This is a genomic window from Streptomyces sp. NPDC088252 (assembly GCF_044740965.1).
Taxonomy (GTDB): Bacteria; Actinomycetota; Actinomycetes; order Streptomycetales; family Streptomycetaceae; genus Streptomyces.
Genome location: NZ_JBIURS010000014.1, coordinates 112917 through 169758, shown reverse-complemented (window position 1 = coordinate 169758; position 56842 = coordinate 112917). Strand labels below are relative to the sequence as shown.

Genomic DNA, 56842 nt, shown 5'->3' with positions numbered 1-56842 from the left:
GGGAACCGCTGCGCTTCACCGCGTCGGAGTGGGCCGCGTTCCGGGCCGGTGTGATAGCGGGCGAGCTGTGAGCTCGTAGAGGAGGGTACGACGGCGGGCCGGTGGTTCTCGGAGAACCACCGGCCCGCCGTTCCTGTCTACTTGTCGTCGGCCGACGGCGCGTCCTTCTTCAGGGCCCGGACCACGGCCGTGAACTCGGCCAGTGCCACCTCGAGTTCGTCGACGATCTCCTGCGCGATCACGTCCGGTGACGCGTACTTCGTGCTCGCGGCGGTGTCGGACCTGAGGACCGCAAGGTCGAGGTTGACCTTGTCCCGGGCGATCAGCTCGTCGTAGTCGTACGGGCGGAACCGGTCGCTCGGGGTGCGCTGGGTGAAGTCCCTGCCGCCGGAGTGGTAGGCGGCGACGAAGTCGTCGAGGTGCCGTCGGCCCAGCTGGCGCTGCTTGAGCGTGAAGCGCTGGTCCGTACGGAAGTCGTAGACCCAGAGCTTGCGGGTGCCGGGGCGGCCTCCGGAGCGCTGGCCCGTCTTATCGAAGAACAGGACGTTGGCCTTGACGCCGTTGGCGTAGAAGATGCCAGTGGGCAGGCGCAGGAGGGTGTGGACGTCGCAGAGGTTGAGCAGGTTCCTGCGGATGCTCTCACCAGCACCACCCTCAAAGAGGACGTTGTCGGGGAGGACGAGGGCGGCTCGGCCGTTGGTCTTCAGCAGGTTGTAGATGTGCTGGACAAAGTTGAGCTGCTTGTTGGTCGTCTGCGCCCAGAAGTCGGTACGGGCGGTGTACGACTCACCGGTCACCGAGCCGACGCCGAAAGGGGGGTTGGCGAGCACGATGTCGTAGTGCCGCTTCGGGGGGCGGGCCAGGGAGTCCTGGATGGTGATGAGTGGCTTGGCCTCGGAGTTTCCGATGCCGTGCAGCAGCATGTTCATCAGGGCGAGCCGGCCGGTCTCGCGGACGAGTTCGTAACCGGTGATCGCGCCGGTCTGGAGGGCCCGGCCCTGGTCTCCGTAGAGCTCGTTCTCGTAGTTCTGGACGAGGTGGGCGTGCGCCGCGATGAGGAAGCCGCCGGTGCCGCAGGCCGGGTCGGTGATGGTCTCGCCGGGCTTCAGCTGCACGCAGTCGACCATGGCGTCGATAAGTGGGCGGGGTGTGAAGTACTGGCCCGCGCCGGTCTTGCGGTCCTCGGCACCGCGCTGGAGGAGACCTTCGTAGGCGTCGCCCTTGAGGTCCTGGTTTTCGGTGGTCCAGGTGTAGGGATTGATCAGATCCTTGATCAGACGTTCGAGGACCGCCGGTTCCTGGATCTTGTTCTGCGCCTTGGTGAAGACCTCCCCGAGCATGGTGCCGCCGCGCTGGCCGAGGTCCTTGAGGATGAACTCGTAGTGGTCGAGCAGCGCTTCGGCTGACCGGGTCATCAGGCTCTTCCAGTCCCGGCCCTCGGGTACGAGAGGCTTTTCGGGGGCGTTGCGCCGGAAAATGGCCGGGCGGTTGGCGCGCTCGTCGGCCATCTTCAGGAAGAGGAGGTAGGTGAGCTGCTCGACGTAGTCGAGCGTGGAGACGCCGGAGTGGCGGAGCAGTTCGCAGTACGACCAGAGACGGTTGACGAGCGTCGAGGTCGAGGTCGAGGCCGGGGCGGCGGGAGTGGCCTTGGTCTTGGACTGGGCCCCTGCTGTGTGGGGGGTGGTGGCCACGCCGGATGCCGACGAGGTCACCACGCCGGCGGGGCTCGCGGGGGTCGGCTTCTCGGTACTGCTGCTCATGATCGTGCTCACAGGGGAAGTGCTTCCTGGGTGCCGGAGGGAACCGGTCGGCCGGAGGTCTGGGGAGCGGCCGGGGGTGTCGTACGGGGGGCGCGCTTACGCTTGGCCGGCTTGGCGCCGCAGGCCCGCTGGGCGCGGATCCGGTCGAGGAGGACAGAGGCGGGCTCGTCGTCGGGGTTCTGGGGGACCAGGGTGCCGGTGAAGGCGGCGTGGAGGAGGGCGTTGCGAAGCCGTGCAGCTTCGCGAGTCTGTTCGTCCAGCTGCCCTTTCAGCGGGCTCACCAGACTCACCGTATCCGCAATGGCCGCCGCCACACCTTTCTGCTCCGCACCTTTAAGAGGAATAGGAATTCGAGCAGAGCGAACGGTTGCCTGCGAGATGTTCCGCATCGAGTCGCTGGTTCCTGTCGCTGCCGCAGAATACTGGGATCGCACTGGTCGTGACGAGAGGACTTCGATGAGCCAATTCCTGTCAGTCCCGTCTTTTGGCACCAATCGCAGGCTCTTGTCACTGAGCATCAGCTTGACACGAGTAGCACCGACCAAGACTGGAGCACCAACGTAGTCAACGGTGTTTGCGCGACTCACGAGAATATCGCCGCTATGGATCTCGTAGTCAGGATTTGGTTCACGTTCGAGCGGCAATGCCTTATTTTCGTCCGCCCTGAACTCACCCCAAGTCATAGCGCTGACCTTGATGACACCCCACTCATCATCACAAGCTGGCCTCGGAAGACAGGTGAAAGATTTCCCAGCTTCAATTCTTTCGAGAACATCCCCTACAACACCCCATGCCCACCCTTCCGGGAGCAAATCCCCATCTGCTTGCCAGACACCTCGCGAACGCACAGCCTGGATAAGATCTTCAAACTTCTTGGCAGCCAGGCCCAAAGCTGCCTCCCCCACCTCAAGATGCGCCAGCTGATCTTCCAACTTGGCAACGATGCGGTGCTGTTCGACGAGGGGTGGGACGACGATCACGGTATCCAAGAGGGCCTTACGGGATACGCTCGCCTGGTTCACATGGTTGTTCAGGATCGACTTGAAATACCCAGTGGCCCACATATGGTGCAACTGCGTGGCCAGGAACTTCCCATCCATTCCTTCCGGACCACGCAGCCGCGTCATGTGGTTCGAGAAGGCGAGCGGCTCGATTGAATCCACCCACGCCGTCTTTCCGACCAGCGCTGGACTGTTCGTGTTATTGAAAAGAACATCGCCCCGTTCAACGCGCCTGTCAGATTCATCAACGACGTAACGCGCATCCCGGGTGTCCAGCATCCCATTACGAGTAATGTTCATTGGACGAAGATGAAGGATTCCAACACCATCGCGGTTGTGCTTACCGCTGGCAAACCCTGGTTGGACCTCGACGCCCAATTCCCCGAGCGTCGCCCGGACCCACCCCACAGGAAGCCCCTCCGTGACATCCCTCTCAGAACCCGAGCCCCCCGGCTCCGGCCCCGTACCCGAGTCGGTTGTCACGCGCTCAGCTCCCTGTCCAGTTCAGTGATGATGTGTTCCGCCCGCGTCCCCCCGAATTCGGCGATGAAGCCGTCCGTGCCGTTGTGCGAGGTGAAAGGGGCATAATCGAGGTCAGCGGTGTCGAAGCGTACACGTCTGGCAGTCGCCTCGGCGATGTGGTCGAGCCACCAGCATTGTCGTTCCGTGAACCGGGTGCCCGTCTGCTCCTGGCGGGTGATCCAGGCCTGATAGCGCTCACGCACAACCTCCTCGTGCGGGCGGGGGGCCGGTGCGCCCCGCTCGGCGCCGCCCGCGAGTTCGTAGCGGAGCAGGGCCAGCAGGTCAGGGGCCGTATGTGTGCGGCGGGTCCCGTCGGTCGCTGCCTCGCCGAGCTTCTCGTACGCCTGCCAGAGCTTGTCCGGGGTCCAGGCGCGCGGTGGGCGGGCGATGCTGCGGGCCACGTCGTTGAGCGTGTTCATGGCGACGCTCGGCGGCACGTCGGAGCCGGCGCTGAACGCGATGGACATGGCCGCGATCTCGTCGCGGTTGTCGGCGATGTACTGGCGCCAGTCACGGACCGTCCTCGCCGCCGTGTCCTCGTCATCGGCGACCGCGCCCGCACGGAGCAGTTCGTCCACGCCGTTCTCGTCGTAGAGGATGTCCTTCGCGCGCCGCATCTCCAGCAGTCGGGCACGCAGCGGTGGCTGGGCGGCGAGCGGCTGCACGGCACGCTCGATGAGGTCGCGTACCGCGCGCTCGGGATCGCGGCCCGCGCGCTCGGCGGCCTCCCGGGCTTCGAGCTGCCGGTCGGCCGAAACAGCGTCGACCATCTTGTGAACGATCTTCGTCAGTTCCAGTCCGCCGCTCAGGCGCTGGATCTCGGCCCGCTCCTCGTCCGTCATCTGAATATCGAGTTTGGCGAGGCGGGCCGCGAGGGTGGAGACCTCCTCCTCCTCGATGGTGTTCGCGGCGGTCTTACGAAGCAGCTTTTCCAGGCTGATTTGTTTGTCGGTGTGGCGTTCCAGCGGCGCCGCGTCGACCTTCGGTTTCTTTGTCACGCCGACCGCGTCGACGATCACGAAGCGGGTTTTCGGCCCGACACCGGGGGTGACCTTCTCGAAATCCGTGAGGGAGAGCGTGCGGGCGCCGCGGCCCTTCATCTGCTCGAAATATGCCCAGCTCTTGACGTCCCTGAAGAACAGCAGACATTCGAGCGGCTTGACGTCCGTCCCGGTGGCGATCATGTCGACCGTGACCGCGATGCGCAGGTCGGGAAGGTTGCGGAAGGCCGCGAGGCGCTCGGCGGCGTTGTGGGCCGCACTGGTGATCTTCGCGCAGAAGTCGTTGCCCTTGCCGAAGACGTCCCGGATGACTTCGACGATCTCCTCGGCGTGGTTGTCGTTCTTGGCGAAGACCAGTGTCTTGGGCACGTACATCTCGTCCCACAGCAGAGCGCCCGTGTCCGGATGGTGTCTGGCCCGCTCGGGGAAGATCTCCGTGAACAGCCGGTCGCGGAAGGTCTGGACGACCGTGCGCAGCTGGTCCTTGCTGATGACTCCGACACCGACCTGACGGGCGCCGTACTCGATGTCCTCGTCGATGTCCTCGTAGCGCTGGCGGCGCGTGCGGCGGTCGCGGACCGGGATGGTGCCCTGCGCGATGACTCCGCCCTCGGCGGTTATCCGTGTCTCGATCTCGTAGACGGAGAAGTCGACGTTGACGCGGTCGGCCACGGCCTCCTGGTACGAGTACTCGCTGACCAGGTTGGCGTTGAAGTAGCCGAAGGTCTGGGCGACGGGGGTGGCGGTGAGGCCGACGATGGGGGCGTCGAAGTATTCGAGGACGGAGCGCCACTTGCCGTAGATGGAGCGGTGGCACTCGTCGACGACGATCAGGTCGAAGGCCTCCGGGGGGATGTTCGCGTTGTAGCCGACCTCGATGCCGCCCGGCACCTCGATGTCGTAGCCGGTCTCCCCCTCCCCCCGTTCGGTTCCCGGCAAGATCGCGCCGGTGAGTTCCATGTAGAGGCGCTGGACGGTGGAGATGACGACCTTGGAGGAGGCGAACATGCCCTCCGCGCCGAGGCGCTGGACGTTGTAGAGGTCGGCGAACTTGCGGTCGGTGTCCGGGGTCCTGAAGTTCTCGAACTCCGCGAAGGCCTGTGCACCGAGGTTGTTGCGGTCGACGAGGAAGAGAACGCGCTCGGCGCGTGCGTGCTTGAGGATCCGGTACGAGAACGTGACGGCCGTGAACGTCTTGCCGGCGCCGGTGGCCATCTGGACGAGGGCGCGGGACTGCCCCATCCCCTGCTGGCCCTTGCCCAGGGCTAGCGAGTTCTCGACACCCCGTACGGCTTCGATCTGTGCTGGCCTCAGGGGGCGTATGTCGAGTTCGGGCATGCGCCGTCGCAGTCTGGCCCGGTAGCTGGGGGCCTGCTCGTCCTCCTCGGCCTGGCGGACCCAGCGGACCAGTGTGCGCGGCTGGTGGAAGGAGAAGATGCGGCGAGTACGGGAGTCCGGGTCGAGGACGGACCGGAAGCGGGTCTCGCCGCCGTCGCTGACGTAGCGGAACGGGAGCGGGGTACGCCAGGCGGTAAAGCGCTGCTGGGCATCGGTGGGATGGTCGGCGTAGCGGTCGGCCTGGGCCTCCGCGGCGGACAGGTCGGCGCCCTCGCGCTTGGCCTCGATGACGCCGACGAGCTTGCGGTCGACGTAGAGTGCGTAGTCGGCGCGGCCCCGGGCGGTTTTGACCTCGCGGACAGCCACACCGTTGCCCCGCCAGTCGCCCTGGACGTGGAGGTTGAGGTCGGCGCCACCGTCCTGGACGTCCCAGCCCGCCGCCGTGAGCATGGCGTCGAGCCGCTTGCGGACCTGCACTTCGGTGAGGGGTTCGCGGGATGCCTGCTCGGCGTTGTCGAGGAGGCGCGCGCGCTCGGCGACGGCGGCCGATGCGGCGGCAGTATCGGTGGCGCCTACGTGTCGGCGGCCGAGCTGTGCGGCCTCGGCGGCGGCCTGGAACTCCTTGACCTGGTGCTGCATGGCCGCGACCGCGCGGGCCAGTTCCTCGCGCTCGGCCTGGGCCTGGGCCAGCTCGCGCTCGACGGCACTGCGGGCGGCCTGCTCTGCCTGGGCCTGGGATGCCTGGTCGTGGTAGCTGAGGCGGGCCTCCTCCAGCTCCTTGCGGGCCCGGGCGACGTCCTGGAGCAGGCGCTCGTTCTCGGTGGCCGGGGTGCGGTCGGGGCTGGGCGGCACGAACGGCAGCTGCTCGCGCGAGCCGGTGAGCAGCCGGTGGTACCACGCTCCGAGGCGGAAGCAGGTACGCAGGGCGCGGAAGGCGTCGTCGGCGCTGTCGAGCCCCGAGTGATTCGCCTCGTTGCCGAGGGTACGGACCTCGTGGAAGGCGGAGCCCACGTCGCCGTGGAGGTAGCCCTCCCGGTCCAGGGCCCGCAGCCGGTCGAACTGGGTGGTTCCCTCCACGCGGACCCGGGCCCGGCTGATCAGGTCGGCCGCCATGGCCTCCGCGAACTGGCGGCACTTGACCAGGGAGGTGTTCGGGTCGGTGAAGACATGGCTCTCGGCGGCGGTTCCGTACGCGACGAGCAGCGGAAGGTGCGGCAGCAGGAACCCGAAGTTGCGAGACTTCCCGGCCAGGCGTACGAGTTGGGGGTCTGGCGCCTGAGACACCCCGTCAGCGCTGCTCATGGGTTGGTACCGCCTTTCCAGGAGTACGAAGGTCACCGCTGCTCATACGGTGTGATCACCCATCGAGCCTAACCGGCGACCGGTCCTTGCCGCTGGTTCTTCTGCCGCACGATTCCGACCGCCGTGATCTGGTTCCCGCCACCGTCGAAAAGCCACGCCAGCACGTTGGCAACATGGTTCACTCACCCGGACCGCGCCATGACTACAAGGGGAGGCCACACATGGCCAATGAGATCGATCCATCGTTCACGGCCCTGCCCCTGCGGGCCCTCGCCGACGCGGCGCTCGCCCGCGCGCGTGCGCTGGGGGCCGTACATGCCGACTTCCGTTTCGAACGGGTGCGCAGCGCGTCCTGGCGGTTGCGGGACGCCCGGCCCGCCGGGACGTCGGACACCACCGATCTCGGCTACGCGGTGCGCGTGGTGCACGGCGGGGCGTGGGGGTTCGCGTCCGGCGTGGATCTGACGATGGACGCCGCGGCGAAGGTGGCCTCGCAGGCCGTCGCCATGGCGAAGCTGTCGGCGAAGGTGATCGCGGCGGCCGGGTCCGACGAGCGGGTGGAACTGGCGGACGAGCCGGTGCACGGTGAGCGGACCTGGGTCTCTGCCTACGACGTGGATCCCTTCGACGTACCGGACGAGGAGAAGGCGGGGCTGCTCGCCGAGTGGAGCAGCCGGCTCCTGGGCGCCGAGGGTGTCGCGCATGTGGACGCCTCCCTGATGACCGTCCACGAGAACAAGTTCTACGCGGACACGGCGGGCACCGTCACCACTCAGCAGCGGGTGCGGCTGCATCCGCAGCTCACCGCGATCGCCGTGGACGGGACCACCGGCGAGTTCGACTCGATGCGGACGATCGCCCCGCCGGTGGGCCGCGGCTGGGAGTACCTCACCGGGACCGGCTGGGACTGGGACGACGAGCTGGAGCGGATTCCCGGACTGCTGGCCGAGAAGATGCGGGCGCCGAGCGTCGAGGCGGGGACGTACGACCTGGTCGTCGACCCGTCCAACCTCTGGCTGACCATCCACGAGTCGATCGGCCACGCCACCGAGCTGGACCGGGCGCTGGGGTACGAGGCGGCGTACGCCGGGACCTCGTTCGCCACCTTCGACCAGCTGGGGAAGCTGGCGTACGGCTCCCCCGTGATGAATGTGACGGGCGACCGCACCGCCGAGCACGGGCTCGCGACCATCGGGTACGACGACGAGGGCGTCGAGGCGCAGTCCTGGGACCTGATCAAGGACGGGACACTGGTCGGGTACCAGCTGGACCGGCGGATCGCGAAGCTGACGGGTCTGGGCCGTTCCAACGGCTGCGCGTACGCGGACTCGCCCGGCCATGTCCCCGTGCAGCGGATGGCCAACGTGTCGCTGCGGCCGGATCCGGGCGGGCTGTCCACGGAGGATCTGATCGGCGGGGTGGAGCGCGGGATCTACGTGGTCGGCGACCGGTCGTGGTCGATCGACATGCAGCGCTACAACTTCCAGTTCACCGGGCAGCGGTTCTTCCGCATCGAGAACGGCAGGCTGGCCGGTCAGCTGCGCGATGTCGCGTACCAGGCGACGACGACGGATTTCTGGGGCTCGATGGAGAAGGTCGGCGGCCCGCAGACCTATGTCCTGGGCGGCGCCTTCAACTGCGGCAAGGCCCAGCCGGGCCAGGTCGCGGCCGTCTCGCACGGCTGCCCCTCCGCCCTCTTCCGGGGCGTGAACATCCTCAACACGACGCAGGAGGCCGGACGATGAGCCGCGTCAGCAAGCCGCACGAGATCGTCGAGCGGGCGCTCGAACTGTCCACCGCAGACGGCTGCGTGGTCATCGCCGACGAGGAGTCGTCCGCGAATCTGCGCTGGGCCGGCAACGCGCTCACGACGAACGGGGTGACGCGTGGGCGGACGCTGACCGTCATCGCGACCGTCGACGGTGCGCAGGGCACCGCGTCCGGTGTGGTGTCCCGGTCCGCGGTCACCGCCGACGATCTGGAACCGCTGGTGCGGGCGGCCGAGGCCGCCGCACGCGGGGCCGGTCCGGCGGAGGACGCGCAGCCGCTGGTCGCCGGGGTGCCCGCGTCGCCCGATTTCACGGACGGGCCGGCCGGGACGGGCTCGGACGTCTTCGCGGAGTTCGCCCCGGCGCTGGGCGACGCCTTCGCCCGTGCCCGGTCCGGCGGCCGGGAGCTGTACGGCTTCGCCCACCACCGGATGACCTCGACGTACCTCGGTACCTCGACGGGGCTGCGGCTGCGGCACGATCAGCCGAACGGAACGCTGGAACTCAACGCCAAGTCCCCCGACCGGACCCGTTCGACCTGGGCCGGCCGCTCCACGCGCGATTTCAAGGACGTCGACCCCGCCGAGCTCGACGCCGAGCTGGCGCGGCGGCTGCGCTGGGCCGAGCGCCGTATCGAACTGCCCGCCGGGCGGTACGAGACGCTGCTGCCGCCGACCGCCGTGGCCGATCTGCTGGTCTACCAGCTGTGGTCGTCGACGGCACGGGACGCCGCGGAGGGCCGGACGGTGTTCTCCAGGCCGGGCGGCGGGACCAGGATCGGCGAGACGCTGTCCGAGCTGCCGCTGTCGCTGCGCAGCGACCCGCACGCACCGGGCCTGGAGTCGGCACCGTTCGTGATCGCCCATGCCTCCGGGGACGGTGCCTCCGTCTTCGACAACGGTCTGCCACTGGCGTCGACCGACTGGATCCGGGACGGCCGGCTGGAACATCTGACGACCACCCGCCACACGGCGGGGCTGACCGGGCTGCCGGTCGCGCCGGCGATCGACAACCTGGTGCTCGAAGGCGGGGGCGAGCGGTCCCTGGAGGAGATGGTGGCCGCGACGACCGGCCGCGGGCTGCTGCTGACCTGCATGTGGTACATCCGGGAGGTCGATCCGGCGACGCTGCTGCTGACCGGGCTGACCCGCGACGGGGTGTACCTCGTCGAGGACGGCGAGGTCGTCGGGGAAGTGAACAACTTCCGGTTCAACGAGTCGCCGGTGGACCTGCTGTCGCGGGCCACGGAGGCGGGCCGTACGGAGAAGACGCTGCCGCGCGAGTGGGGCGACTGGTTCACCCGGGCCGCCATGCCCGCGCTGCGGATCCCGGACTTCAACATGAGCTCGGTGAGCCTCGGCGTGTGACCCGCCTAGACTGACTGTTGCCTTTCGACACACGTAGCTGAGGAGACACGGAACCGTGACGGACATCGTCGACGAGCTGAAGTGGCGTGGGCTGTTCGCCCAGTCCACTGACGAGGACGCACTGCGCAAGGCTCTCGCGGACGGTCCGGTCACGTTCTATTGCGGCTACGACCCCACCGCGGCGAGCCTGCACGTCGGTCATCTGGTGCAGGTGCTCACCATGCGCCGGCTCCAGCGGGCCGGTCTGCGGCCGCTCGCCCTGGTGGGTGGCGCCACCGGCCAGATCGGTGACCCGAGGCCGACCGCCGAGCGCACGCTGAACGACCCGGAGACGGTCGCCAACTGGGTGTCGCGGCTGCGGTCCCAGATCGAGCCGTTCCTGTCCTTCGAGGGCGAGAACGCGGCGGTCATGGTGAACAACCTGGACTGGACCGCGGGCATGTCCGCGATCGAGTTCCTCCGGGACATCGGCAAGCACTTCCGCGTCAACAAGATGCTGACCAAGGACTCCATCGCCCGGCGGCTGGAGTCCGACGAGGGCATCAGCTACACCGAGTTCAGCTACCAGTTGCTCCAGAGCATGGACTACCTGGAGCTGTACCGGCGCTACGGCTGCACCCTCCAGCAGGGCGGCAGCGACCAGTGGGGCAACCTCACCGCGGGCCTCGACCTGATCCACCGCCTGGAGCCGGGCGCCGAGGTGCACGCGCTGGCGACGCCGCTGATGACGAAGGCGGACGGGACCAAGTTCGGCAAGTCCGAGAGCGGTGCCGTCTGGCTCGACCCGTCGATGACGACGCCGTACGCGTTCTACCAGTTCTGGCTGAACGTGGACGACCGGGACATCTCCCGGTACATGCGCATCCTCAGTTTCCTCAGCCCCGCGGAGCTGGAGGAGCTGGAGAAGGTCACCGAGGAGCGTCCGCAGGCCCGGACGGCGCAGCGCGCGCTGGCCGAGGAGCTGACGACGCTGGTGCACGGCGCCGATCAGTGCGCCGCGGTCGTCGCGGCGTCGAAGGCGCTCTTCGGTCAGGGTGAGCTGGGCGAGCTGGACGAGGCCACGCTGAGCGCCGCGCTGTCCGAGGTGCCGCACGCGCAGGTCACCGAACTCGGCCCGCTGGTGGACCTCCTCGTGGAGGTCGGCCTGGCGCCGAGCAGGTCGGGTGCCCGCCGCACGGTGAAGGAGGGCGGCGCCTACGTGAACAACGTCAAGGTCACGGACGGCGAGAGCGCGCCGGCCCGCGAGGAGCTGCTGCACGGGCGCTGGCTGGTGCTGCGCCGGGGCAAGAAGAACCTCGCCGCCGTCGAGGTCACCGGCTGATCGCGTTGCGTCGGCACTGCGGCCGGGCACGCGTGACGCGTGTCCGGCCGCAGTACGTTCAGCGGTGCGTCGTGGCCCGGTGCCCCGGAGGCTCCGCTCGGCTCAGGCTCCCTGCTTCTGTTTGGTGCCGCGGAACGACGTCCACAGCATGTCGCCGACACCGACGACGACCACCGCGCCGATCAGCTGGAGCAGATGGCGTGTCCAGTCGATGCCCTTGGTGTCGTTGACGCCGATCCAGGTGGCGACGGCATTGCCGAGGACACTGCCCAGGATGCCGAAGACTGTCGTCAGCCAGAGTGGGATGTTCTGTTTGCCGGGCAGGATCGCCCTCGCGATCACACCGAGCACGAGGCCCACGATGATTGCCCACAACCAGCCCATGTCGCCTCCTCGTGCGACGCGATGTCGCGCATGTGGGCCCAGTCTCCGCCGGTGGGCCGTGTGCCGCATGCCGGGCACGTCCGTATGTGCGGCACGGCCGCCGATTCGCGCGAATGCGGCGCGCCCCGGTCTCGAAGCCGTCGGACGCCGGGCGTACCGTGGATGCGGTCCGGTCCGGGGAGTGTCCGGCGCGGGAACGAGGTCCCTCCGGTCCACCGGGTGCCGGGGGAAGGGTGGTGGAGACGTGATGCGGAAGCAGGGCGGTACCGAGGTCTTCCGGATCACGGGGGCCCGGCAGGGGCTCGCGGACGATGTGCGCGGCAGGCAGCGGCGCTATGTGATCTCGATGTCGGTGCGCACGGTTTCGGTGATCCTGGCCGCCGTGCTCTGGAACGTGGAGCGGTACGTCGCGATCGTGGCACTGGTGCTCGGGGTTCTGCTCCCGTACGTGGCGGTGGTCATCGCCAACGCGGGCCGGGAGAACACCCCTTCGCTTCCGTCGACCTTCGTCCCGGCGCCGATGCGGCCGATGCTCGATGCCGCGCCCGTGTCCGGTGCCGCCGAATCCGGTCCGGAGGCCGACGGGGCCCGTCACGGCGGGGAGACGTCGTGAGCCACGGGCCCTCGATGTGAGCCGAAGGCGATCGTCGTGAGTCACGGGCGCTCGGCAAGAGCCATGAGAAGTCGGTTCGGGGCGTGCGGATCCGGCAGGAGCACAGGTGAGGCAGCAGCGCACCCGAGGCTCGCGAAAACCTCAGATCAATCGTGAAGTTACGGTGCACCGCACCCCCGTCTGCGTGACATACTTCGTAGGCGCTCCGCATCCCCCGTCGGAGCGACGGACCGACGCCGGGCAGCTCCCCCCGTGGCTGCTCGGCGTCGCTTTTTCTCCGGCCGGGGATGCGTTCGGGCCATCCGCCGCGCGGCCGGCCGGGAGACCGGAACCGGTGCCGGCCCAGGTCCTCGCGTTTGGATCACGCCGGGCCGACCCGAACGAAAGATCCAATGAAAGACCCTACGATTGAGCCGTGAACTCCCCTGAATCCGCGGCCGAGAGCGCTGCCGCCGCCCCCGTCTGTTCCGCCAAGGGCTGCCGGACCGACGCCGTGTGGGTGCTGGCCTGGAACAATCCGAAGCTGCACACCCCTGAGCGTCGGAAGACCTGGCTGGCGTGCGAGGAGCACCGGGAGCATCTGTCCTCGTTCCTGGATGTCCGGGGCTTCCTCAAGGATGTCGTGAAGCTGACGGAGTGGGAGTCCGACGGTCCGGGATCGGGCGGGCCGTAGGAGGGAAGGTCCGGCCGGGTCCGGCGTCCCGGCCTCGCGGGATCCGTCCGTCCCCTCTCGGCCCCGACAGGCTCTCAGCCTCCGATCGCCGACATCGGCCGGTCCGGCTGCAGGAAGGACGGGTCGTCCAGACCGGATCCGGCCTTCTTCCCCCACATCGCCAGCGTCCAGATCCGGGCGATCTCCTCATCCGGCGCGTCGGAGCGCAGGGCGCCGCGCAGATCGGTCTCCTCGCGGGCGAACAGACAGGTGCGCACCTGCCCGTCGGCGGTGAGCCTGGTGCGGTCGCAGGCCCGGCAGAAGGGACGGGTGACGGAGGCGATGACACCGACGCGATGGGGTCCGCCGTCGACGAGCCAGCGCTCGGCGGGGGCGGAACCGCGTCGGTCCTCGCCCTCCTCAGTGAGGGTGAAGCGGGTGCGCAGCGACTGGAGTATGTCGCCTGCCGTGATCATGCCGTCACGCTTCCAGCCGTGCTGTGCGTCCAGCGGCATCTGCTCGATGAAGCGGAGCTCGTAACCGTGCTCGACGGCCCAGGCCAGCAGGTCGGGGGCCTCGTCGTCGTTGAGTCCCGGCATCAGGACGGTGTTGACCTTGACCGGGGTGAGTCCGGCCTCGCGGGCGGCTTCGAGGCCGGCCAGCACGTCGTGGTGGCGGTCGCGGCGGGTGAGTGCCTTGAAGACCTCGGGGCGCAGCGTGTCCAGCGAGACGTTGACCCGGTCCAGGCCGACGGCCCGGAGCGCGGCCGCCGTGCGCTTCAGTCCGATGCCGTTGGTGGTGAGCGACATCCTGGGGCGTGGGCTCAGGGCCGCGCACCGCTCGACGATGGAGACCAGGCCCGGGCGCAGCAGCGGCTCACCGCCGGTGAAGCGGACGTCGGTGATGCCGAGCCGGGTGACGGCGATGCCGACCAGCCGGACGATCTCGTCGTCGCTCAGCAGGTCGGGCTTGGCCAGCCATTGCAGGCCTTCTTCCGGCATGCAGTACGTGCATCGCAGATTGCACCGGTCGGTCAGCGACACGCGCAGGTCGGTGGCGACCCGATCGTAGGTGTCGATGAGCATGTGAGCCCCCTCCCCCAGTTGCTGTCCGGCCGCCGTGTCCGGCACGTCCGGCTTTCCCGCTCGCCCGTCCGGTCGGATGTCCCGGTCGGCGCTTCCGGCTGACCTCTTCGAGACTACGCGAGACCTGTGACATCGGATGGGGCTCGTATGACACGAGGAGCGGCACGGCCGTGTCGTAGGGTCCTACGACACGGCCGTGGAAGAGGATGCGGCCCGGCGCGGGCCTCGCCGGGTTCCTCCCCGGTCAGTGCGCCCCGACTCCGGTGAGGGACTTGACCTCCAGTTCGGCGTACTTGCCCTTGTCCGGTTCCTCCTTCGAGAGGAGGGAGCCGATCCAGCCGAGCAGGAAGCCCAGCGGGATGGAGATCAGCCCCGGGTTCTCCAGCGGGAACCAGGCGAAGTCGACGCCCTTGAACATCGAGGTCTTCGGGTTGCCGGAGACGACCGGGGAGAACAGCACGAGGATCACCGAGCTCGCCAGGCCGCCGTAGATCGACCACAGAGCGCCCTGGGTGGTGAAGCGCTTCCAGAAGAGGCTGTAGAGGATCGTAGGCAGGTTGGCGGAGGCGGCGACGGCGAAGGCGAGTGCCACCAGTCCGGCGACGTTCATGTCGCGCGCGAAGGCGCCGAGGACGATGGCGACCGCACCGATGAGGACGGTGGCCCAGCGGGCGGCGCGCATCTCCTCCTTCTCGGTGGCCTTCCCCTTGCGGATGACGTTGGCGTAGATGTCGTGCGCGAAGGAGGACGAGGAGGCGAGGGTGAGGCCCGCGACGACGGCGAGGATGGTGGCGAAGGCGACGGCCGAGATCACGGCCAGCAGCACGGCGCCGCCCGTGGAACCGACCCCGCCGAGGTACTCGGCGAGCTGCGGGGCGGCCGCGTTTCCGGCCGGGTTCTTCGCCTTGATCTCGTCCGGGCCGATCAGGGCCGCGGCGCCGAAGCCGAGCGCGATCGTCATCAGGTAGAAGGCGCCGATGATGCCGATGGCCCAGTTGACCGACTTACGGGCGGCCTTCGCGGTCGGCACCGTGTAGAAGCGGATCAGGATGTGCGGCAGACCGGCGGTGCCGAGGACCAGCGCGATGCCGAGGGAGAGGAAGTCCAGCTTCGAGGTGCCGGTCGCGCCGTACTTGAGTCCGGGCTCCAGGAACGCCGCTCCGTGACCGCTCTTCGCGGCGGCCGTGCCCAGCAGGTCGGAGATGTTGAAGTCGAACTTCAGCAGCACCAGGAAGGTCATCAGGAGCGCACCCGCGATGAGCAGCACGGCCTTGACCATCTGGACCCAGGTGGTGCCCTTCATGCCGCCGATGGTGACGTACACGATCATCAGCACGCCGACCAGCGCGACGATGAGAATCTTGCCCGCGTCGCTGGTGATGCCGAGGAGCAGGGAGACCAGGACGCCCGCACCCGCCATCTGCGCCAGCAGATAGAAGATCGAGACGACGATGGTGGAGACGCCGGAGGCGGTACGGACCGGGCGCTGCCGCATCCGGTAGGCGAGGACGTCGCCCATCGTGTAGCGGCCCGAGTTGCGCAGCGGCTCGGCGACCAGCAGCAGGGCCACCAGCCAGGCGACGAGGAAGCCGATGGAGTACAGGAAGCCGTCGTAGCCGAAGAGGGCGATGGCTCCTGCGATCCCGAGGAACGAGGCCGCCGACATGTAGTCGCCGGAGACCGCGAGTCCGTTCTGGAAGGCGGTGAACTGACGGCCGCCGGCGTAGAAGTCGGAGGCGCTCTTGGTCTGCCGGCCGGCCCAGACGGTGATGCCCAGCGTCGCGGCGACGAACACGGCGAAGAGCGTGATGATCAGCGGCCGGTGCTCGGTGGTCGAGGAGGCGGCCAGCTGGAGGGCGGGGTGCGAGTGGTACACGGCGCTCATGCGTCGGCCTCCATACGGGACTTGATGGCCTCGGCCCTCGGGTCGAGCTTCGCGGCCGCGTGGCGCGAGTAGAACCAGGCGATGAGGAACGTGGTGACGAACTGGGCGAGGCCGAAGACGAAGGCCACGTTGATGTTGGCGTAGACCTTGGTGCCCATGAAGCCGCCCGCGTAGTTGGACAGCAGCACGTACAGCAGGTACCAGAGGACGAAGGCGATGGTCAGCGGGAAGGCGAACGAGCGGTGCGCGTGTCGGAGTTCGCCGAACTCCGCGCTCTCCTGCGTCGCGATGAACGCCTCGGTCGTGGGCTGGGCAGTGCGGGTGTCCGTACTGACCTCGGGCGGCGGTGCATCGGTAGTCACGGAATCTCCTCGCGACGCGGGTGCGGTGGTGGGGACGGTGGATTTCACTGCGGAACCTCGATGGCCGGGGACGATGGAGCGCTCCCCCTGACAACGGCACGGACGGCGCTGCGAAGCGGTTCACCGCACAACCGCACTTCTCCGACCGGCCTCTGCGCGACCATCCGGCCCGACCCCGCCCCGCACCTCTTCGAACAGATCCTTCGAATTCATTGATGACAACTCATTGATCAGCAAGGATGATCAGCGATAGCTTCACTCGTCATGTACGCGACTGGGCACACGCCGTGTCCGGTCGCCCGGCACGGATGATGTGGAGACCCCATGGCTCATCTGGGATCCAGACGGACGCGCGCACTGACGTTGCCCGTCGGATTGGCACTCACGGCCTCGCTCGGCTTCCTGCCGACGGGGGCCGCCTCTGCCGCACCAGTGGACGCGCAGCCCGCGGCGGCGGTTTCGGCGGACGGCCCGAAGCTCTCGTACGTGGTCAACACGCGGAGCAACCACGGGACCGTGAAGCAGGTGAAGAAGGCGATCGCCGAGGCCGGCGGCACGGTGGTGGTCGCCTACGAACAGATCGGTGTCATCGTCGTCCACTCCCAGAACCCGGACTTCGCGAAGTCGATCCGCCGGGTCAAGGGCGTCGATTCGGCGGGGGCCACCCGCACCAACCCGATCGTCCCGCAGGCCACCACGGACATCGGCGTGGAGCAGCCGCTCACCGCCGAGCAGGCGCAGAGCGCCGCGGCACAGGCGACGGCGGACCAGGATCCGATGGAGCCCCTGCAGTGGGATCTGCCCGCCATCAAGGCGGACCAGGCGCACCAGAAGACCCTCGGCAGCAGCAAGGTCACGGTGGGTGTCATCGACACGGGCGTCGACGACACCCACCCGGACCTCGCGCCGAACTTCTCCCGCGCGGCCTCGGCGAACTGCGTGTCCGGGGCGCCGGACACGACGGACGGTTCCTGGCGTCCGAAGACCGGTGAGAGCGACCACGGCACGCATGTCGCGGGCACCATCGCCGCCGCGAAGAACGGCATCGGGGTCACGGGGGTCGCGCCGGGCGTGAAGGTCGCCGGGATCAAGGTGGCGAACCCGGACGGCTTCTTCTACACCGAGTCGATCGTCTGCGCCTTCGTCTGGGCCGGCGAGCACGGCGTCGACGTCACCAACAACAGCTATTACACCGACCCGTGGATGTTCAACTGCAAGGACGATCTCGACCAGGGCGCCCTGGTCGAGGCCGTCGCCCGCGCCACCCGGTACGCGGAGCACAAGGGCACCGTGAACATCGCCTCGGCCGGCAACAGCAACTTCGACCTGGCCTCCGGCGCGATCGACGACACGACCAGCCCGAACGACACCACGGCCGTGAAGCGGACGATCGACCCGAGCAAGTGCCTCGACATCCCGGCGATGCTGCCGGGCGTCGTGACGGTCTCCGCGACCGGCGCCAAGGGACTGAAGTCCTCGTACTCGAACTACGGGAACGGTGTCATCGACGTGGCCGCCCCGGGCGGCGACTCGACGGTCTACCAGACGCCCGCACCGCCCGCCACGAGCGGTCTGATCCTGTCCACGCTGCCGGGCGGCAAGTACGGCTACAAGGCCGGTACGTCGATGGCCTCCCCGCACGTGGCGGGAGTCGCGGCCCTGATCAAGTCGACGCACCCGCAAGCCTCCGCGGCCGCGGTGAAGGCGCTTCTGACGGCCGAGTCCGACGCCACCGCGTGCGGCGCGCCGTACGACATCAACGGTGACGGCAAGATCGACGCCGTCTGCGAGGGCGACAAGAACCGCAACGGCTTCTACGGAGCCGGTGTGGTGAACGCGCTGAACGCGGTCCGCTGGTAGGAACGCGACGCAGTGGGCGGGGCTGGAGTCACCGGCCCCGCCCGCCGTCCTTTCGCGGTCCCGTCCCGTACCGGGCTCGCCCGGCGCCCCTTCTCCCGCGGTGGCACTCGGTGCCATAGTGCGGGCATGACTCATGCGCACCTGTCCGGCACCGAGCAGGCCTGGGCGGCACTCGGCGGGGATCCCGCGCTTCTCGCGCGCATCGGGACGGATGGCCCCGAGGACCTGCTGCCCTCCCGACTGCCCGTCATGGAGCTGGCCCGTTCCGCGGTCGCGGTCTGCTCCCTGGCCGCCGCCGAACTGGCCGCCCGCCGCACCGGGCGCCCCGTGCCCCGGGTCCGCGTCGACGACGGCGCGGTGGCCACGGCGTTCACCAGCGAGCGCCATCTGCGGATCGACGGGCGCGCTCCGACGACCTTCGCCCCGATGTCGCGGTTCTGGCGCGCGGCGGACGGCTGGGTCCGTACACATGCCAACTACCCACACCATCGGGCCCGGCTGCTCGCCACGCTGGGGCTGCCGGCGGACACCGCGGACGACCTCGCCGTGGCCGCCGTCGCCGCCTCGTTCGCGGGGCGGCGGGGCGACGAGATCGAGCAGACCGTGTACGCCGCGGGCGGCCTGGCCGTCGCGGCCCGTACGCCCGGGGAGTGGTCGGCCGACCCTCGGGGTGCCGCGGTGGCGGGCACCCCGCTGGTGACCGTCGAGCGTATCGGCAGCGCGCCTGTCCGTCGGACGGCGGCGCCGGACGGTGCGTCACTGCTGCCCGCCGCCGGGGTGCGCGTACTGGACCTCACCCGGGTCATCGCGGGCCCCGTCGCCACCCGCACGCTCGCGCTGCTCGGCGCGGACGTCCTGCGGATCGACTCCCCACGGTTCCCGGAGAGCCCGGACGCACACGGCGACACCGGTTTCGGGAAGCGGTCGGTGACCCTGGACCTCGGCAGCAGCTCCGGCAGGGCCGTGTTCGACGAGCTGCTGGCCGAGGCGGACGTGGTCGTCGTGGGCTACCGGCCCGGCGCGGTCGAGCGGTTCGGTCTGACCACTCGGTCCCTGGCCGCGCGCAGACCGGGGCTGGTGATCGGGCGGCTCTCGGCCTGGGGCCACGGTCCGTGGGCCCAGCAGCGCGGCTTCGACAGTCTGGTGCAGGTGGCCACCGGCATCGCCTCGGTCGAGGCCGCCGCGGGAGCGGAGCACCCGCCCGGCGCGCTGCCCGCCCAGGCACTCGACCACGGAACGGGCTATCTGCTGGCCGCCGCCGTGCTGCGCGCGCTGACCGAACAGCACGACGAGGGGGGCTCCCGCCTGATCACGCTCTCGCTCGCCCGTACCGCCGCGTGGCTGCTCGACGAGCTGCCCGCCCGTCGGGAAGCGGGGGCCACGGGTGCGTCGTACGACCCTCGGAAGTGGCTCACGGAGACGGCCGGCCCACTCGGTCGGCTGCGTCACGCCCTGCCGCCCGTCGCCTTCGACGGTTCGCCCACCGACTGGTCGCGCCCGCCCGGCCCGCTGGGGGCGGACGCGGCCGCCTGGCTCACGGCTTGATGAGCACCTTCAGCGCCGTGCGCTCGTCCATCGCCTTGTAACCGGCGGGGACGTCGTCGAGACCGATGGTCAGGTCGAAGACGGGCGACGGATCGATCGTGCCGGACAGCACGTCGGGGAGCAGCTCCGGAATGTACGTGCGCACGGGTGCGACGCCGCCGCGCAGAGCGATGTTCCGGTCGAACATGACGCCGAGGTCCAGGCCGGTGCCGCTGCCGTGCGGTACGCCGACGTAGCCGATGGCGCCGCCGTCGCGGGTGATCCCGACGGCGGTGCGCATCGACTGCTCGGTGCCGACGGCCTCGATCACCGCGTGGGCGCCCTCGCCGCCGAGCAGTTCCCGTACGGCTTCGACGGCGGCCTCGCCACGCTCGGCGACGACGTCCGTGGCGCCGAAGGTGCGGGCGATGTCCGTACGGACCCGGTGGCGGCCGAGCGCGATGATCCGCTCGGCGCCGAGCCGCTTGGCGGCCAGGACGCCGCACAGTCCGACCGCCCCGTCACCGACGACCGCGACCGTGCTGCCGGTCTTCACGCCCGCGCCGACGGCGGCGTGGTGTCCGGTGCCCAGAACGTCGGACAGGGCCAGCAGCGCGGTGAGCAGATGGTCGTCGGAAGCCGCGGCCGCGGGGAGCTTGACCAGCGTGCCGTCGGCGAACGGGACGCGGACGGCCTCGCCCTGCCCGCCGTCGGAGCCGACGGAGCCCCAGAAGCCGCCCTGCGGGCAGGAGGTGGTCAGGCCCTCCGCGCAGTACGCGCAGGTGCCGTCGGACCAGACGAAGGGCGCGACGACGAGGTCACCGACGGCGAAGCCCGCCACCTCGGAGCCCGCCTCCTCGACGATCCCGAGGAACTCGTGCCCGATCCGCTGACCGGGCTCGCGGGCGGCCTCGCCGCGGTAGGCCCACAGGTCGCTGCCGCAGATGCAGGCCCGCAGGACTCGCAGGACCACATCGGTGGGCTGCTGGACCGACGGGTCCGGCACTTCCTGCACACGTATGTCGTGGGGGGCGTGGATGACGGTGGCGCGCATGCGTGGGGGTCCTTGCCGATCTCAGATGCTGGTACTCCGTTCACGGTACGCCCCAGGGGTGACACCGACCCATTTCGCACCGGGTGCCAGCGTTCCGGCGGTCAGCAGGAACTGCGCGGCGATGTAGGTGAGCATGATCCAGAAGTCGGGGGCGGGCGGCTGGGGCCGGTCGGCGACGCCGGTGCCGATGAGCGCGTCGGAGAGCAGGAAGAGCGCCCCGCCGACGGCCGCGTACCGGCCGCGGGTGCCGGCCCGGTAGGCCATGGCCGTGAGCAGCAGGCTGTAGCCGGTCATCGGAATCCGCATGTCCGCCGGCAATCCGCTCCAGAGCAGCGCGACGACGGTGACCAGGACGGCCGCGTACACCGCCCCGACGGCCGGGGAGCTCCGGGCACGTCCGAAGAGCAGCAGGTAGCAGACGTGCCCGGCGGCGAAGGAACCCATCCCGATGAGGAAGGTGGCGTCGGCGTCGGGCAGCAGGAGCGTGTCGCCGCCCCAGCCGAACAGCAGTGCCGCGATGAGCAGCCGGGGGCCGCGCCGGGCGGCGGCGTACCCGGCCAGCAGCGGCATCAGCAGGGGCTTCGCGACGAGGTGGGCGACCGGGACGTCGGCGAGCAGGCCGAACAGGTCGACGACGGCGGCCAGCAGGAAGGCGGCGAGCAGCGGTCGTACGAGACGTTCCCGCCGGTCCGGGACGATGTCGGCGCTCATCCGATGCGCTCCTGGGCGGGGAGGGGCGTGGGTGCGGCCGTTGTGGACGGCTGCCAGCCGGGGCCGCGGAAGATCCGCCCGGTGCGCTCGCTCCAACTGCCCGCCGCGCGCACGTCGCGGGCGATCGCGGCGTACTCGTGGGTGGCGACGCGGAGCGGGTTGAACGTGTCGATGTTCTTGGTGAGTCCGAACACGGGCCGCTCCGTCTCGGCGGTGAAGGATCCGAAGAGCCGGTCCCACACGATCAGGATGCCGCCGAAGTTCCGGTCCAGGTAGCCGCCCTGCGACGCGTGGTGCACCCGGTGGTGGGACGGCGTGTTCAGTACGAACTCGAAGGGCCCAGGGAGCTTGCCGACGCGCTCCGTGTGCACCCAGAACTGGTAGACGAGGTTCGCCGACGAGCAGAACGCCAGCGCGGCAGGGTGGACACCGCAGGCGATGAGCGGCACGTAGAACGGCCAGACGGTCAGCGACGTCCAGGGCTGGCGCAGCGCGGTGGAGAGGTTGAACTTCCGGCTGGAGTGGTGGACCACGTGACAGGCCCAGAGGATCCGGACGACGTGGTGTCCCCGGTGGGACCAGTAGTAGAAGAAGTCCTGCGCGAGCAGCATCAGCAGGACGGTCCACCACAGGACGGGGACGCGGAGCGGGGTCAACTGGTGGACCGCGGTGTAGACGGCGACGATGGGCACTTTCCACAGCAGGTCGAAGACCAGGCTGCCGAGCCCCATCGTGATGCTGGTGGCGGCGTCCTTGGCCTCGTATCCGGCGGCTTCCTCATCGGGATGGAAGTGATGGAGTGCCATTTCGAGGACGGTGAGCAGCACGAAGGCCGGTATGGACCAGAGCACGACATCGGGCAGGTTCGGCGGCATGCGAGCACCGTAGAGCCGCAGGTCGGCTGCGGACTAGAGGTTGTTACCAACAAGTATGCGAGACATGTTGTCAGCAGTCTTTGGTGGCTTCTGCCAATGCGGGTACCGGACGGCCCCTGTACCGGAGCTTGAGCGGAGAAAGAACCGCCGTGCGGGGCCCGGCAGTTGCGAGGGCCCGGCCGGCCACGACGACGAGCGGCACGGTCGCCCGGACGCCGGTGGCGCCGAAGCCCCGTGCGGGCCTCCCGGAGCGCGGGGCGCCCCTCGTACGCGCCCACGGGGACCCGTCGCACGGAACCGCCGAGGCTCCAGGCACACTCTGCGTGTTGTAGTACCCGTGACAGAAGGATGGCCCACGCATGATCACACTCACCAAGGAAGACGGTCCCGCAGACCTGGACGGAGTGACCCATCTGTCCATCGGCGTGTCCTGGGACCCCACGGCCGGCAGCAGCGGCGGTGTCATGGGCCTGCTCCGCCGCAAGGCCGGAACGGACCTCGACCTGATCGCCGTCGCCACGCAGGACGGGGACCCGGTGCGCCTGGCCGGCCTCGACTCGCTGGACCCCATGGGAAACGGCTCCCTGGTGCACAGCGGCGACAACCAGACCGGGCGGGGGGACGGCGACGACGAGACCGTCACGGTCGAGTTCGCGCGCATCCCGCGCAACATCACGTCGATCGTGTTCGTCGCTGCCGCCTTCAAGAAGGGCAGTTCCTTCCAGAAGGCCCGCAACATCAGCTTCAAGGTCTACGACGCCACCGGGGGGAGCTCGCAGCAGGTCGCCGACATATGGCCCAGCCTGCTCACCCAGGACAACGGCTGCGCGGTGGCCAAGGCCGTACGGTTCGGCGACACGTGGAAACTCGAAGTGATCAATGTGACGGGGAAGATCAAGCAGGGCGACGAGCATGCCCTGATGCGTTTCGCCGTCAGCAAGTAGAACGTCCCCGGGGCCCGGCGTCCGTGTGGCGCCCGGGCCCTGGGACACGGCCCCGCCGCGTGAGGGTGGGCGCCGCTGAACCGGACATGTGCGTATGGGGGTTGTTGTGAGCCGGACACTCCATGGCGAGCGGTCGTGGATTCCCTTGGCACGGGCCGTGGAGTTGACCGACGACCGACTGCAAAGGGGCGGCAGGGCAACGCCGTTGAGCGAGCTGAACCTCGGCGCCATGGCCGAGTCGTTTCAGCGTGCGTGCTGGCTCGGGGCGGCGGAGCGGAGCGCCCGCTGGAGCGGCTGGTAAAAGGGGCCGGCGTCGTCCCGGTGACCCGCTCGGCGACCCGGGCGGTGAACGGGGCGCCCAGCAGGTCGTCGCCCCAGGGTCGAATCCTGTTGCCGAGCCTCCCGCCGAAGGCGAGATCCGCGTAACTGTCGCCCTCCCACAGCTCGTGGGCCTTCAGGAGGGCAGGTGGCTGGTCACGCCGCCAGCCTAAGGGTGCACCGTTCCGGCGCCCGGGGCGGCCGGGTCGTGTCCGCGGCACCTGGCCCCGCTCGCCGATCCGGCCCGATCCGAACGAAAGACCTCAGACCCCCACCGCCCCCAGCAACTCCCCCGCCGCGTACGTGACCGCCATCGCCAATGCTCCCCCGCCCATGTTCCGCAGCACCGCCGGTCCCGCCGCGGCCTCGCCCAGGCGGGCGCTCCACCAGCCCGTCAGTGCCAGCGCCGCCAGTACCGACACCACGGTCACGATCAGTCGCAGCGACGCCGGGGGCAGCACGATCGCCAGCAGCGGCAGCAGCGCGCCCACCGTGAAGGCCAGGAAGCTCGCGCCCGCCGCGTGCCACGGGTTCGTCAGCTCGTCCGGGTCGATGCCCAGCTCCACCTCCGCGTGCGCGCGGAGCGCGTCGCGTTCGGTCAGCTGGAGCGCGGCCTCGCGGGCGACCTCCCGGCTCAGCCCCTTGCCCTCCAACAGGCCGGTGAGCTCCACGAGTTCGGCCTCCGGAGCGTCGGCCAGCTCCCGCTTCTCCATGGCCAGCGCGGCCCGTTCCGAGTCGCGCTGGGTGGACACCGAGACGTACTCGCCCGCCGCCATCGACATGGATCCGGCCAGCAGTCCGGCCAGGCCCGCCGTGAGCAGGGTGCCGCGGTCGCCGGTGGCACCGGCCACACCGACGACCAGGCCGGCGGTGGAGACCACACCGTCGTTCGCGCCGAGGACCGCGGCGCGCAGCCAGTTCAGCCGCGCGCCGAGGCCGTTGTCGTGTGCTTCGTCATGCGTCTGGGTACCCGTCACCCGGGGATGGTCTCACCCCGCCCCGTCACCAGACGCGTACCGACCCGCCGGGCGCGAAGGCGGGGCTGGTCGCGTCGGGCGGGGCCTCCTTCAGGGGTTCAGCGATCTCGTCCACCGTCGGGCCGACGGTCGCGGCGATGCGGTCGAGGGCGGCCAGGTCGAAGCCGTAGACACGGGCGGCGTTGCCGCCGGTCATCGCCGCGATCTCGCAGGGCGGCAGGCCCGCGTACGCGATCCGCAGTCCCTCCCGGGAGTACGGATGGGTGCCCTCGTCGTGCGGGTAGTCGCTGCCCCACATGATCTTGTCGAGGCCGATCCGGTCCCGCAGCGGCACCTCGTGCGGTCGCATGAAGCTGGCGCCGACGTAGCAGTTGTCGCGCCACACCTCGCTCGGGCTCGCACCCATGGAAGCGGCAAGGCCCGCACCGAACTTGGACTCGGCGGTGGCGGCCCGTCCGGCCGCCGCCACCAGTCGGCCGTGGTAGTAGTCCAGCATCTCCACGACACCAGGGATCCAGCCGGATCCCTGTTCGGTGAGGACGAGCTTCAGTCCGGGATGGCGGCGGAACGCCCCGCCGAAGACCAGGTGCCACAGCGCCCGGTGCGAGAACCAGGTCGTCTCCACCATGAAGACGGCGCGGGCCGCCGGTTCGTCGCCGAGCGGCGGGGAGGCCGAGCCGCCGTGGTGGTTCACCGGTACGTCCAGTTCCGCGCAGACCGCCCACAGCGGGTCGTACACCTGGGAGTACAGCTCCGGGATGCCGGAGCCGGGCGGGGCGCCGGGCAGCAGGATGCCGCCGGTCAGGCCCGCCTCCTTGGTGCGGCGGACCTCTCGGACGGCCTCCTCGGGATCGTTGAGGAGGATCTGCGCGACACCCGCGCGCCGGCCCGGCGCCTGGGCGCAGAAGTCGGCGAGCCAGCGGTTGTGGGCGCGCAGACCCGCCCAGCGCTGCTCGTACTCGGCCCGGGAGGGCGCGGGCGCCATCAGGGCGGCGGAGGGGAAGAAGGGCGGGATGGTGTTGGGGAAGACGACCTCCGCGACGACGCCGTCCGCCTCCATCTCCGCGACGCGGCGTGCGGAGTTCCAGTTGCGGTCCGCGGTGTCGGCGAGGAGGTCCTCGTACGGGTTGACGTAGGCCGTCGCCCACGCGTCGAAGTCGTCGTGGTGCTTCGTCTCCAGGTACGACCGGTAGTCGAGGAGGTCGGCACCGGCGTGGCAGTCGGCGGAGATGACGGTGTAGCGATCCGTACGACGGTCCATCAGTCGGCCCCCAGGACCGGGAAGTCGCGGCCGGTCAGCCAGTGCCGGCCCACTTCGCGCGACCTCGCCCAGGACGCCTCGACCGTTGTCTGGTCGGGGCTCTGGCCCAGGTCCCCGGGGGTGGGACCGACGCGCTCGGCGATCGGGGCGAGCTTCGCCGTGTCGAAGCCGAAGACGTCCGCGGCGGTGAGGCCCAGCATGCGGCGGGTCTCGGCGACGGGGATGTCGTGGAAGGTGTCGCGCAGCCACTGGGCGGTGTTCGGCCAGGTGCCTTCCGGGTGGGGGAAGTCGCTGCCCCACAGGATGTTGTCGACGCCGATCTCGTACCGCTGGGCGAGTTCGCGACGTTTGGTGTTGGTGGCGCAGACGAAGACCTGGCGGTCGAGGTACTCGTGCGGGGGCCGCTTCAGTTCGGCGAACGGCGAGAGCTTCTTTCCACCGTGGGCACCGAGATAGAGCCGGTCCATGAACCAGAGAAGATTCGGCAGCCACCAGCAGCCGGACTCGGCGACCCCGAACCGCAGCCCGGGGTGGCGTTCGAAGGCCCCCGACCAGAGCAGGAACCAGAGCGGGCGGGACGGCCACCAGGTGACCTCGGAGACATAGATGCCGAGGTGGTCCCCGTACTCGTGGCGCGGGGCCGCTCCGGAGTGCGTGACGACCGGCATGGCCGTCTCGGCGGCGGCTGCCCACACGGGGTCGTAACGGCGGTCGTGGTACGGGGCCTTGTCCACCCACATGGAGGGGATCATGAGCGCGCCGAGCCCGGACTCCTTCGCCCGGTGGATCTCCGCGACGACCCGGTCGACCTCGCCGGTGACGGGCAACAGGGCGACCCCGCAGTGGCGTTCGGGGTTCTGCGAGACGAAGTCGGCGAGCCAGCGGTTGTGGGCCTGCGCGCCCGCCATGCCCAGCTCCGGGTCCTGGTCGCCGGAGAGCCCGAGGCCCACGCCGAACGGGGCGGCGGTCCGGCTGTCGACGGCGTCCGCGTCCGGGAAGACGACCTCGGCCGCCACCCCGTCGCCGTCCAGTTCCTTCAGGCGCCGGGCGGCGTCCCAACCGCCCTTCAGGCCTTCCTCGTTGTCATGGAACCACTTGTCCGCGAAGGCCTCGTTGCGTACGCCGAGGCGGGTCATCTCCTCGCGGCGGCGGTCACGGCCGGCGAGGAAGTCGTCGAAGTCCCGGTGGAAACGGGGGTCGAGATAGGGCCGGTACTCCTCGGTGGGCAGTCCGGCGTGGCAGTCGGAGGAGATGATCAGGTACGGGTCGTCGGTCATCGCTCGCTCCTCAGTCGAGTATGAAACTCTCCAGGTACGACGGTTCGGCCCGGTCGAGCATCGACTGCGACCTGGCGCGGATCTGCCGGTCGCTGTGCTCGCTCTCCGGCAGCATCCAGAAACGGTCGGCGCGTATCCCGTCCACGACGGTCTGCGCGACGTCCTCGACCGGGGTGAACTCCACCTCGTGACCCGCCGCCCGCATGGCGGACTCCCACTGGTCGAGGCTGCGGTACGGGGTCCTGCGCGGGCGCTCCTTGGCGTACCGCTCGGGCCGGTTGCGGTGCGACTCCCACAGCCCGGTGCGGAGCATGTGCGGGCCGGGGAAGAGCACCGAGGCGCCGACCGTCGCCCCCTCCGCCTTCAGATGCGCGTACAGCGACTCGGTCATCGTGACGACGGCGGACTTGGTGACCGCGTACACGGAGGCGGTCGGCAGCGGGGCGATCCCGCCGTCGCCGGACGAGGTGTTGACGACGTGTCCCGGGCCGCCGTCCGCGATCATGCGGGGCACGAACGCCTGGATGCCGTGGAAGACACCCCACACGTTGACGGCGAAGGCCCACTTCCAGTCGTTCGGCTCGTGCTCCCACATCCGGCCCTCGGCCCCGGAGCCGACACCGGCGTTGTTGCACAGCACGTGCACCGCGCCGAAGGTGTCGTACGCGGCTTCGGCCAGGGCCTGTACGGAATCCCGATCGCCGACGTCGACGACCCGGGCCAGCACCCGCGCGCCGTCCCGGCGCAGTTCGTCCGCCGCCCTCTCCAGCGCGCCCTCCTCCACATCGGCGAGGACGACCTTCAGTCCCTCGGCCGCGAACCTGCGCGACAGCGCGAGGCCGATGCCGCTCGCCGCGCCGGTGACGACGGCGACCTGGGCCTCCCCCAGCCTCATCGGGCACTCCCTTCCGGCGGGCCGTCATGGATCTGCTGCGGGTCGTCGTAACGCTGGTGGATGTACGGCAGCAACGCCTCGGCGCTCACCCGCTGCACGGCTCGGCCCCGCTGGTCGCTGGTCTTCTCGCCGATGGTGAGGTCGACCAGCCGGCGTACGGGGAGGTCCGCGACCGGGTCGTACACCGACTCGCGCAGCACCACGTCGCCCGAGATCCTCTCCAGCCTCCGGACCTTCTCGTGGCGGGTGCAGTGGATCAGGACGGGGTCGGAGTCGAAGCCCTCGCCGTCCACGGCAGGCAGGAACTTGAAATAGAAGTCGAGCTTGGCCGTCGGTTCCGGCAGCGGGAGCGGTCCGCCGACCGCGCCGCGCACCTCGACGAACGCGATCCCGTGCCGGGCGAGTGCGGCGCGGACGACGAGGCCGTCGCGTTCGACGGTCACCTCGCCGAGCTTCTTCGGTTCGCCGAACACCTCACGGCCGCCGATCAGCGCCCGTTCATGGGTCATCGGCATGACGAGCGGATACCAGCCCTCGTGCCCGTCATGGACGGCGGCGACGGAGACGGAGCCCGCTCCGAGCGGATAGCCGGGCAGCTCGACCGTGCTGATGTTGGCCCGGACCAGTGGGCGTCCGGCGGGTTCGAGGGGCGGCGGGAGAACGGCCGCCACCGCGTCGGGGTCGCTCTCCCAGAGGGCCACCACACCGGTGGACCAGATGTCGGGGAGTTTGGAGCGGGCCGCGCGGGCCGCCGCGATCTCGGCCGTGGTGCGCGCGCCGTACCGTACACGTGCCATGCCGTACCACCCTTCTCGGCCGTCCGTGGCCCGGTCGGCCGTGAATCGGTTCTCCGTGTCTTCGCGTCTCCGTGTCTTCGCGTCTCCGTGTCTTCGCTCCTTCGCGTCCGGTGTTTTCCGTGCGGTTCTGTAACACAGTTACACCGTCGTCGATGAAGGGTAAATAGACATGCACGTAACGGAGTTCGGGAATCAAGGAGCGCTGTGCCGCGATCGTCACTGACCCGCGAAGAGGTCCTGGAAACGGCCGCCGTCCTGGTGAGGCGGCACGGCTCACAGTCCCTCACCATGCGCGGGCTCGCCGCCGAACTCGGCACGGCGGTCACGTCGATCTACTGGCACGTCGGCAACCGCGAGTCGTTGCTGGACGCCCTCGTCGAGCGCACCGTGCGGGAGATGGGCACCCTCCGCCCCGCCGGCCGGACCCCGGCGTCCCGCATGGTCTCCGTCGCCCGCGGTCTGCGCCGCGAACTGCGGGCCCGTCCGCACCTGATCGCGATGGTCCATGAACGGGGCCTCACCGAACGGATGTTCCTCCCCGCACAGCAGGCCCTCGTCCGCGAGGTGCACGCCGCGGGGCTGCGCGGGGCACGGGCGGCCGCCGCGGTCCGGGCGGTGCAGTTCCACACCGTCGGCTTCCTGCTCGTCGAACGCAACCGCGAGCGTTCCCCCGTGCAGTCCCCCGGCGAGGGCGACCTGTGGACCGCGGCCGCCTCGGAGGACGACCCGGCACTGGCCCGCGCTCTGGCCCGGCCCGCCGATCCGGACCGGCTGTTCGCGGACTCCGTACGGGCCTTGGTGGCGGGGCTGCTGGCCGGCCCCGTACAGCACGCCTCGCGCCCCGGAACCTCCGCGCCGGAGCGGGAGGCGGCCGAATAGGAGACTGTCAGTCGCGGCCCGTATTCTCTGTGACCATGCTCGACGACCGCCAGACCGCAGCAGCGTGGCCGACCGCGTACCCGCAGGGGTACGCGGTCGTCGACGTGGAGACCACCGGACTCGCACGGGACGACCGGATCGTGTCCGCCGCCGTCTACCGCCTGGACGCGCAGGGCGATGTCGAGGACCACTGGTACACCCTCGTCAACCCCCAGCGCGATCCCGGTCCTGTCTGGATCCACGGGCTGACCAGCGACGTCCTCGAAGGCGCTCCGCTCTTCCCGGAGATCGCCGCCGAACTGTCCGAACGGCTCGCGGACCGCGTGCTCGTCGCGCACAACGCGGCCTTCGACTGGTCGATGCTGGCCCGGGAGTACGCACGGGCCTCGGTCACCGCCCCCGTCGAGCACCGGCTGTGCACCATCGCGCTCTCCAAGGAACTGCGGCTGCCGCTGCCCAACCACAAGCTGGAGTCGCTGGCCGCGCACTTCGGGGTCGTGCAGCAGCGCGCCCACCACGCGCTGGACGACGCCAGGGTGCTGGCCGAGGCGTTCCGGCCGAGTCTGCACGCGGCGGCGCGGGGCGGGGTGCGGCTTCCGCTGCTGGAGTGCCGGCCGCTGACCGAGTGGTCGGACTCCCCGGTCACGCCCCGGATCGGGTACCAGCCTTCGTACGGTCACAACAGCTGGCGTCCCTCACGCAAGCGTCCGGCGTGCCCGTATCCGAACCCCGGACGGTACGAGAAGGACAAACCCCTCATGCAGGGCATGCGGGTCGCGTTCTCCGGGGACACCTCCGTCGACCGCGAACTGTTGGAGGACCGGGCCGTGGAGGCCGGGCTGCATGTGGCGACCAGCGTGTCCCGGCTGACCAGTCTGCTCGTCACCAACGACCCGGACTCGGCGACGTCGAAGACGGTGAAGGCGAAGTCGTTCGGCACCCCGGTCCTGGACGAGAGCGCCTTCACGCATCTGCTGCGCGATGTGGCGCCGGCCCGGACACAGCCGACCGCGCCGTCATCGGAGTGAACCGGGGCGACTCGCCCGCCCGCCGCTCGCCCGCCGCAGCTCCCGCGTCCCACCCTGTGGCGCATGGCACGTTGCGAGGTCTGCGGAAACGACTACGGCATGTCCTTCGAGGTGCACGCGCAGGGCGCCGTGCACGTCTTCGACTGCTTCTCCTGCGCCATTCACCGCATGGCGCCCATCTGTGAACACTGCAGGGTCCAGATCATCGGCCAGGGTGTCGAGGTCGACGGGCACTGGTTCTGCGGCGGTCACTGCGCCCGCGCCGAGGGGAAGGTGGGCATCATCGACAAAGTCTGACCACCGGTCGCCGCGCCCCCTTCCCCGACCCCTGAGCGATGCACCCCATGACGCAGTTGTACCGTCATGGGGTGTACCGCTTCCTGTTGACCCGGCAGTGGCTGATCCTCGCCCTCCTCTCCCTCGTGCTGATTCCCACGATGGTCGAGCTGGGCTTCTGGCAGCTGCACCGGCATGAGCACAAGGTCGCGCAGAACGCACTGATCTCCCGCAACCTCAAGGCGAGACCGGTTCCGGTCGCCTCGCTCACCTCTCCGGGCCACACGGTTCCGCGCTCCGACTACTGGCGCACGGTGACCGCCACGGGTACGTACGACACCGCGCACGAAGTGGTCGTACGCCGCAGGACCTCCACCGACGGCCGGATCGGTGTCCACGTCCTGATCCCGCTCGACCTCAAGGGCGGTGGCACGGTCCTGGTCAACCGCGGCTGGGTGCCCTCCGCCGAGAGTCAGCGCGCCTTCCCCGACGTGCCCGCCGCGCCCAGGGGCGAGGTGACCGTCACCGGACGGCTCAAGGCCGACGAGACGACGAGTACCAGCGGCATCAAGGACATCTCGGACCTGCCGGACCGCCAGGTGATGCTGATCAGCAGCTCCCAGGAGGCCAAGCGGCTCTCCCGGCCGGTGCTCGGCGGGTACATCGAGCAGACCGGTCCCGAGCCGGTCGGCGGCTCCCCGGAACTGATCGCCTCCCCCGACGACAGCTCGATCGGCCCGCACATGGCGTACGCCGTGCAGTGGTGGCTGTTCGCCGCCGGTGTTCCGGCCGGCTTCGTGGTCCTCGCCCGCAGGGAGAAGCGCGACCGGACGGAGGCTGCGGCCAAGGCCGCCGCCGGGGAGCGGGAGACGTCCGGCCCGCAGCAGCCTGAGCAGCCGGAACCCGCGAAGGCCTGAGCCCGACCCTGCGGCTGCCGGCCGGGCCGTCCGGGCTCTGCGTCGGCGTGACCCCCTGCTTCTCGTGGGACAGGAACTGCTTAACGGGGCCCAGGTCCGGGAACACGCCAGAACGTGACCCCACGCATCGAGGACTACGCCCTCATCGGCGATCTGCAGACAGCCGCCCTGGTCGGCAGGAACGGCTCCGTGGACTGGCTCTGCCTGCCCCGCTTCGACTCGGGCGCCTGTTTCGCGGCCCTCCTCGGCGACGAGGACAACGGCCACTGGCGGATCGCCCCGAAGGGCGCCGACTCCTGCACCCGGCGCCGCTACGCGGGTGACTCCCTCGTCCTGGAGACGTACTGGGTGACCCGTACCGGCACGGTCAAGGTCATCGACTTCATGCCGCAGCGCGACCAGGAACCCGATGTCATGCGGATCGTCGAGGGCATCAGCGGCACCGTCGACATGACCTCCGTGATCCGGCTGCGCTTCGACTTCGGCACGGTGGTGCCGTGGGTGCGCCGCTCGGAGGGGCACCGGGTGGCGGTCGCGGGACCGGATTCCGCCTGGCTGCGCAGCGAACCACCGGTCAAGACCTGGGGCCAGCAGTTCTCCACCTGCTCGTCGTTCACCGTCTCCACCGGCGAGCGGGTGGCGTTCGTCCTGACCTGGCACCCCTCGCACTCGCCCCGCCCCGATCTCGTCGACCCGTTCGAAGCCCTGGAGAACACCCTGTCCGACTGGGCCGAGTGGTCCGCACAGTGCAAGTACCGGGGCCCGTACCGGGAGGCGGTGGTCCGCTCGCTGATCACGCTGAAGGCGCTCACCTTCGCCCCGACCGGCGGCATCGTGGCGGCTCCCACCACCTCGCTGCCCGAGGAGATCGGCGGCGTACGGAACTGGGACTACCGCTACTGCTGGCTGCGGGACTCCACGCTCACCCTCGGCGCCCTCATCTCGGCCGGCTATCTGGAGGAGGCCGCCGCCTGGCGGGACTGGCTGCTGCGGGCCGTTGCCGGGGACCCGGCCGATCTGCAGATCATGTACGGCCTGGCGGGCGAGCGCCGGCTGCCCGAGTCGGAGCTCCCGTGGCTGAGCGGTTACGAGAACTCCACCCCGGTCCGGATCGGCAACGCCGCGGTCCGCCAGCGCCAGCTCGATGTGTACGGCGAGGTCATCGACTCGTTGCGGCTCGCGCGCGAGGCGGGTCTGGACGAGAGGCCGCACGCCTGGAATCTGCAGCTCAGCCTGCTCGGCTTCCTGGAGTCGACCTGGCGCGAGCCGGACGAGGGCCTGTGGGAGATCCGTGGCCAGCGCCGCCACTTCGTGCACTCCAAGGTGATGGCCTGGGTCGCCGCCGACCGTGCGGTCCGCTCCCTGGAGAAGAACCCCTCGCTGGCCGGCGACGCGGACCGGTGGCGGGTGATGCGGGACGCCGTGCACCGCGAGGTGTGCGAGAAGGGCTTCGACCCGGTGCGGAACACCTTCACCCAGTCCTACGGCTCCCGGAATCTGGACGCCGCCACGCTGCTGATCGCCCGGACCGGTTTCCTGCCGCCGGACGATCCCCGGATGATCGGGACGGTCGACGCGGTCCGGGAGGAACTGGGCAGCGGCTGCCTGGTCCGCCGCTACAGCACGGACGGCTCCTCGATCGACGGCCTGCCCGGCAGCGAAGGAGCCTTTCTGGCCTGCTCGTTCTGGCTGGCCGACGCCCTGCTCCTGACCGGGCGCGCCAAGGAGGCCGGAGAACTCTTCGAGCAGCTCCTGACACTCCGCAACGATGTGGGTCTGCTCGCCGAGGAGTACGACATCGTCGGGCGCCGGCAGCTCGGCAACTTCCCGCAGGCGTTCAGCCATATCGGACTGGTGGGCACCGCCATGGCACTGGCCGGGGAGGACACGCTGGAGGGCGGCACGGCAGGATAGGCCCCATGGATCTTGGACTGAAGGACCGTGTGTACATCGTCACCGGAGCGACCCGTGGGCTGGGCAACGCCACCGCTCGGGCGCTGGCCGAGGACGGCGCGAGGGTGATCATCACCGGTCGGGACGAGAAGCGCGCCGAGTCGGCCGCCGCCGAGCTGGGGCCGGACGCCGTCGGCGTCGCCGCCGACAACGGCGACCCCGCCTCCGCGCAGCGCCTGCTGGACGGCGCGCACGAGCGCTTCGGACGGCTCGACGGCATTCTGATCAGCGTCGGCGGACCGGCGCCCGGCTTCGTCGCCGACAACACCGACGAGCAGTGGCAGTCGGCCTTCGAGTCGGTTTTCCTGGGCGCGGTGCGCCTGGCCAGGGCCGCGGCGGCCACGCTCGGCGAGGGCGGCGTCATCGGTTTCGTGCTCTCCGGCTCCGTGTACGAGCCGATCGCCGGGCTGACGATCTCCAACGGGCTGCGCCCCGGTCTGGCCGGATTCGCCAAGTCCCTGGCCGACGAGCTCGGTCCCCGGGGCATCCGGGTGGTCGGCGTGCTGCCGGCCCGGATCGACACGGACCGGGTGCGTGAGCTGGATGCGCTCTCGGGCGACGCGGAGGCGTCCCGTGCGGCCAATGAGGCGCGTATCCCGCTGCGCCGTTACGGGACTCCGAAGGAGTTCGGCCGGACGACGGCGTTCCTGCTCTCGCCCGCGGCGTCGTATCTGACGGGCGTCATGCTGCCGATCGACGGCGGCTCCCGGCACGGCTTCTGAACCGGGCCGCCGCACCGATGACCGGACGGGGCACCTTCCTCGCCCCCGTCCGGTCGTCGCGGACAGCCGTCGCGAGGCCTGTCAGCTCACCCTTTCCGCGCGGTGCTCGACCGCCCTCAACCGCACCTCGGCCGGCAGCCGCGCCAGCCCCGCGGAATCCCGTGCATGGGCCAGCGCCTCGTCGGTGAGGCGGCCGAGTGTCTCCTCCGGTGCCGCGTGCGGCTCCATCAGCAGACGGATCCTGGCGTGCGGCGAACTGCGCCGGCCGGTCAGCACGACCCGGGCGCGGGCCACGCCGTCCAGGTTTCCCGCCTCGTCGGCGAGCACGCCTTCCAGGGCCCGGCCCCTGAGCAGCGCGCCCTCGCCGTCACCGCTGTCCACCAGCACCTCGGCGAGGCGGGCCCGGCGCGGCTGGGCCAGCAGCCACCACAGGGCGAGCACGACCACGATCGCCAGGGCCGCGATGACCGCGGGCCACCACCAGCCCTCGCCGCGCCAGCGGTCCCGGTCGGCCTCGCTGAGGAGCACGTCGCTCCTGCCGTACCAGGGCCACCAGGGCGGCACCGAGAGGCCGAGCCCGGCGGCGAGCACCGCACCGCCGACGCAGACCAGCACCACCGCGGCCAGGCCGAGCAGTATCCGGTTGACGGTCCTGAGCAACGGGCTCACCCCTTTCTCGTGGGACGGCGGACATGCACGGACAGGCTGGGCGGCCTGGCCAGCCCCAGCTCCTCGATGCCGGTCGCGAGCACGGTGTCCAGATCGGCCCGCACGTCGTCGAGCTCGCGGAAGTGCGACACCGCACGCACCACGGCCCTGGTCCGGCTCATCCGGACCCGTACCGACTGCACACCGGAGATCTCGACGGCCCGGTCGCGCAGGGCCAGAGCCGCCGCGGGCCGGTCGAGTCCCGCGCGTACTCCGGGCCGGTCGTGGCGCATCGGCAGCACGGCGCGGAGTCCTGGGGTGACGGCGAGCACCAGCAGCCACAGCCCGATCGCCACGGCGGCCGCCGCGCCGGCCAGCACCCAGACGTCGTCCAGCGGCCGGTGGGCGAGTTCGTCGGCCAGTGTGCGGCGCCACTTCATCGCGGGGCGGTCGGCCCGTACCGCCGCCACGTCGTAGAGCAGCAGACCGGTGGCGCCGAGGACCACCAGGGCGAGGACCGCCGCGGGGATGCGGCGCGCGGACCAGAAGCGGCCCGCCCTGCCGTCGCCGTCCGGCCGTGCGGGCACCGGGTCGTACGCGGCAAAGGAGGCGGACTGGTCGGGTTCGAGCACATCCTCCTGTTCGACGGGCCGGGCGGTGGGCGGCCGTCGTGTGCCGTCTTCCGGTTCCTGGGGCTCCGTCATCGGACCCTCCCCCGTGCCGCGACACCCGCTCCCGTCGGATACAGGCGCTCGACCCGTACGACGACCTCGGGCACCTCCATCCCGGCCAACGCCATCACCCGCTCGACGACATGCCGACGCACCCTGCCGCACTGGCGGCCGATGTCGGAGGGGTATCCGAGCTCCAGGCTCACCCGCACCCGGGCGGTGTCCCGGTGCACCGTGACCGTGGCGCGCGGCGAGGCGCCCTCCTCCGGCGGTTCGTCGATCGCCTCCTTCGCCGCCTGCGCGGCGATCTTCGCGACCACCCGGTCGGCGATCCTGGTCTCCCCGCGCTCACCGGCGGCCACTCGGCCGCTCACCGCCGACAACGCCGTCACCGCCGTCGGTCGCCGCGCTCGCGACTCCGGAAGAAGTCGCCGGGATCCAGGTCGCCCTCCAGGAAGCGACCGGCGACGAAGCCGATCGCCCCCAACGCCGCCACCAGGAGAAAGGCCCCGAATCCGCCGAAGTACCCGGCGAATCCGAGCGCCATGCCGGCCACCATGCCGACCACCGCCATGCTCATCGTGTGCTCCTCAACTGCCTCCGGTGGGAGGCCTACTGGAGACGTGGCTCGGGCTGGTCCTCGTCGTCGGGCTCGTCGGGCAGCTTCACATCGCTCACCGCGATATTGACCTCGACGACCTCCAGGCCGGTCATCCGCTCGACCGCCGCGATCACGTTCTCCCGTACGTCGCTGGCCACGTCGCCGATCGAGACGCCGTAGTCGACGACGATCTCCAGATCGAGCGCGGTCTGTGATTCACCGACCTCCGCCTTCACCCCGCGGGTGACGGACCTGCCGCCACCGGGCACCCGGTCGCGCACCGCGCCGAACGTGCGCGAGAGGCCGCTGCCCATCGCGTGGACGCCGACCACGTCGCGCGCCGCCATTCCCGCGATCTTCTCGACGACACCGTCGGCGATGGTCGTGCGGCCACGGGTGGCCGGGTCTCCGCCGCCGCGCTTGATGAGCGTGCTCGGCTCCTTGTCGGGGCTGTCGGGACGGTTCCGCTGTGGGGTGTCGGTCATCGCCACTCTTCCCTTCGGGGCAGGTTGGACCTCGTTGCCCACACTAGGTGCGCTTGCCCCGTACCGCGCCATGGATGCGGCAGGCTGGGGAAATGACGACGGCTGACAGCCCGGACAGGGCCGACGGGTGGACGGCGGCGGTTCGACGACGGCTCGGACCGGGTCGGCTCATTCCACTGGGCGGTCCGGCGGACGGGGCATGGATCTCGGAGCGGGCCGCGGTGGCGGTGCTGCGTGACGCGGTGGGCGGACCGGGCCCCGGTCCGGTGCTCGGGGAGCTCAGGATCCGGGTGGCGGATCCGGACGGGGCCCCGGCCCCGGAGGTGGAACCGCCGCCGAGCGCGCTGCCGCCGGGGCCGCTGTGGATGGAGGCGACCATGTCGGCGATGTCCGACCGGCCGCTGCCGGCGGCGGCGTCGGCGCTGCGCTCGGCGTTGCTGACGGCGGCCGGGCGGCGGCTGGGTCTGGTGGTCGCCGGGGCCGATCTCCGGGTGACGGAGCTGCTGGACACCCCGGCCCGGCCGGTGCGGGCGCCCGCACCGGCCGGGGTGCCCGCGGCAAGACCGCAGGGGCCGGCGGGCATCGCGGCCGCGGCTGTTCCCGGTGTCGTGACGCTGACCCGGGTACTGGGCGATGCCGTGCACACCGGGCCCGATCATGTACGGATCGAGCTGGCGACCGATCCGGACCACCGGGCGCTCGACGTGGCACGTGCGGTGCGCGGCGCGGTGGCGGCCGCGGTGGACGGGCACCCTTCGGTCGCGGTGCTGGTCACGGCGGTGATGGGGCGGGACTGATCCCCGGACGGGTCGAGGACCGGGCCCGCCCGGCGACGGCGGTCGTCGGTGCTCAGTCGGTGATGCCCGCCAGGTCGCGCAGTCGCCGCCCCTGCGCGGCGCGTTCGGCGGTGCGCTGCTCCTCGTAGCCACGGGAGACGGCGCCGCTCAGCAGCGCCTTGGTCTCCACGACCGCGTCGCGCGGGGCGGCCAGCAGCGCGCCGGCCAGATCGCGGGCCGCGGAGTCCAGCTCGTCGCCGGGAACCACGAGGTTGGCCAGTCCGGTGCGCTCGGCCTCCTCGGCGTGCACGAAGCGGCCCGTGGCACAGATTTCGAGCGCGCGGGCGTACCCCACCAGGTGCACCAGGGGGTGGGTGCCGGTGAGGTCGGGGACGAGACCGAGGCTGGTCTCACGCATGGCGAACTGCACGTCCTCGGCGACGATCCGCAGATCGCAGGCGAGAGCGAGCTGGAAGCCGGCACCGATCGCATGCCCCTGGACGGCCGCGATCGACACGATGTCGTTGCGGCGCCACCAGGTGAACGCCTCCTGGTATTCGGCGATGGTCGCGTCGAGCTCGGACTCCGGGCCGCGCGCCATGTCGAGGAAGGACGGCTCGCCGTCGAACCCCTCGGGGGTGAACGCCTGCCGGTCGAGACCCGCGGAGAAGGACCTGCCCTCGCCACGGAGCACGACGACCCGCACACTGCCGGGCAGCGCCCGTCCGGCCTCCGTCAACGCCCGCCACAGAGCGGGGGACTGAGCGTTGCGCTTGGCCGGATTGGTGAGGGTCACCGTGGCAACCGCGTCATCGACGGTGAGTCGTACGCCGTCCTGGTCGAGCACAGAGTCGAGCGAGGTCATGGAGCGCCTCCGGTTCGGGTCAGTCAGCAGGTCGAGCCAGGGCCTCGCGTTTGGATCAGGCCGAACTCGATCCAAACGAAAGACTCTAAGTGACTGAACAGTAACCACCCGATCGACATCACGATCGACCGGGTGGCCACCGCCGAAACCGGTGAGCCCCGGGACGGGCCTGACGGCCCTGCCCCGATCCGCCGAGGGCCGTCAGGCCGTGGCGGCCTTCTTGCCTCGTGTCGCTCCGCCGCGTCCACGCAGCGTGACTCCGGACTCACTGAGCATCCGGTGGACGAATCCATAGGAGCGGCCGGTCTCTTCGGCCAACGCCCGGATGCTCGCACCGGAGTCGTACTTCTTCTTCAGGTCTGCCGCGAGCTTGTCGCGCGCGGCGCCGGTAACCCGGCTGCCCTTCTTCAGAGTCTCGGCCACCCGTGCCTCCTCATGGGAAGTGCGCTCTGGACTCTCATGATCACCCCTCGGGGGCTTCCTGGCCACCCATTCGGCAAGGTCCATGCAACCGGATTACCGCCCGGAGAACGGGTCTACACGAGCGGAATCCCCCATTCCGTGGGGCTGTGGAGAGGGGTGGGGACAAGCCCGGGATGAACCGCCAGGTCAGGGCCACACGGGGATCGCCGCCCCCGAACGGGTGCGCCCGGCAGCCATCTGCCGGGCGCCGCGCCGAGGTACGAGACGTACTCACGCAGATGATGGATCACGCGTAGGCCGAATGATCCATTCGGAGTGGATCAGACGGTGGCCGGACGGGGATCAGGCCAGGGCGACCAGGTCCTGGTAGTCCGCACCCCACAGGTCCTCGACCCCGTCCGGCAGCAGGATGATGCGCTCCGGCTGGAGGGCCTCGACCGCCCCCTCGTCGTGCGTGACGAGGACGACGGCGCCCTTGTAGGTGCGCAGCGCGCCGAGGATCTCCTCGCGGCTGGCCGGGTCGAGGTTGTTCGTCGGCTCGTCCAGGAGCAGCACGTTGGCGGAGGAGACCACCAGGGTCGCCAGCGCGAGACGGGTCTTCTCACCGCCGGAGAGGACTCCGGCGGGCTTGTCGACGTCGTCGCCGGAGAAGAGGAACGAGCCCAGCGTCTTGCGGACGTCGACGAGGTCGAGGTCCGGCGCCGCGGAGCGCATGTTCTCCAGCACGGAGCGGTCCGGGTCGAGGGTCTCGTGCTCCTGGGCGTAGTAGCCGAGCTTGAGTCCGTGCCCCTCGATGACCTGGCCGGTGTCGGGCTTCTCGGCGCCGCCGAGGAGCCGGAGCAGCGTGGTCTTGCCCGCGCCGTTGAGTCCGAGGATGACGACCCGGGAGCCCTTGTCGATGGCGAGGTCCACATCGGTGAAGATTTCGAGCGAGCCGTACGACTTGGACAGCCCCTCCGCCATCAGGGGGGTCCTGCCGCACGGCGCGGGCTCGGGGAAGCGCAGCTTGGCGACCTTGTCGGAGACCCGGACGGCCTCCAGGCCGGAGAGCAGCCGCTCGGCACGCTTGGCCATGTTCTGCGCGGCGACCGTCTTGGTGGCCTTGGCGCGCATCTTGTCGGCCTGCGAGTTGAGGGCCGCGGCCTTCTTCTCGGCGTTCTGCCGCTCGCGCTTGCGGCGCTTCTCGTCCGCCTCGCGCTGCTGCTGGTAGAGCTTCCAGCCCATGTTGTAGATGTCGATCTGCGAGCGGTTGGCGTCGAGGTAGAAGACCTTGTTGACGACCGTCTCGACGAGCTCGACATCGTGGGAGATCACGATGAAGCCGCCGCGGTAGGTCTTGAGGTAGTCGCGCAGCCAGACGATCGAGTCGGCGTCGAGGTGGTTGGTCGGCTCGTCGAGCAGCAGGATGTCGGCGTCCGAGAACAGGATGCGGGCCAGCTCGACGCGGCGGCGCTGACCGCCGGAGAGCGTGCGGAGCGGTTGTCCGAGCACCCGGTCGGGCAGGCTGAGCGCGGCGGCGATGGTGGCGGCCTCGGCCTCGGCGGCGTACCCGCCCTTGGTGAGGAACTCCGTCTCCAGGCGCTCGTACTTCTTCATCGCCTTCTCACGGGTGGCGCCCTTGCCGTTCGCCATCCGTTCCTCGTTCTCACGCATCTTGCGCAGGATCTCGTCGAGACCGCGGGCGGAGAGGATGCGGTCCCGGGCGAGTACGTCGAGGTCACCGGTGCGCGGGTCCTGCGGGAGATAGCCGACCTCGCCGGAGCGCGTGATGCTGCCGCCCGCGGGGTTGCCCTCACCCGCCAGGCACTTGGTGAGAGTGGTCTTGCCCGCTCCGTTGCGGCCGACGAGGCCGATCCGGTCACCCTTGGAGATGCGGAAGGAGGCGGACTCGATGAGGATGCGGGCGCCGGCGCGCAGCTCGATGCCGGAAGCGGTGATCACGGTAAAACTCCAGGGCGGTGTGGACGGCGGACGGGACGATGACTGAGTTCGACTCGACGCCGCTACTCATGCACAGGGAGATTTGCCATAGGGGTCAGTCTACTGGCGGTGTGCAACTGCTTTTCCGCATGAGTTCACGGCACTTGCCGGGACTCGCTCAGCGCTGCCGCCCCACTCCACCGCGCGACCGAAAAGGGCATCGCCGAGTGAACTGCCCGATACTCGGCGGAGGTGGCGAGACCACCACGGCCGGAGCAGAGGGTGGCCGTTCTACTGTCCGGGCGACCGGCAGGTCTATCCGGACCTCGGGTTCTTCGACGAGCTGCGGACGAGGTTCGGCTCCAGCGGCGGCCCGTTCGCCCAGGCGTACGTCGTCGCCCATGAGTACGGACACCATGTGCAGGACCTCATGGGGACGCTGAGCCGGGCGCAGGGCGGTCGCGCCGGCGCGAACAGCAACGCGGTCAAGGTGGAACTGCAGGCGGACTGCTACGCCGGGGTCTGGGCGCATCACGCGACGACGACGCCCGACGAGTCGACCGGTCGGCCGCTGATCACCTCGCTGACGCGGTCGGACATCCGGGACTGGCTGGACGCGGCCGCCGCGGTCGGGGACGACCGGATCCAGGAGAGGTTCCAGGGCCGGGTCACGCCGGAGTCCTGGACGCACGGTTCGTCCGCGCAGCGGCAGCAGTGGTTCACCGCCGGATTCCGCCGCGGCGACATGGCCGACTGCAACACCTTCCGCTGAACCCGGCCGTTCCGCCCTGGCCGCGGGGCGGTTTCCCTGCCGGGCCGGGTGGGACGGGCCAGGCCGGGCCGTTGTCGGTGGCCGATGGAAGACTGGGACCAGATCTGAGACGCAGATCACAGAATTCGGGAAACGGTTCATGGAGTACGGGAAGAGGTGAGCGCCATGGCAGGCGCACCGGCCGGCGTTCCGACGATCTATCCGACGATTCTGTACGACGACGCGAAGGCCGCGATCAAGACGCTGACGGAGGGCCTCGGCTTCACCCAGGAAGCGGTGTACGAGGGTGAGAACGGCCAGGTGCTCCACGCGGAGCTGTCCTGCGGCAACGGCAGGGTGATGCTGGGATCCAAGGGGCGTGAGGGTGTCTTCGCCAAGGCGATGCGGGACGCGGGACCGGCCGGTGTCTACGTCGTGGTGGACGAGGTCGACGCGCATCACGCCCGTGCCGTGGAGCACGGGGTGGAGATCCTGATGCCGCCCACGGACCAGGACTACGGCTCGCGCGACTACATGGCGCGGGACGCGGAGGGCAATGTGTGGAGCTTCGGGACGTACGCGCCGGGGTCGGCCGGCTGACGGCCGGACGGGCCCGGGACCGGGCCCGTCCGGTGCGGACACACCCGTGCTACGCGCCGCCCGTGTGCACCTGGAACGCGGCCCGGCGCATCGCTTTGGCCAGCGCGGGGTCCGGGTGCGCGGCGGCCAGGGCGACCAGGACCTGCACGGTGCGCGGGTGCCCGACGGCCCGTACCTCGTCCAGCAGCGCCGGGACGGTGCCCTGGACGGCCGAGTCGAGATGGCGGACCAGCAGCCCGGTCTCCCCGTGGTCGGCGACGGCCGCGGCGGTGTCCACCCAGAGCCAGGTGGCCTCCTCCCGGCTGAGGACGTCCTGGGCGTCCTCGGGGTCGGTGCCCTCGTACTCGGCCAGCCACAGCAGTGCGTAGGGGCGCAGCGAGGGGTCGTCGGCGACGGAGCGCACCTCGGGTTCGGCGGGGGCGCCCACGACCCGGAGCGCCTCGAAGGCGAGCCCGCGCAGCAGCGCGTCCTCGCCCCGGGCGACGGCGAGGAGTTCGGCGACGGCGCTGCCGACGGGGCGGGCGGCGAGCCAGGCGCGGTACTCGTCGCGGGCCGGGCCGGGGGTGAGGCGGGCGCAGCCGAGGAGCATGTCGGCGGCGGACTGCTCGATGTTCCCGGCCGGGCTCTGGGCCGCCACGCAGATCTGTTCCAGCTTGACCCAGACCGCCCAGTTGCCGAGCGGGGTGAGGGTGGCGTGCCCGGCGCCCAGGGTGAGCGCGCCGACGGCGGCCAGCCCCTCCAGGGCCCAGTCCAGAAGAAGGGCGACCAGGGCGGCGGGGTGTGCCGCGGGGGCGGCTTCGGCCGGTCCGGGCATCGCCTCCGGTCCGTACGGCACCTCGCAGCGTTCCTCGTGGAGTTCCGCGACGCGCTGGCCGAGAAGGTCCAGGAGGGCGGGCACGGTGACCGGGCCGGCCGAGAGCTGGAGGAGGGAGAGCACCTGCGGCACGGCCTCGACGGCCTCGGCGACCGCGGTCGACTCGATGCCGTCGGGCGCGGGGTGGACGAGCGACCAGGCGTCGAAGAGCGCCACCCAGCCGCGCAGCACGGCGGAGTCGTCGCGATCCCAGGCGCGCAGCCGCCAACCGGGACGTGCGGTGCCCCCGTGCAGTTCGACGAGTCCGGCGAGGCGGGCCCGGTCCCAGCCGGAGCGCACCTGGGCCGGGGACAACTCCAGGGCCGTCGCGGCCCGTTCGAGAGCATGGGCGGCCGGCGGCGGAGCGCCGGGGATCGCGCCGTCCGCCGCCCAGCGGGCGATCCGTACGGCGTCGGCGAGGGCCGTCCTGGCCTGGCGGGCCAGTTCCGCCCGGGGTGGGGTGCCCTCCGGGGGGCGCGGGGCCGGCCTGGTGCGCCGGGTGGTCACGGCCTTGCGAGCGGTGGCAAGGGGTCGCGGGCGGACAAGTCGCAGCCTGGAGTCGCGCGGAGTACGGGACGTCACGGGGAGCAGTCTTGCCCCTGACGGCCCGAAAGCCCAAACGGAACCTGAATTCGCGGGCGGAGGGGTGCCGGGCCGGCTCCGGCACCAATCAGCCGATCCCTCGCATCAGCTCACATCAGAGGTGTGAGGAAGCGACGCAGGATCTCCTCGTAGTGGACCGGATCGGCATTCCACATCGCCGCATGCGGAGCCTGCGGTACGGCGTGCAGCGCCACGAGTTCCGGGCGACGGGCGGCGAGATCGCGGGAGGGCTGCCAGGGGGCCAGGGTGTCGTCCGGGCCGTGGAAGATCAGGGTCGGGGCACGCAGCGCCGATGCGATCGAGCCGTCCAGGAGCCGGGCGCCGTGCAGCCCGGTCTGCCCCTGCGCGGCCCGGACGGCCAGCGGCAGCAACGCGGCGGGGACACCGCGGGCGGCGGCCAGGGCGCGCAGCGTGGCGGCCCAGTCCAGGACCGGGGAGTCGAGGACGAGACCGCCGATCCGGTCGCGCAGCGCGGAGTTGACGGCCGCGTGCAGCGCCATCGAGGCGCCGGTGGACCAGCCGTGCAGGACGACCTTCTCGGCCCCGTACCGCACGGCGAAGCGGATCGCCGCGTCCAGGTCGCGCCATTCGGATTCGCCGAGATGGGCGAGGCCGTCGGGGGAACGCGGGGCCCCGGCGTCGCCGCGGTAGGCGAGATCGAGCACGGGCAGGCGCAGATCGTGCAGGAAGCCCATGACGTTCATGGGGTGTTCCCAGGTGGTCCCGAGTCCGTGCACGGTGATCACCCAGGTGTCGCGGGGGCCGGGCAGGAACCAGGCGGGCAGGGTGCCGAGTTCACCGGGGATCCCGACCTCCTCGTGTTCGAGGCCGAGGGCCGAGGAGGGGTCGCCGCTGTGCAGCTGCGGGGTGATCCGGACCTTGGCGCCGGGTTCCAGGCTGCCTCGGTCGACGCGTTCGAGTCTGCGGACGACGGTGTCGGGGGCGTGGTGGGCGTGTTCGATCACCGGGCCGACCACGGCGTGGAGGTCGTCGCCCACCAGTCCGTACGTACCGGGCCGCAGGGCGGCGAAGGAGCGGGTCAGCGTGATCTGCCCGGCGGCCGTGGCGTGCACGGTGAGTCTGCGGTCGGCCGGGAGCGGTTGTCCGGACGGCGCCCTGAGGGCGGCGTCGCTGGCGTACCGGCCGGCGGCGACCGCTGCCGCACCGACGCCGAGGATCGTGGTGACGGCTGCTGCCGTGACTGTTGCCGGGCGCACGGCTCCAGTGTCGTGGGGTGTTGTGCACCCTGCCAGCGGACGGGGCCGTCCGGTGGCCCGGCGGGGGCGGGACCGGCCGGTTCAGCCCGGCTGTCCGTACCCCTTCAGTGCTTCCTGTACGTCGCGCAGCTGGGCCGTGGAGAGGAGGTTCGGGGTCCGTCCGGGCACGGAGCTCGCGGCGAGCCAGAGCCGGCAGAGCCATTCCAGCTGGGCGGTCCGGTCGTACGCCTCTTCGAGGGTGGCTCCGTGGGTGACGGTCCCGTGGTTCTGGAGCAGGCAGCCCGTGCGGTCCCGCAGGGCGGCGAGCATGTTCTCGGCCAGCTCCTCGGTTCCGTAGCGCGCGTAGGCCGCGACCCGGACGGTGCCGCCGAGCATGGCGGCGGCGTAGTGGACCGGGGGCACCTCGGGGACCAGGGTGGAGACGGCCGTGGCGTGCACCGCGTGGGTGTGCACGACAGCGGCCGCGTCGCTGTTCCGGTAAACCGCGAGATGAAGCGGGAGTTCGCTGGTCGGGGCCAGTTCACCGAGGACCCGGTTGCCCTCCAGATCGACGCCGACGGCATCCTCGGGGCCGAGCCTCTCGTACGGCACTCCGCTGGGGGTGACCAGGACCGTCCCGCCGACCCGGGCCGACACGTTTCCCGAGGTTCCCACGACGAGGCCGTCCGCCGCCGTCCTGCGGGCGGTGGCGACGACCGCGTCCCAGGCCCGTCCGATCGCGTCCCGCTGCTGATCGCTCATGCGGAGATCCTGTCAGCCCGGATGCCGAACGGACATGCGATCGGCCACAGAAGTCACAAACCGGTGAAGTTCACAAAAGGGGTGTCGGGGGCCGAAATCAGCCCCCTTGAGGCCCGTCCCCGGCACGTGCCGCACCGGGGAGGACAAACAGCGTGACCCGACTCCGCTTCGAGTCACCACAACGCCCTTCCCAGTTCATCTTCCGTTCACCCAGGTTGCCTACGGTCCACGTGCCAATGACGTCGAACGATTGCCTGGGTAAATGGAACACATCACGCTGCTCCTCGCGATTGTGATCGTGACAGCTCTAGTGTTCGATTTCACGAACGGTTTCCACGACACCGCCAACGCGATGGCGACGACCATCTCGACCGGTGCGCTCAGACCGAAGACAGCGGTGGCCATGTCCGCCGTTCTCAACCTCGTCGGCGCGTTCCTGTCCGTGGAGGTCGCCAAGACGATCTCCGGCGGGATCATCAACGAGGACGGGTTGCGGACAGAAGTCATCTTCGCGGCACTCGTCGGCGCCATCCTCTGGAATCTGCTGACCTGGCTGGTCGGACTGCCGTCCAGCTCCTCGCACGCCCTGTTCGGCGGCCTGATCGGTGCCGCCGTGATGTCGGCGGGCTGGTCGTCGGTCAACGGCGGCACGGTCGTCACCAAGGTGCTGCTCCCCGCCGTCGCCGCCCCGATCGTCGCCGGCCTGGCCGCGTTGCTGGCCACCAGGCTGACGTACCGGATCGGCGGGAAGATCCGCAACGACGCCCAGGAGAAGGCCACCGCCAAGGGCTACCGCGCCGGTCAGATCGCCTCGGCCGGACTGGTCTCCCTCGCCCACGGCACCAACGACGCGCAGAAGACCATGGGCATCATCACCCTGGCCCTGGTCACCGGCGGCGTCCTGCACCCCGGCGCCAACCCGCCGGTCTGGGTCATCGTCGCCGCCGGTACGGCCATCGCGCTCGGCACCTACCTGGGCGGCTGGCGCATCATCCGCACCATGGGCAGCGGCCTCACCGACCTCAGGCCGCCGCAGGGCTTCGCCGCCCAGACCAGCGCGGCCACGGTCATCCTGGCCTCCTCCCACCTCGGCTTCTCCCTCTCCACCACCCAGTCCTGCTCCGGCGCCGTCATGGGCGCGGGCCTCGGCCGTCAGGGCGGTGTGGTCCGCTGGTCCACCGCCACCCGGATGTTCGTCGCCTGGGGTCTGACCCTGCCGGCCGCGGGCCTGGTCGGCGCGGGTGCGGAACTCCTCACCAAGCAGGGCACCTGGGGTGTCGTCGTCGTCGCGGCGCTGCTGGTCGCGGGCTCCGGCTCGATCTGGCTGGTGTCACGCCGCAAGCCGGTCGGCCACGGCGATGTCGCGCCGGCGGACGGCGTGGCCGAGCCCGCGGGCGTCGTCACCACGGCCATCGCCGCCGTCAGCCCGCCGCCCACCGCGGCCCAGGCGACGGCCCAGGACCTCAAGACCACCATTCCGGCCCCGGCCGGAACCCCCCAGGACCCGGCGCGACCCGCCACCGTCTAGGCCAGCCGTCTGAAGAGCGTCCGGCAATTGGAGGGCGGCGTCGCGGGGTTGGGTGCGCGCATCTGCCGCATTGTCGTCGATCGCCATGCCTCAATCCTCCGCCTCGCAGCCGCACGCACCCAACCCCGTTCCTTCTCCCCCCGATTGTCGGACGCTCTAAGGATTCAGCATGAACATCGACTGGGCAGCCCTCGGCTCCGTCTTCGGCGTCTCCCTCGTCGTCACCGTCGCGCTGGTGGGTCTCTTCACCCTGGGCATCGTCGGTCTCTCCAAGCAGCCCGAACCGGCGGCGCAGGGCGGCACCGGCGGCTCACTGCTGCTGGCCCGCGCCGGCGCGTACATCTGCTTCGGGCTGTGCGCGGCGGCGGTCGCGTACGGGATCTATCTGATCGTCGCCTGAGCCCTCCCCCGCGCACTCCCCGACGGGCCGGACACACCTCGTGTGGCCGGCCCGTTCCGGCGTGCCCGGCCCGATGTGGGCCTCAGCACACTGCGCCGCCGCAGGTCAACGGCAAGTTGACGGGCGTTCGCGGAGCGTGGTGGACTGCCGGAGCCAATTACGGCGACAGCAGAGGAAGCCGGTGCGAATCCGGCGCGGTCCCGCCACTGTCACCGGGGAGCAGTCCCCCACACCGGAAGTCACGGCGCGCGCGAGCGGGCTGGAAGGCCGGGGGAACTGCGGATCCGGGAGCCAGGAGACTCTCGTCGCCGGTCACGTCGAACCAGGGCGCGGACCCTGAGTGAGGACATATCGCCATGCCTGGCTGCCGTGCGTCCGTTGCTGTGGCGCTCTCGTCGAGAGCCGCCTGTACGAAGGTCCTTCGAGGCGCGTCGGCCGGTTGAGCCGTGCGTGCCGACCGCATGTTCGCGTACGGTGCCACGGCCGGTCTGATCGGTGACCTGCTGCTCGGTGACCCCCGCAGGGGGCATCCGGTCGCCGCCTTCGGGCGGGCCGCGGCGGGCGTCGAACGCCGTCTGTGGCGCGACCACCGCGGGTGGGGCGCGCTGCACACCCTCGTCCTGGCCGGGGGCGCCGCGGGTGGTGCCGCGCTGATCACCCGTGCCGTGCGCGGCCGTCCCGCCGCCCGTGTCGCCCTGACCGCGGCCGCCACCTGGTCCGTCGTCGGCGGTACGTCCCTGGGGCGTGAGGCCCGGACGATCGGCGACGCCCTGGCGGCCGGTGACATCGGGTCGGCCCGCGAGCGACTGCCGCATCTGTGCGGACGCGACCCGCACTCCCTCGACGGACCGCAGATCGCCCGCGCCGTGGTGGAGTCCGTCGCCGAGAACACCTCGGACGCGGTGGTCGGCGCCCTGGTGTGGGGCGCGCTGGGCGGGGTGCCGGGGCTCGTCGGCTTCCGGGCCGTCAACACCCTCGACGCCATGGTCGGCCACAAGTCCCCCCGCCACCGGCGCTACGGCTGGGCCTCCGCCCGCCTCGACGACGTCGCGGGCTGGCCCGGTGCCCGGCTCACGGCCCTGCTCGCCGTGGCCGCCGGGGGGCGGCCACGGGGCGCGGTACGGGCCTGGCGGGCCGACGCGGCCAAGCACCCGAGCCCCAACGCGGGCCCGGTGGAAGCCGCGTTCGCGGGCGCGCTCGGCGTGCGGCTCGGCGGGACCCTCGCGTACGGCGGAAGGGTCGAGCACCGCCCCGTCCTCAACGGGGCACGGGGCCGGGCGGTGGAGACCGAGGACATCGAACGCGCGGTGCGGCTGTCGCGCCGGGTGAGCGCGCTCGCCCTGGGCGTGTGCGTGGCGGGACGGCTGGGCGCCGGCCTCGCCGCACGACGCATCGCGGGGCGCCGGACCGCGGCAACTGCTGCGGCAGGGACTCGGATCGCAGGACGGAGACATACATGAGCGGCGGGCTGCTGGTCGCCGGAACCACCTCGGACGCGGGCAAGAGCGTCGTCACGGCGGGCATCTGCCGCTGGCTGGTGCGCCAGGGCGTGAAGGTGGCGCCGTTCAAGGCGCAGAACATGTCGCTGAACTCGTTCGTCACCCGCGAGGGCGCCGAGATCGGGCGCGCCCAGGCCATGCAGGCCCAGGCCGCGCGGGTGGAGCCGTCCGCGCTGATGAACCCCGTCCTGCTCAAGCCCGGCGGCGACCGCTCCAGCCAGGTCGTCCTGATGGGCCGGCCGGTCGGCGAGATGAGCGCACGCGGCTACCACGGGGGCCGGCAGGAAGCGCTCCTCTCCACGGTCGTGGACTGTCTGGAGCGGCTTCGGGGCAGCTATGACGCAGTGATCTGCGAAGGGGCGGGCAGTCCGGCCGAGATCAATCTGCGGCGCACGGACATCGTGAACATGGGCATCGCACGAGCGGCCCGCTTCCCGGTGGTGGTCGTCGGCGACATCGACCGCGGGGGCGTCTTCGCCTCCTTCTTCGGTACGACGGCGCTGCTCGACGCCGAGGACCAGTCGCTGATCGCGGGCTACCTCGTCAACAAGTTCCGCGGTGACGTGTCGCTGCTGGAGCCGGGCCTGGAGATGCTGCGCGGGATCACCGGACGGCGGACGTACGGGGTGCTGCCCTTCGCCCACGGCCTCGGCATCGACGAGGAGGACGGGCTGCGGGTCTCGTTGCGCGGGACCGTGCGGGAGTCGGTCGTCGCGCCGCCGCACGGCGAGGACGTGCTGCGCGTCGCGGTGTGCGCCGTGCCGCTGATGTCGAACTTCACCGATGTGGACGCGCTGGCCGCCGAACCGGGCGTCGTCGTGCGGTTCGTGGACCGTGCCGAGGAGCTGGCCGACGCCGACCTCGTCGTCGTGCCGGGCACCCGCGGCACCGTGAAGGCGCTGGCCTGGCTGCGCGAGCGCGGTCTCGCCGACGCCCTGGCCCGGCGCGCCGCCGAGGGCGGACCGGTCCTCGGCATCTGCGGCGGCTTCCAGATCCTCGGCGAACACATCGAGGACGAGGTCGAGTCGCGGGCCGGGCACGTCGACGGCCTCGGCCTGCTGCCCGTACGCGTCCGCTTCGACCGCGAGAAGACCCTCGCCCGCCCCTCGGGCGAGGCGCTCGGCGCCCCCGTCGAGGGGTACGAGATCCACCACGGCGTCGCCGACGTACGCGGAGGTGAAGCGTTCATCTCCGATGACCGAGGCCGCAGCCTGGACGGCTGCCGGGCCGGCGCCGTGTGGGGCACCCACTGGCACGGCGCGCTGGAAAGCGACGAGTTCCGCCGCCGCTTCCTGACCGAGATCGCGCGGGCCGCCGGCCGGCGCTTCGCCCCCGCTCCCGACACCGCCTTCGCCACGCTGCGCGAGGAACAGCTCGACCGCCTCGGCGACCTCATCGAAGAACACGCGGACACCGACGCGCTGCTCCGGCTCATCGAGTCGGGCGCGCCCTCAGGACTTCCCTTCATCGCCCCCGGAGCACCTGGAGCACGCGCATGAACGCCCCTACGAGCACCGTGCTGTTGCTGTCGACCGCCGACACGGACCTCCTCGCCGCCCACGCCAGCGGCGCGCCGTACCGGATCGGCAATCCCACCCGCCTCGACGTCCACGAGGAACTCCCCGCACTGATCGAGGGCGCCTCCGTCGCCGTCGTCCGTCTCCTGGGCGGCAAACGCGCCTGGGAGGACGGGCTGGCCGTCCTCAAGGCGTCCGGCATCCCCACCGTGCTGCTGGGCGGCGAGGCCGTGCCGGACGCGGAGCTGATGGCCGAGTCGTCCGTACCCGCCGGTGTCGTCGCCGAGGCGCTGCGCTACCTCGTGGAGGGCGGCCCCGGAAACCTCGTGGAACTGGCCCGCTTCCTCTCCGACACCGTCCTGCTGACCGGTCACGGCTTCGCCGAGCCGCAGAAGATGCCCGAGTGGGGCCTGCACGGCGGCCGCGAGTTCGTCGAGGGCCGCCCGACCGTCGGCGTGCTCTTCTACCGGGCGCACCAGCTCTCGGGGAACACGTCGTTCGTGGACGTCCTCTGCGACGCGGTCGAGGCACGCGGCGCCAACGCCCTTCCGGTGTACTGCGGTTCGCTGCGCGGCGCGGACGCCGGTCTCTACGAGCTGCTCGGCAGGGCGGACGCCCTGGTCGCCACGGTGCTCGCGGCGGGCGGCACCCGCGCGTCGGACGCCTCCGCCGGGGGCGACGACGAGGCCTGGGACATCGGCGCGCTCGCCGAGCTGAACATCCCCGTCCTCCAGGGCCTGTGCCTGACCTCCTCGCGCGACGCGTGGGACGCCTCGGACGCGGCGCTCTCCCCCATGGACGCCGCGATGCAGGTCGCGATCCCCGAGTTCGACGGCCGGCTGATCACCGTCCCGTTCTCCTTTAAGGAGCAGGGACCGGACGACGTGCCGGTGTACCGCGCCGACCCCGGGCGCGCCGCGCGTGTCGCCGGTATCGCGGTGCGCCACGCCGCTCTCAAGCACAAGGCGAACGCCGAGAAGAAGCTCGCCCTCGTCTTCACCGCCTACCCGACCAAGCACTCCCGCGTCGGCAACGCCGTCGGCCTGGACACGCCCGCGTCGGCGGTACGGGTCCTGGACGCCCTGCGGGAGGCCGGTTACGCGGTCGACGGGTACCCGGACAACGGCGACGAGTTGATCCACCGTCTGATCGAGGCCGGTGGACACGACGTCGAGTGGCTGACCGAGGATCAGCTCGCGGCCGCCCCCGCGCGGGTGCCGCTCGCCGACTACCGGGCCTGGTTCGAGACGCTGGAACCGGGGCTGCGCGACTCGATGCTGGAGCACTGGGGCGAGCCGCCGGGTTCGCTGTACGTGGACGGGGACGAGATCGTCCTCGCCTCGCTGCAGTTCGGGAACGTGGTGGTGCTGATCCAGCCGCCGCGCGGCTTCGGCGAGAACCCGATCGCGATCTACCACGACCCGGACATGCCGCCGTCCCACCACTACATGGCGACGTACCGCTGGCTGGAAAACTCCTTCGGCGCGGACGCCGTCGTCCACATGGGCAAGCACGGGACGATGGAGTGGCTGCCGGGCAAGGGCCTCGGTCTGTCCGCCGGCTGCGGCCCCGACGCCGTACTCGGCGAACTGCCGCTGATCTACCCGTTCATCGTCAACGACCCGGGAGAGGGCACTCAGGCCAAGCGACGCGGACACGCCACGGTGGTGGACCATCTGGTGCCGCCGATGGCCCGTGCCGACACCTATGGTGACCTGGCCAAGCTGGAGCAGCTGCTCGACGAGTACGCGCTGGTCAGCGATCTCGACCCGGCCAAGGCTCCCTCGGTGCGGGCGCAGATCTGGACGCTGGTGAAGGCCGCCGAGCTGCACCACGACCTCCATGTCGACGAACAGCCGGGCGACGACGACTTCGACTCGTTCGTCATGCACATCGACGGCTACCTCTGCGAGATCAAGGACGTGCAGATCCGCGACGGCCTGCACATCCTCGGTGGCGGTCCCGTCGACGAGGCGCGGGTCAACCTGGTGCTGGCCGTGCTGCGCGCCTCCCAGGTGTGGGGCGGCACGGCGAACGCGCTGCCGGGGCTGCGGGCCTCGATCGCCGGGCACTTCGGGCTCGGCGAGAAGGAGCTGCTGGCCGAGCCCGGCGCCGCGGTCAAGGTGCCGGTCGAACTGACCGAGCTGGTCGACGGTCCGGCGCGCACCGGATCCGACGCGATCGATCTGCTGGAGCGGCTGTGCCGTCGGCTCGCGGAGGGCATGGAGGAGCGCGGCTGGGACGTCGCCGCCGCGGCGGGGCTGGTACGGGACGTGCTGGGCTTCGAACTCCCGGACGCGGTGGCCGTACTGGGCTTCGCGTGCGAGGAGGTCGTACCGCGGCTGGCGCGGACGACGGACGAGATCGCCCACATCCTGCGGGCCCTGGACGGCGGCTTCGTGCCGGCCGGCCCGTCCGGATCGCCCACGCGCGGGCTCGTCAATGTGCTGCCGACGGGACGCAACTTCTACTCCGTGGACCCGAAGGCGATTCCGTCGCGGCTGTCGTGGGAGGTCGGTCAGTCGCTCGCCGACTCCCTGATCGCCCGGTATCTCGCCGACACGGGCGACTACCCGAAGTCGGTCGGCCTGACCGTGTGGGGCACCTCCGCCATGCGTACCCAGGGCGACGACATCGCGGAGATCCTGGCGCTGCTCGGCTGTCGGCCGGTGTGGGACGACGCCTCGCGGCGGGTGACCGGGTTCGAGGTCGTGCCCGTGAGTGAGCTGGGGCGCCCGCGCATCGATGTGACGGTGCGGATCTCCGGGTTCTTCCGCGACGCGTTCCCGCATGTGGTGGGGCTGATCGACGACGCGGTGCGGGCCGTGGCGGAGCTGGACGAGCCGGCCGACGCCAACTACGTACGGGCGCACGCCGACGAGGACACGGCGGTCCACGGCGACCGGCGGCGGGCCACGGCGCGCGTCTTCGGGTCCAAGCCGGGGGCGTACGGGGCGGGGCTGCTGCCGCTGATCGACGCGCGGAACTGGCGCAGCGACGCGGACCTGGCCGAGGTGTACGCGGTCTGGGGCGGTTACGCGTACGGGCGCGGGCTCGACGGGCGGGCGGCGCGCGGCGACATGGAGACGGCGTTCCGCCGGATCGCGGTGGCGGCGAAGAACGTCGACACGCGCGAGCACGACCTGGTCGACGCGGACGACTACTTCCAGTACCACGGCGGCATGGTCGCCATGGTGCGGCATCTGACCGGCGAGTCGCCGGAGGCGTACGTCGGCGACAGCGCCACGCCCGACCAGGTGAAGACGCGGACGCTGGGCGAGGAGACCCACCGGGTGTTCCGGGCGCGGGTGGTGAACCCGCGATGGATGGCCGCCATGCGCCGGCACGGGTACAAGGGCGCCTTCGAGATGGCCGCGACCGTGGACTACCTGTTCGGGTACGACGCCACGGCGGGAGTCGTCGACGACTGGATGTACGAGAAGTTGTCGGCGGAGTACGTCTTCGACGAGACCAACCGGGACTTCATGAAGAAGTCCAACCCCTGGGCGCTGCGCGGGATTTCGGAACGGCTGCTGGAGGCGGCCGAGCGGGGGCTGTGGGCGGAGCCGGACGCGGAGACGCTGGAGCGGCTGCGGGCCACGTATCTGGAGCTCGAAGGCGATCTGGAGGGGGACGAATGAGCGGTCCGTCCATGCCCGTCCACCGGGGGCTCCGCCGCCGGACCCCCGCTCCCCGTGCGCCGGAGGGGCTGACACCCCGCCGTACCCCCAAGGAGGCATCGTGAGTACGCCGTACCCCTTCACCGCCGTCGTCGGGCAGGACGATCTCCGGCTCGGGCTGCTGCTGAACGCCGTCTCTCCCGCTGTCGGCGGAGTGCTGGTGCGCGGCGAGAAGGGCACCGCCAAGTCCACGGCCGTGCGCGCCCTCGCCGCGCTCATGCCCGAGGTTTCCGTCGTCTCCGGCTGCCGGTTCTCGTGCGACCCCGTGTCGCCCGATCCGGCGTGTCCGGACGGCCCCCACGAACCCGGGACCGGCGTGTCGCGCAACGCGCGCACGGTCGAGCTGCCCGTCGGCGCGTCCGAGGACCGGCTCGTCGGCGCGCTCGACATCGAGCGGGCGCTCGCCGAGGGCGTGAAGGCCTTCGAGCCGGGGCTGCTCGCCGACGCGCATCGCGGGATCCTGTATGTCGACGAGGTCAACCTCCTCCACGACCACCTCGTGGACCTGCTGCTGGACGCCGCCGCCATGGGCGCCTCGTACGTGGAGCGCGAAGGCGTCTCCGTACGGCACGCCGCACGTTTCCTGCTCGTCGGGACGATGAACCCCGAAGAGGGGGAACTGCGACCGCAGTTGCTCGACCGGTTCGGGCTGACCGTCGAGGTCGCCGCGTCCCGCGAGACCGATCAGCGGGTCGAGGTCGTGCGGCGACGCCTGGCGTACGACGACGATCCGGCGGGATTCGCCGCCATGTGGGCCGACGAGGAGGGCGCGTTGCGCGCCCGGATCGTCGCCGCGCGGGCCCTGCTCCCCGAAGTGCGCCTCGGGGACAAGGCGTTGCGGCAGATCGCGGCCACCTGTGCGGCCTTCGAGGTCGACGGGATGCGCGCGGACATCGTCATGGCACGGACGGCCACGGCGCTGGCCGCATGGGCGGGACGTACGGATGTGCTCGCCGAGGACGTGCGGCAGGCCGCTCTGCTCGCGCTCCCGCACCGGCGTCGGCGCAACCCCTTCGACGCGCCGGGCCTGGACGAGGACAAGCTCGACGACACGCTGGAGCAGAACAGCGGCGAGGACGACGACCCGGATCCGGACGGCCCCGGTGGCGGCGGCCGTCCCCCGCGGGGCGACGGGCCCGACACGCCGCCGCAGCCCGAGGGCGAGGCCGGCGACACGCCCGCGCAGTCCGTGCCCGAGCAAGGACAGGGCCAGGGGCAGCAGTCTTCCGGGGGCGGTGAGCAGCAGCCCGTACGCGCCGCCGAACCGTTCCGCACGAAGATGCTGAGCGTGCCCGGCCTGGGCGAGGGCGCGGCGGGACGGCGGTCCCGGGCACGTACCGAGCACGGCCGTACGACCGGCGCCCGGCGTCCGCAGGGCGCCCTGACCAAGCTGCATCTGGCGGCGACCGTGCGGGCCGCCGCCCCGCATCAGCGGGCACGCGGGCGGTCGGGGCGCGGACTGGTGGTCCGACGGGACGATCTGCGGCAGGCGACCCGGGAGGGGCGCGAGGGGAACCTCGTGCTGTTCGTGGTGGACGCCTCCGGGTCGATGGCCGCCCGGCAGCGGATGAGCGCCGTGAAGGGTGCGGTCCTTTCGCTGCTGCTGGACGCGTATCAGCGGCGGGACAAGGTCGGGCTCATCACCTTCCGGGGCAGGGACGCCGAGGTGGTACTGCCTCCGACGTCGTCGGTGGACGCGGCGGCGGCGCGGCTGGAGATGCTGCCGACCGGAGGACGCACCCCCGTGGCAGCCGGGCTGCTGAAGGCCCACGAGGTGCTGCGGGTGGAGCGGCTGCGCGATCCGTCGCGGCGGCCGTTGCTGGTCGTGGTGACCGACGGGCGGGCGACCGGGGGGCCCGAGCCGGTGGCGCTGGCCTCGCGGGCGGCGCGGCTGCACGAGGTCGAGGGCACCGCCTCCGTCGTCGTGGACTGCGAGTCGGGGCCGGTACGGCTCGGTCTCGCGGGAAGTCTCGCGCGCGACCTGGGGGGCACCGCCGTCACGCTCGACGAACTGCGGGCCGACTCGATCGCCGGGCTCGTCAAGGACGTTCAGGGAACCAGCAGGAGGGCCGCGTAATGCCGCAGGGACAGCCGACCACCGTGCCGGACGACGGGCTCACCACCCGTCAGCGCCGCAACCGCCCGCTGCTGGTGGTGCACACCGGCATCGGGAAGGGCAAGTCGACGGCGGCCTTCGGGCTGGCGCTGCGCGCCTGGAATCAGGGGTGGCCGATCGGCGTCTTCCAGTTCGTCAAGTCGGCGAAGTGGAAGGTCGGCGAGGAGAACGCGCTGAAGGTCCTCGGGGCCAGCGGCGAGGGCGGTTCCGTCGCCTGGCACAAGATGGGCGAGGGCTGGTCGTGGGTGCAGCGCGACGAGCAGTTCGACAACGAGGAGGCGGCGCGCGAGGGCTGGGAGCAGGTCAAGCGCGACCTGG

The 56842-nt window shown here is 70.9% G+C and carries 50 protein-coding genes, 1 pseudogene and 1 riboswitch (2 of these 52 only partly in view); of the genes and pseudogenes, 25 read left to right on the top strand and 26 right to left on the bottom strand.

The features are described from left to right. Window positions 1–71: the final stretch of a DUF397 domain-containing protein gene (locus tag ACIOHC_RS27170; RefSeq protein ID WP_401844311.1), read on the top strand. 151 nt of this gene lie to the left of the window's left edge; 71 of the gene's 222 nt are visible here — the last part of the coding sequence; its start codon lies beyond the left edge, outside the window; the stop codon is at window positions 69–71. Window positions 72–137: 66 nt separating this feature from the next. On the opposite strand, the gene ACIOHC_RS27165 is transcribed toward ACIOHC_RS27170, so the two are convergent. The 3 genes from ACIOHC_RS27165 to ACIOHC_RS27155 form a co-directional block, all read right to left on the bottom strand. Then, the gene (locus ACIOHC_RS27165; protein ID WP_401844308.1) at window positions 138–1760 is read right to left on the bottom strand and encodes an N-6 DNA methylase; all 1623 of its coding nucleotides are present in this window, start codon (window positions 1758–1760) and stop codon (window positions 138–140) included. 8 nt (window positions 1761–1768) lie between these two features. Next, a complete protein-coding gene (locus tag ACIOHC_RS27160) occupies window positions 1769–3061 on the bottom strand; it encodes a restriction endonuclease subunit S (protein ID WP_401844306.1) in 1293 nt (430 codons plus the stop codon). 179 nt (window positions 3062–3240) lie between these two features. Next, window positions 3241–6924: a DEAD/DEAH box helicase family protein gene (locus ACIOHC_RS27155; RefSeq protein WP_401844304.1), complete on the bottom strand. Its 3684-nt coding sequence runs from the start codon at window positions 6922–6924 to the stop codon at window positions 3241–3243. Between the two features lie 221 nt (window positions 6925–7145). On the opposite strand from ACIOHC_RS27155, the gene ACIOHC_RS27150 reads away from it, so the two are divergent. The 3 genes from ACIOHC_RS27150 to tyrS are packed head-to-tail and all read left to right on the top strand — an operon-like array spanning window position 7146 to window position 11381. Further along, on the top strand, window positions 7146–8669 hold the full coding sequence (locus tag ACIOHC_RS27150) for a TldD/PmbA family protein (protein WP_401844301.1): 1524 nt from the start codon (window positions 7146–7148) through the stop codon (window positions 8667–8669). After that, the gene (locus tag ACIOHC_RS27145) at window positions 8666–10060 is read left to right on the top strand and encodes a metallopeptidase TldD-related protein (protein ID WP_401844300.1); all 1395 of its coding nucleotides are present in this window, start codon (window positions 8666–8668) and stop codon (window positions 10058–10060) included. Before ACIOHC_RS27150 ends, ACIOHC_RS27145 begins: the two co-directional genes overlap by 4 nt. 55 nt (window positions 10061–10115) lie before the next feature. Beyond that, the gene (gene tyrS, locus ACIOHC_RS27140; protein WP_351083709.1) at window positions 10116–11381 is read left to right on the top strand and encodes a tyrosine--tRNA ligase; all 1266 of its coding nucleotides are present in this window, start codon (window positions 10116–10118) and stop codon (window positions 11379–11381) included. 102 nt (window positions 11382–11483) lie between these two features. On the opposite strand, the gene ACIOHC_RS27135 is transcribed toward tyrS, so the two are convergent. Then, window positions 11484–11765 (bottom strand): GlsB/YeaQ/YmgE family stress response membrane protein, encoded by a 282-nt coding sequence (locus tag ACIOHC_RS27135; RefSeq protein ID WP_351083707.1) that lies wholly within the window; start codon window positions 11763–11765, stop codon window positions 11484–11486. Window positions 11766–12012: 247 nt separating this feature from the next. Between ACIOHC_RS27135 and ACIOHC_RS27130 the strand changes: the two genes are divergently transcribed. Together ACIOHC_RS27130 and ACIOHC_RS27125 are read left to right on the top strand one after the other, a co-directional pair. Next, window positions 12013–12378, top strand: coding sequence for a DUF3099 domain-containing protein (locus tag ACIOHC_RS27130; protein WP_351083705.1), 366 nt, complete (start codon window positions 12013–12015; stop codon window positions 12376–12378). Window positions 12379–12793: 415 nt separating this feature from the next. Beyond that, window positions 12794–13051 carry a hypothetical protein gene (locus tag ACIOHC_RS27125; protein ID WP_351083703.1) on the top strand — a complete coding sequence of 86 codons (258 nt, stop codon included), beginning with the start codon at window positions 12794–12796 and terminating at the stop codon, window positions 13049–13051. 74 nt (window positions 13052–13125) lie between these two features. On the opposite strand, the gene moaA is transcribed toward ACIOHC_RS27125, so the two are convergent. From moaA to ACIOHC_RS27110, 3 genes are all read right to left on the bottom strand, one after another. Then, on the bottom strand, window positions 13126–14115 hold the full coding sequence (gene moaA, locus ACIOHC_RS27120) for a GTP 3',8-cyclase MoaA (RefSeq protein WP_351083701.1): 990 nt from the start codon (window positions 14113–14115) through the stop codon (window positions 13126–13128). Between the two features lie 244 nt (window positions 14116–14359). Next, on the bottom strand, window positions 14360–16000 hold the full coding sequence (locus tag ACIOHC_RS27115) for a cation acetate symporter (protein WP_351083699.1): 1641 nt from the start codon (window positions 15998–16000) through the stop codon (window positions 14360–14362). Further along, window positions 15997–16362, bottom strand: a complete 366-nt coding sequence (locus ACIOHC_RS27110; RefSeq protein ID WP_351083697.1) for a DUF485 domain-containing protein — start codon at window positions 16360–16362, stop codon at window positions 15997–15999. The genes ACIOHC_RS27115 and ACIOHC_RS27110 overlap by 4 nt, the downstream gene beginning before the upstream one ends. Before the next feature lie 324 nt (window positions 16363–16686). On the opposite strand from ACIOHC_RS27110, the gene ACIOHC_RS27105 reads away from it, so the two are divergent. Together ACIOHC_RS27105 and ACIOHC_RS27100 are read left to right on the top strand one after the other, a co-directional pair. Then, a complete protein-coding gene (locus ACIOHC_RS27105; RefSeq protein ID WP_401844295.1) occupies window positions 16687–18222 on the top strand; it encodes a S8 family peptidase in 1536 nt (511 codons plus the stop codon). A 126-nt stretch (window positions 18223–18348) separates the two neighbouring features. Continuing rightward, window positions 18349–19767, top strand: a complete 1419-nt coding sequence (locus ACIOHC_RS27100; protein WP_401844293.1) for a CoA transferase — start codon at window positions 18349–18351, stop codon at window positions 19765–19767. Here ACIOHC_RS27100 and ACIOHC_RS27095 read toward each other — a convergent pair. The 3 genes from ACIOHC_RS27095 to ACIOHC_RS27085 are packed head-to-tail and all read right to left on the bottom strand — an operon-like array spanning window position 19757 to window position 22386. Beyond that, entirely contained in the window at window positions 19757–20800 is a 1044-nt protein-coding gene (locus ACIOHC_RS27095) for a zinc-dependent alcohol dehydrogenase family protein (RefSeq protein ID WP_351083691.1), read from the bottom strand. The genes ACIOHC_RS27100 and ACIOHC_RS27095 overlap by 11 nt on opposite strands. A gap of 21 nt (window positions 20801–20821) precedes the next feature. Beyond that, window positions 20822–21511 carry a lysoplasmalogenase gene (locus tag ACIOHC_RS27090; protein WP_351083689.1) on the bottom strand — a complete coding sequence of 230 codons (690 nt, stop codon included), beginning with the start codon at window positions 21509–21511 and terminating at the stop codon, window positions 20822–20824. Continuing rightward, window positions 21508–22386, bottom strand: coding sequence for a sterol desaturase family protein (locus tag ACIOHC_RS27085; RefSeq protein ID WP_351083687.1), 879 nt, complete (start codon window positions 22384–22386; stop codon window positions 21508–21510). The genes ACIOHC_RS27090 and ACIOHC_RS27085 overlap by 4 nt, the downstream gene beginning before the upstream one ends. A gap of 359 nt (window positions 22387–22745) precedes the next feature. Here ACIOHC_RS27085 and ACIOHC_RS27080 point away from each other — a divergent pair, with 359 nt between their 5' ends. Beyond that, window positions 22746–23330 carry a TerD family protein gene (locus ACIOHC_RS27080; protein WP_351083685.1) on the top strand — a complete coding sequence of 195 codons (585 nt, stop codon included), beginning with the start codon at window positions 22746–22748 and terminating at the stop codon, window positions 23328–23330. Window positions 23331–23911: 581 nt separating this feature from the next. Here ACIOHC_RS27080 and ACIOHC_RS27075 read toward each other — a convergent pair. From ACIOHC_RS27075 to ACIOHC_RS27055, 5 genes are read right to left on the bottom strand one after another with little or no spacing between them, the layout of a single operon-like run. Then, complete coding sequence (locus ACIOHC_RS27075; protein WP_351083683.1) at window positions 23912–24625, bottom strand: VIT family protein; 714 nt, start codon at window positions 24623–24625, stop codon at window positions 23912–23914. Window positions 24626–24650: 25 nt separating this feature from the next. Further along, complete coding sequence (locus tag ACIOHC_RS27070; RefSeq protein WP_401844289.1) at window positions 24651–25886, bottom strand: amidohydrolase family protein; 1236 nt, start codon at window positions 25884–25886, stop codon at window positions 24651–24653. After that, window positions 25886–27163 carry an amidohydrolase family protein gene (locus ACIOHC_RS27065; RefSeq protein WP_351083679.1) on the bottom strand — a complete coding sequence of 426 codons (1278 nt, stop codon included), beginning with the start codon at window positions 27161–27163 and terminating at the stop codon, window positions 25886–25888. Before ACIOHC_RS27065 ends, ACIOHC_RS27070 begins: the two co-directional genes overlap by 1 nt. Window positions 27164–27173: 10 nt before the next feature. After that, window positions 27174–28058 (bottom strand): SDR family NAD(P)-dependent oxidoreductase, encoded by an 885-nt coding sequence (locus ACIOHC_RS27060; RefSeq protein WP_351083677.1) that lies wholly within the window; start codon window positions 28056–28058, stop codon window positions 27174–27176. Further along, a complete protein-coding gene (locus ACIOHC_RS27055; protein ID WP_351083675.1) occupies window positions 28055–28855 on the bottom strand; it encodes an acetoacetate decarboxylase family protein in 801 nt (266 codons plus the stop codon). Before ACIOHC_RS27055 ends, ACIOHC_RS27060 begins: the two co-directional genes overlap by 4 nt. Before the next feature lie 204 nt (window positions 28856–29059). Here ACIOHC_RS27055 and ACIOHC_RS27050 point away from each other — a divergent pair, with 204 nt between their 5' ends. The 6 genes from ACIOHC_RS27050 (at window position 29060) to ACIOHC_RS27025 (ending at window position 34630) form a co-directional block, all read left to right on the top strand. Continuing rightward, complete coding sequence (locus tag ACIOHC_RS27050) at window positions 29060–29734, top strand: TetR family transcriptional regulator (protein ID WP_351083673.1); 675 nt, start codon at window positions 29060–29062, stop codon at window positions 29732–29734. A gap of 29 nt (window positions 29735–29763) precedes the next feature. Next, window positions 29764–30762, top strand: coding sequence for a DEDDh family exonuclease (locus tag ACIOHC_RS27045; RefSeq protein WP_351083671.1), 999 nt, complete (start codon window positions 29764–29766; stop codon window positions 30760–30762). Between the two features lie 63 nt (window positions 30763–30825). Continuing rightward, window positions 30826–31059, top strand: coding sequence for a hypothetical protein (locus tag ACIOHC_RS27040; RefSeq protein WP_072482991.1), 234 nt, complete (start codon window positions 30826–30828; stop codon window positions 31057–31059). A gap of 71 nt (window positions 31060–31130) precedes the next feature. Continuing rightward, a complete protein-coding gene (locus ACIOHC_RS27035) occupies window positions 31131–31955 on the top strand; it encodes an SURF1 family protein (RefSeq protein ID WP_351083739.1) in 825 nt (274 codons plus the stop codon). A 114-nt stretch (window positions 31956–32069) separates the two neighbouring features. Then, window positions 32070–33869 carry a glycoside hydrolase family 15 protein gene (locus tag ACIOHC_RS27030; RefSeq protein ID WP_351083669.1) on the top strand — a complete coding sequence of 600 codons (1800 nt, stop codon included), beginning with the start codon at window positions 32070–32072 and terminating at the stop codon, window positions 33867–33869. 5 nt (window positions 33870–33874) lie between these two features. Next, window positions 33875–34630, top strand: coding sequence for an SDR family oxidoreductase (locus ACIOHC_RS27025; RefSeq protein ID WP_351083667.1), 756 nt, complete (start codon window positions 33875–33877; stop codon window positions 34628–34630). An 81-nt stretch (window positions 34631–34711) separates the two neighbouring features. Here ACIOHC_RS27025 and amaP read toward each other — a convergent pair whose 3' ends face one another. Genes amaP through ACIOHC_RS27000 form a run of 5 tightly spaced genes read right to left on the bottom strand, consistent with a single transcriptional unit; the run spans window position 34712 to window position 37035 of the window. Beyond that, window positions 34712–35290 (bottom strand): alkaline shock response membrane anchor protein AmaP, encoded by a 579-nt coding sequence (amaP, locus tag ACIOHC_RS27020; RefSeq protein WP_401844286.1) that lies wholly within the window; start codon window positions 35288–35290, stop codon window positions 34712–34714. 5 nt (window positions 35291–35295) lie between these two features. Further along, entirely contained in the window at window positions 35296–35982 is a 687-nt protein-coding gene (locus ACIOHC_RS27015) for a DUF6286 domain-containing protein (RefSeq protein ID WP_351083662.1), read from the bottom strand. Then, window positions 35979–36332 carry a hypothetical protein gene (locus ACIOHC_RS27010; RefSeq protein ID WP_365693304.1) on the bottom strand — a complete coding sequence of 118 codons (354 nt, stop codon included), beginning with the start codon at window positions 36330–36332 and terminating at the stop codon, window positions 35979–35981. The genes ACIOHC_RS27015 and ACIOHC_RS27010 overlap by 4 nt, the downstream gene beginning before the upstream one ends. Before the next feature lie 5 nt (window positions 36333–36337). Further along, window positions 36338–36529, bottom strand: a complete 192-nt coding sequence (locus tag ACIOHC_RS27005; RefSeq protein WP_351083660.1) for a hypothetical protein — start codon at window positions 36527–36529, stop codon at window positions 36338–36340. A gap of 32 nt (window positions 36530–36561) precedes the next feature. Beyond that, a complete protein-coding gene (locus ACIOHC_RS27000) occupies window positions 36562–37035 on the bottom strand; it encodes an Asp23/Gls24 family envelope stress response protein (protein ID WP_351083658.1) in 474 nt (157 codons plus the stop codon). A gap of 92 nt (window positions 37036–37127) precedes the next feature. On the opposite strand from ACIOHC_RS27000, the gene ACIOHC_RS26995 reads away from it, so the two are divergent. Then, window positions 37128–37832 (top strand): hypothetical protein, encoded by a 705-nt coding sequence (locus ACIOHC_RS26995; protein WP_401844283.1) that lies wholly within the window; start codon window positions 37128–37130, stop codon window positions 37830–37832. A 52-nt stretch (window positions 37833–37884) separates the two neighbouring features. On the opposite strand, the gene ACIOHC_RS26990 is transcribed toward ACIOHC_RS26995, so the two are convergent. From ACIOHC_RS26990 to ACIOHC_RS26980, 3 genes are all read right to left on the bottom strand, one after another. Beyond that, window positions 37885–38676, bottom strand: coding sequence for an enoyl-CoA hydratase/isomerase family protein (locus ACIOHC_RS26990; RefSeq protein ID WP_365691956.1), 792 nt, complete (start codon window positions 38674–38676; stop codon window positions 37885–37887). 201 nt (window positions 38677–38877) lie between these two features. Then, a complete protein-coding gene (locus ACIOHC_RS26985; RefSeq protein WP_018518904.1) occupies window positions 38878–39099 on the bottom strand; it encodes a helix-turn-helix domain-containing protein in 222 nt (73 codons plus the stop codon). A 342-nt stretch (window positions 39100–39441) separates the two neighbouring features. Beyond that, window positions 39442–41040: an ABC-F family ATP-binding cassette domain-containing protein gene (locus ACIOHC_RS26980; RefSeq protein ID WP_351079004.1), complete on the bottom strand. Its 1599-nt coding sequence runs from the start codon at window positions 41038–41040 to the stop codon at window positions 39442–39444. 265 nt (window positions 41041–41305) lie between these two features. Here ACIOHC_RS26980 and ACIOHC_RS26975 point away from each other — a divergent pair. Next, window positions 41306–41791, top strand: a pseudogene (locus tag ACIOHC_RS26975) (neutral zinc metallopeptidase); the annotation flags it as partial. Between the two features lie 165 nt (window positions 41792–41956). Beyond that, on the top strand, window positions 41957–42370 hold the full coding sequence (locus ACIOHC_RS26970) for a VOC family protein (RefSeq protein ID WP_351079002.1): 414 nt from the start codon (window positions 41957–41959) through the stop codon (window positions 42368–42370). Between the two features lie 49 nt (window positions 42371–42419). Here the strand turns inward: ACIOHC_RS26970 and ACIOHC_RS26965 are convergent, their stop codons facing one another. The 3 genes from ACIOHC_RS26965 to ACIOHC_RS26955 form a co-directional block, all read right to left on the bottom strand. Next, window positions 42420–43730 carry a hypothetical protein gene (locus tag ACIOHC_RS26965; protein ID WP_351079018.1) on the bottom strand — a complete coding sequence of 437 codons (1311 nt, stop codon included), beginning with the start codon at window positions 43728–43730 and terminating at the stop codon, window positions 42420–42422. A gap of 185 nt (window positions 43731–43915) precedes the next feature. Then, the gene (locus tag ACIOHC_RS26960; RefSeq protein WP_351079000.1) at window positions 43916–45043 is read right to left on the bottom strand and encodes a hypothetical protein; all 1128 of its coding nucleotides are present in this window, start codon (window positions 45041–45043) and stop codon (window positions 43916–43918) included. Window positions 45044–45124: 81 nt separating this feature from the next. After that, window positions 45125–45784 (bottom strand): class II aldolase/adducin family protein, encoded by a 660-nt coding sequence (locus ACIOHC_RS26955; RefSeq protein ID WP_365691958.1) that lies wholly within the window; start codon window positions 45782–45784, stop codon window positions 45125–45127. A 262-nt stretch (window positions 45785–46046) separates the two neighbouring features. Here ACIOHC_RS26955 and ACIOHC_RS26950 point away from each other — a divergent pair, with 262 nt between their 5' ends. The 7 genes from ACIOHC_RS26950 to cobO form a co-directional block, all read left to right on the top strand. Then, entirely contained in the window at window positions 46047–47312 is a 1266-nt protein-coding gene (locus ACIOHC_RS26950; protein ID WP_351078997.1) for an inorganic phosphate transporter, read from the top strand. 169 nt (window positions 47313–47481) lie between these two features. Continuing rightward, a complete protein-coding gene (locus ACIOHC_RS26945; protein ID WP_351078994.1) occupies window positions 47482–47712 on the top strand; it encodes a hypothetical protein in 231 nt (76 codons plus the stop codon). Window positions 47713–47882: 170 nt separating this feature from the next. After that, window positions 47883–48014, top strand: a riboswitch (cobalamin riboswitch). Window positions 48015–48158: 144 nt separating this feature from the next. Continuing rightward, a complete protein-coding gene (locus tag ACIOHC_RS26940; RefSeq protein ID WP_351078991.1) occupies window positions 48159–49172 on the top strand; it encodes a cobalamin biosynthesis protein in 1014 nt (337 codons plus the stop codon). After that, entirely contained in the window at window positions 49169–50710 is a 1542-nt protein-coding gene (locus ACIOHC_RS26935; protein ID WP_401844280.1) for a cobyric acid synthase, read from the top strand. The genes ACIOHC_RS26940 and ACIOHC_RS26935 overlap by 4 nt, the downstream gene beginning before the upstream one ends. After that, window positions 50707–54369 (top strand): cobaltochelatase subunit CobN, encoded by a 3663-nt coding sequence (cobN, locus tag ACIOHC_RS26930; RefSeq protein ID WP_401844278.1) that lies wholly within the window; start codon window positions 50707–50709, stop codon window positions 54367–54369. Before ACIOHC_RS26935 ends, cobN begins: the two co-directional genes overlap by 4 nt. A 100-nt stretch (window positions 54370–54469) precedes the next feature. After that, window positions 54470–56485 (top strand): putative cobaltochelatase, encoded by a 2016-nt coding sequence (locus ACIOHC_RS26925; protein WP_351078983.1) that lies wholly within the window; start codon window positions 54470–54472, stop codon window positions 56483–56485. Then, on the top strand, window positions 56485–56842 hold the 5' portion of the coding sequence (cobO, locus tag ACIOHC_RS26920; RefSeq protein WP_376210088.1) for a cob(I)yrinic acid a,c-diamide adenosyltransferase. Its footprint extends 242 nt past the window's final position; 358 of the gene's 600 nt are visible here — the first part of the coding sequence; its start codon is at window positions 56485–56487; its stop codon lies beyond the right edge, outside the window. The genes ACIOHC_RS26925 and cobO overlap by 1 nt, the downstream gene beginning before the upstream one ends.

Bases quoted from the DNA above. Each gene is read 5' to 3' on its own strand.
- ACIOHC_RS27165 (WP_401844308.1), bottom strand. From the start codon at position 1,760: ATGAGCAGCAGTACCGAGAAGCCGACCCCCGCGAGCCCCGCCGGCGTG.
- ACIOHC_RS27160 (WP_401844306.1), bottom strand. From the start codon at position 3,061: ATGAACATTACTCGTAATGGGATGCTGGACACCCGGGATGCGCGTTAC.
- ACIOHC_RS27155 (WP_401844304.1), bottom strand. From the start codon at position 6,924: ATGAGCAGCGCTGACGGGGTGTCTCAGGCGCCAGACCCCCAACTCGTA.
- ACIOHC_RS27150 (WP_401844301.1), top strand. From the start codon at position 7,146: ATGGCCAATGAGATCGATCCATCGTTCACGGCCCTGCCCCTGCGGGCC.
- ACIOHC_RS27145 (WP_401844300.1), top strand. From the start codon at position 8,666: ATGAGCCGCGTCAGCAAGCCGCACGAGATCGTCGAGCGGGCGCTCGAA.
- ACIOHC_RS27135 (WP_351083707.1), bottom strand. From the start codon at position 11,765: ATGGGCTGGTTGTGGGCAATCATCGTGGGCCTCGTGCTCGGTGTGATC.
- ACIOHC_RS27130 (WP_351083705.1), top strand. From the start codon at position 12,013: ATGCGGAAGCAGGGCGGTACCGAGGTCTTCCGGATCACGGGGGCCCGG.
- moaA (WP_351083701.1), bottom strand. From the start codon at position 14,115: ATGCTCATCGACACCTACGATCGGGTCGCCACCGACCTGCGCGTGTCG.
- ACIOHC_RS27115 (WP_351083699.1), bottom strand. From the start codon at position 16,000: ATGAGCGCCGTGTACCACTCGCACCCCGCCCTCCAGCTGGCCGCCTCC.
- ACIOHC_RS27105 (WP_401844295.1), top strand. From the start codon at position 16,687: ATGGCTCATCTGGGATCCAGACGGACGCGCGCACTGACGTTGCCCGTC.
- ACIOHC_RS27100 (WP_401844293.1), top strand. From the start codon at position 18,349: ATGACTCATGCGCACCTGTCCGGCACCGAGCAGGCCTGGGCGGCACTC.
- ACIOHC_RS27095 (WP_351083691.1), bottom strand. From the start codon at position 20,800: ATGCGCGCCACCGTCATCCACGCCCCCCACGACATACGTGTGCAGGAA.
- ACIOHC_RS27090 (WP_351083689.1), bottom strand. From the start codon at position 21,511: ATGAGCGCCGACATCGTCCCGGACCGGCGGGAACGTCTCGTACGACCG.
- ACIOHC_RS27085 (WP_351083687.1), bottom strand. From the start codon at position 22,386: ATGCCGCCGAACCTGCCCGATGTCGTGCTCTGGTCCATACCGGCCTTC.
- ACIOHC_RS27080 (WP_351083685.1), top strand. From the start codon at position 22,746: ATGATCACACTCACCAAGGAAGACGGTCCCGCAGACCTGGACGGAGTG.
- ACIOHC_RS27070 (WP_401844289.1), bottom strand. From the start codon at position 25,886: ATGGACCGTCGTACGGATCGCTACACCGTCATCTCCGCCGACTGCCAC.
- ACIOHC_RS27065 (WP_351083679.1), bottom strand. From the start codon at position 27,163: ATGACCGACGACCCGTACCTGATCATCTCCTCCGACTGCCACGCCGGA.
- ACIOHC_RS27060 (WP_351083677.1), bottom strand. From the start codon at position 28,058: ATGAGGCTGGGGGAGGCCCAGGTCGCCGTCGTCACCGGCGCGGCGAGC.
- ACIOHC_RS27055 (WP_351083675.1), bottom strand. From the start codon at position 28,855: ATGGCACGTGTACGGTACGGCGCGCGCACCACGGCCGAGATCGCGGCG.
- ACIOHC_RS27040 (WP_072482991.1), top strand. From the start codon at position 30,826: ATGGCACGTTGCGAGGTCTGCGGAAACGACTACGGCATGTCCTTCGAG.
- ACIOHC_RS27025 (WP_351083667.1), top strand. From the start codon at position 33,875: ATGGATCTTGGACTGAAGGACCGTGTGTACATCGTCACCGGAGCGACC.
- ACIOHC_RS27015 (WP_351083662.1), bottom strand. From the start codon at position 35,982: ATGACGGAGCCCCAGGAACCGGAAGACGGCACACGACGGCCGCCCACC.
- ACIOHC_RS27005 (WP_351083660.1), bottom strand. From the start codon at position 36,529: ATGAGCATGGCGGTGGTCGGCATGGTGGCCGGCATGGCGCTCGGATTC.
- ACIOHC_RS27000 (WP_351083658.1), bottom strand. From the start codon at position 37,035: ATGACCGACACCCCACAGCGGAACCGTCCCGACAGCCCCGACAAGGAG.
- ACIOHC_RS26995 (WP_401844283.1), top strand. From the start codon at position 37,128: ATGACGACGGCTGACAGCCCGGACAGGGCCGACGGGTGGACGGCGGCG.
- ACIOHC_RS26990 (WP_365691956.1), bottom strand. From the start codon at position 38,676: ATGACCTCGCTCGACTCTGTGCTCGACCAGGACGGCGTACGACTCACC.
- ACIOHC_RS26970 (WP_351079002.1), top strand. From the start codon at position 41,957: ATGGCAGGCGCACCGGCCGGCGTTCCGACGATCTATCCGACGATTCTG.
- ACIOHC_RS26955 (WP_365691958.1), bottom strand. From the start codon at position 45,784: ATGAGCGATCAGCAGCGGGACGCGATCGGACGGGCCTGGGACGCGGTC.
- ACIOHC_RS26950 (WP_351078997.1), top strand. From the start codon at position 46,047: ATGGAACACATCACGCTGCTCCTCGCGATTGTGATCGTGACAGCTCTA.
- ACIOHC_RS26945 (WP_351078994.1), top strand. From the start codon at position 47,482: ATGAACATCGACTGGGCAGCCCTCGGCTCCGTCTTCGGCGTCTCCCTC.
- ACIOHC_RS26935 (WP_401844280.1), top strand. From the start codon at position 49,169: ATGAGCGGCGGGCTGCTGGTCGCCGGAACCACCTCGGACGCGGGCAAG.
- cobN (WP_401844278.1), top strand. From the start codon at position 50,707: ATGAACGCCCCTACGAGCACCGTGCTGTTGCTGTCGACCGCCGACACG.